General features: G+C 55.1%; 43 protein-coding genes. 18 read left to right on the forward strand and 25 right to left on the reverse strand.

The genetic code is table 11. The features are described 5' to 3' along the window. Positions 1-41 precede the first annotated feature (41 nt). The 9 genes from rpmH to IM317_RS21125 all read left to right on the forward strand — a co-directional run bounded on the left by rpmH (position 42) and on the right by IM317_RS21125 (position 7,561). Complete coding sequence (rpmH, locus tag IM317_RS21085; RefSeq protein WP_000831330.1) at positions 42-182, forward strand: 50S ribosomal protein L34; 141 nt, start codon at positions 42-44, stop codon at positions 180-182. 16 nt (positions 183-198) lie between these two features. Then, positions 199-558, forward strand: a complete 360-nt coding sequence (gene rnpA / locus IM317_RS21090) for a ribonuclease P protein component (protein WP_032640303.1) — start codon at positions 199-201, stop codon at positions 556-558. Next, on the forward strand, positions 522-779 hold the full coding sequence (gene yidD / locus IM317_RS21095) for a membrane protein insertion efficiency factor YidD (RefSeq protein WP_001307474.1): 258 nt from the start codon (positions 522-524) through the stop codon (positions 777-779). Before rnpA ends, yidD begins: the two co-directional genes overlap by 37 nt. A gap of 2 nt (positions 780-781) precedes the next feature. Beyond that, complete coding sequence (gene yidC, locus IM317_RS21100) at positions 782-2,425, forward strand: membrane protein insertase YidC (RefSeq protein ID WP_033144356.1); 1,644 nt, start codon at positions 782-784, stop codon at positions 2,423-2,425. A 72-nt stretch (positions 2,426-2,497) separates the two neighbouring features. Next, positions 2,498-3,862: a tRNA uridine-5-carboxymethylaminomethyl(34) synthesis GTPase MnmE gene (mnmE, locus tag IM317_RS21105; protein ID WP_033144357.1), complete on the forward strand. Its 1,365-nt coding sequence runs from the start codon at positions 2,498-2,500 to the stop codon at positions 3,860-3,862. A 111-nt stretch (positions 3,863-3,973) separates the two neighbouring features. Beyond that, positions 3,974-5,149 carry an MFS transporter gene (locus tag IM317_RS21110; RefSeq protein ID WP_033144358.1) on the forward strand — a complete coding sequence of 392 codons (1,176 nt, stop codon included), beginning with the start codon at positions 3,974-3,976 and terminating at the stop codon, positions 5,147-5,149. Then, positions 5,118-6,089 carry an HTH-type transcriptional regulator YidZ gene (gene yidZ / locus IM317_RS21115; RefSeq protein ID WP_029741480.1) on the forward strand — a complete coding sequence of 324 codons (972 nt, stop codon included), beginning with the start codon at positions 5,118-5,120 and terminating at the stop codon, positions 6,087-6,089. Before IM317_RS21110 ends, yidZ begins: the two co-directional genes overlap by 32 nt. Positions 6,090-6,211: 122 nt before the next feature. Further along, positions 6,212-6,958 (forward strand): 4'-phosphopantetheinyl transferase superfamily protein, encoded by a 747-nt coding sequence (locus tag IM317_RS21120; protein WP_033144359.1) that lies wholly within the window; start codon positions 6,212-6,214, stop codon positions 6,956-6,958. A gap of 36 nt (positions 6,959-6,994) precedes the next feature. Then, a complete protein-coding gene (locus IM317_RS21125) occupies positions 6,995-7,561 on the forward strand; it encodes an NADPH-dependent FMN reductase (protein WP_049015527.1) in 567 nt (188 codons plus the stop codon). 92 nt (positions 7,562-7,653) lie between these two features. On the opposite strand, the gene adeP is transcribed toward IM317_RS21125, so the two are convergent. Then, positions 7,654-8,991: an adenine permease AdeP gene (gene adeP, locus IM317_RS21130; protein ID WP_023309797.1), complete on the reverse strand. Its 1,338-nt coding sequence runs from the start codon at positions 8,989-8,991 to the stop codon at positions 7,654-7,656. Between the two features lie 164 nt (positions 8,992-9,155). Here adeP and yieH point away from each other — a divergent pair, with 164 nt between their 5' ends. After that, on the forward strand, positions 9,156-9,821 hold the full coding sequence (gene yieH, locus IM317_RS21135) for a 6-phosphogluconate phosphatase (protein ID WP_033144361.1): 666 nt from the start codon (positions 9,156-9,158) through the stop codon (positions 9,819-9,821). A 93-nt stretch (positions 9,822-9,914) separates the two neighbouring features. Here yieH and phoU read toward each other — a convergent pair whose 3' ends face one another. The 20 genes from phoU to asnC form a co-directional block, all read right to left on the reverse strand. Further along, positions 9,915-10,640, reverse strand: a complete 726-nt coding sequence (gene phoU, locus IM317_RS21140; protein ID WP_008500182.1) for a phosphate signaling complex protein PhoU — start codon at positions 10,638-10,640, stop codon at positions 9,915-9,917. A gap of 26 nt (positions 10,641-10,666) precedes the next feature. Continuing rightward, positions 10,667-11,440, reverse strand: a complete 774-nt coding sequence (gene pstB, locus IM317_RS21145; protein WP_010426574.1) for a phosphate ABC transporter ATP-binding protein PstB — start codon at positions 11,438-11,440, stop codon at positions 10,667-10,669. A gap of 47 nt (positions 11,441-11,487) precedes the next feature. Beyond that, entirely contained in the window at positions 11,488-12,378 is an 891-nt protein-coding gene (pstA, locus tag IM317_RS21150; protein WP_023309794.1) for a phosphate ABC transporter permease PstA, read from the reverse strand. Next, positions 12,378-13,337: a phosphate ABC transporter permease PstC gene (pstC, locus tag IM317_RS21155; protein WP_024907883.1), complete on the reverse strand. Its 960-nt coding sequence runs from the start codon at positions 13,335-13,337 to the stop codon at positions 12,378-12,380. Before pstC ends, pstA begins: the two co-directional genes overlap by 1 nt. A 128-nt stretch (positions 13,338-13,465) precedes the next feature. Continuing rightward, complete coding sequence (gene pstS, locus IM317_RS21160) at positions 13,466-14,506, reverse strand: phosphate ABC transporter substrate-binding protein PstS (protein WP_008500186.1); 1,041 nt, start codon at positions 14,504-14,506, stop codon at positions 13,466-13,468. Between the two features lie 321 nt (positions 14,507-14,827). Next, positions 14,828-16,657, reverse strand: coding sequence for a glutamine--fructose-6-phosphate transaminase (isomerizing) (glmS, locus tag IM317_RS21165; RefSeq protein WP_033144362.1), 1,830 nt, complete (start codon positions 16,655-16,657; stop codon positions 14,828-14,830). Between the two features lie 362 nt (positions 16,658-17,019). Then, positions 17,020-18,390: a bifunctional UDP-N-acetylglucosamine diphosphorylase/glucosamine-1-phosphate N-acetyltransferase GlmU gene (gene glmU / locus IM317_RS21170; RefSeq protein WP_033144363.1), complete on the reverse strand. Its 1,371-nt coding sequence runs from the start codon at positions 18,388-18,390 to the stop codon at positions 17,020-17,022. Between the two features lie 138 nt (positions 18,391-18,528). Further along, positions 18,529-18,948 carry a F0F1 ATP synthase subunit epsilon gene (locus IM317_RS21175; RefSeq protein WP_193362523.1) on the reverse strand — a complete coding sequence of 140 codons (420 nt, stop codon included), beginning with the start codon at positions 18,946-18,948 and terminating at the stop codon, positions 18,529-18,531. Positions 18,949-18,968: 20 nt separating this feature from the next. Further along, complete coding sequence (gene atpD, locus IM317_RS21180) at positions 18,969-20,351, reverse strand: F0F1 ATP synthase subunit beta (RefSeq protein WP_006177559.1); 1,383 nt, start codon at positions 20,349-20,351, stop codon at positions 18,969-18,971. A gap of 31 nt (positions 20,352-20,382) precedes the next feature. Continuing rightward, the gene (atpG, locus tag IM317_RS21185) at positions 20,383-21,246 is read right to left on the reverse strand and encodes a F0F1 ATP synthase subunit gamma (protein ID WP_008500191.1); all 864 of its coding nucleotides are present in this window, start codon (positions 21,244-21,246) and stop codon (positions 20,383-20,385) included. Between the two features lie 51 nt (positions 21,247-21,297). Beyond that, positions 21,298-22,839, reverse strand: coding sequence for a F0F1 ATP synthase subunit alpha (gene atpA, locus IM317_RS21190; protein WP_006808751.1), 1,542 nt, complete (start codon positions 22,837-22,839; stop codon positions 21,298-21,300). Between the two features lie 12 nt (positions 22,840-22,851). After that, complete coding sequence (gene atpH, locus IM317_RS21195; RefSeq protein ID WP_023309790.1) at positions 22,852-23,385, reverse strand: F0F1 ATP synthase subunit delta; 534 nt, start codon at positions 23,383-23,385, stop codon at positions 22,852-22,854. A gap of 14 nt (positions 23,386-23,399) precedes the next feature. After that, a complete protein-coding gene (gene atpF, locus IM317_RS21200) occupies positions 23,400-23,870 on the reverse strand; it encodes a F0F1 ATP synthase subunit B (protein WP_014072436.1) in 471 nt (156 codons plus the stop codon). A gap of 48 nt (positions 23,871-23,918) precedes the next feature. Then, positions 23,919-24,158 (reverse strand): F0F1 ATP synthase subunit C, encoded by a 240-nt coding sequence (atpE, locus tag IM317_RS21205; protein ID WP_000429386.1) that lies wholly within the window; start codon positions 24,156-24,158, stop codon positions 23,919-23,921. 49 nt (positions 24,159-24,207) lie between these two features. Beyond that, the gene (gene atpB, locus IM317_RS21210; RefSeq protein WP_023309789.1) at positions 24,208-25,023 is read right to left on the reverse strand and encodes a F0F1 ATP synthase subunit A; all 816 of its coding nucleotides are present in this window, start codon (positions 25,021-25,023) and stop codon (positions 24,208-24,210) included. 8 nt (positions 25,024-25,031) lie between these two features. Further along, positions 25,032-25,412, reverse strand: a complete 381-nt coding sequence (gene atpI, locus IM317_RS21215; RefSeq protein WP_008500194.1) for a F0F1 ATP synthase subunit I — start codon at positions 25,410-25,412, stop codon at positions 25,032-25,034. 616 nt (positions 25,413-26,028) lie between these two features. After that, a complete protein-coding gene (rsmG, locus tag IM317_RS21220) occupies positions 26,029-26,652 on the reverse strand; it encodes a 16S rRNA (guanine(527)-N(7))-methyltransferase RsmG (protein ID WP_023309787.1) in 624 nt (207 codons plus the stop codon). Positions 26,653-26,759: 107 nt separating this feature from the next. Then, the gene (gene mnmG, locus IM317_RS21225) at positions 26,760-28,649 is read right to left on the reverse strand and encodes a tRNA uridine-5-carboxymethylaminomethyl(34) synthesis enzyme MnmG (protein WP_014072433.1); all 1,890 of its coding nucleotides are present in this window, start codon (positions 28,647-28,649) and stop codon (positions 26,760-26,762) included. A 374-nt stretch (positions 28,650-29,023) separates the two neighbouring features. Beyond that, positions 29,024-29,473 carry an FMN-binding protein MioC gene (mioC, locus tag IM317_RS21230; protein WP_023309786.1) on the reverse strand — a complete coding sequence of 150 codons (450 nt, stop codon included), beginning with the start codon at positions 29,471-29,473 and terminating at the stop codon, positions 29,024-29,026. A gap of 90 nt (positions 29,474-29,563) precedes the next feature. After that, positions 29,564-30,022, reverse strand: coding sequence for a transcriptional regulator AsnC (asnC, locus tag IM317_RS21235; RefSeq protein WP_023333916.1), 459 nt, complete (start codon positions 30,020-30,022; stop codon positions 29,564-29,566). A gap of 151 nt (positions 30,023-30,173) precedes the next feature. Here asnC and asnA point away from each other — a divergent pair, with 151 nt between their 5' ends. Continuing rightward, positions 30,174-31,166: an aspartate--ammonia ligase gene (asnA, locus tag IM317_RS21240; protein WP_033144365.1), complete on the forward strand. Its 993-nt coding sequence runs from the start codon at positions 30,174-30,176 to the stop codon at positions 31,164-31,166. Here the strand turns inward: asnA and viaA are convergent, their stop codons facing one another. Next, on the reverse strand, positions 31,167-32,618 hold the full coding sequence (gene viaA / locus IM317_RS21245; protein WP_033144366.1) for an ATPase RavA stimulator ViaA: 1,452 nt from the start codon (positions 32,616-32,618) through the stop codon (positions 31,167-31,169). Beyond that, positions 32,612-34,108 carry an ATPase RavA gene (ravA, locus tag IM317_RS21250; RefSeq protein WP_023309782.1) on the reverse strand — a complete coding sequence of 499 codons (1,497 nt, stop codon included), beginning with the start codon at positions 34,106-34,108 and terminating at the stop codon, positions 32,612-32,614. The genes viaA and ravA overlap by 7 nt, the downstream gene beginning before the upstream one ends. Before the next feature lie 222 nt (positions 34,109-34,330). Between ravA and kup the strand changes: the two genes are divergently transcribed. From kup to rbsR, 7 genes are all read left to right on the forward strand, one after another. Then, positions 34,331-36,199, forward strand: coding sequence for a low affinity potassium transporter Kup (gene kup / locus IM317_RS21255; RefSeq protein ID WP_023309781.1), 1,869 nt, complete (start codon positions 34,331-34,333; stop codon positions 36,197-36,199). Positions 36,200-36,396: 197 nt separating this feature from the next. Continuing rightward, the gene (gene rbsD, locus IM317_RS21260; protein WP_003862392.1) at positions 36,397-36,816 is read left to right on the forward strand and encodes a D-ribose pyranase; all 420 of its coding nucleotides are present in this window, start codon (positions 36,397-36,399) and stop codon (positions 36,814-36,816) included. 7 nt (positions 36,817-36,823) lie between these two features. After that, a complete protein-coding gene (gene rbsA, locus IM317_RS21265) occupies positions 36,824-38,329 on the forward strand; it encodes a ribose ABC transporter ATP-binding protein RbsA (protein WP_023309779.1) in 1,506 nt (501 codons plus the stop codon). Positions 38,330-38,333: 4 nt separating this feature from the next. Beyond that, entirely contained in the window at positions 38,334-39,299 is a 966-nt protein-coding gene (gene rbsC, locus IM317_RS21270; RefSeq protein ID WP_006808742.1) for a ribose ABC transporter permease, read from the forward strand. A 27-nt stretch (positions 39,300-39,326) separates the two neighbouring features. Further along, complete coding sequence (rbsB, locus tag IM317_RS21275) at positions 39,327-40,217, forward strand: ribose ABC transporter substrate-binding protein RbsB (RefSeq protein WP_010426610.1); 891 nt, start codon at positions 39,327-39,329, stop codon at positions 40,215-40,217. A 106-nt stretch (positions 40,218-40,323) separates the two neighbouring features. Next, a complete protein-coding gene (gene rbsK / locus IM317_RS21280; RefSeq protein ID WP_033146468.1) occupies positions 40,324-41,253 on the forward strand; it encodes a ribokinase in 930 nt (309 codons plus the stop codon). A 3-nt stretch (positions 41,254-41,256) separates the two neighbouring features. Further along, the gene (gene rbsR, locus IM317_RS21285) at positions 41,257-42,249 is read left to right on the forward strand and encodes a ribose operon transcriptional repressor RbsR (protein WP_072196604.1); all 993 of its coding nucleotides are present in this window, start codon (positions 41,257-41,259) and stop codon (positions 42,247-42,249) included. Here rbsR and mdtD read toward each other — a convergent pair. Together mdtD and IM317_RS21295 are read right to left on the reverse strand one after the other, a co-directional pair. Further along, positions 42,215-43,648: a multidrug transporter subunit MdtD gene (gene mdtD, locus IM317_RS21290; RefSeq protein WP_033144368.1), complete on the reverse strand. Its 1,434-nt coding sequence runs from the start codon at positions 43,646-43,648 to the stop codon at positions 42,215-42,217. The two genes, rbsR and mdtD, sit on opposite strands and share 35 nt — an antisense overlap. Beyond that, the gene (locus IM317_RS21295) at positions 43,645-44,352 is read right to left on the reverse strand and encodes a FadR/GntR family transcriptional regulator (RefSeq protein WP_033144369.1); all 708 of its coding nucleotides are present in this window, start codon (positions 44,350-44,352) and stop codon (positions 43,645-43,647) included. Before IM317_RS21295 ends, mdtD begins: the two co-directional genes overlap by 4 nt. Positions 44,353-44,521 lie beyond the last annotated feature (169 nt).

Below are 44,521 nucleotides of genomic sequence, written 5' to 3' on the forward strand. Positions count from 1 at the left end.
CAAAAGTCAGTGAATTTATTCAAGTTTAGGTAGAAATCGCCATGAAACGCACTTTTCAACCGTCTGTACTGAAGCGCAACCGTTCTCACGGCTTCCGTGCTCGTATGGCTACTAAAAATGGTCGTCAGGTTCTGGCACGTCGTCGTGCTAAAGGCCGCGCTCGTCTGACCGTTTCCAAGTAATAAAGCTAACCCCTGAGTGGTTAAGCTAGCATTTCCCAGGGAGTTACGTTTGTTAACTCCCGCTCATTTCACTTTCGTCTTCCAGCAGCCACTACGGGCTGGCACGCCGCAAATCACCATCCTCGGCCGCCAAAATTCGCTGGGGCATCCCCGCATCGGTCTCACAGTCGCCAAGAAAAATGTTAAGCGTGCGCATGAACGCAATCGGATTAAACGTCTGACGCGTGAAAGCTTCCGTTTACGTCAGCACGAACTGCCTTCAATGGATTTCGTGGTGGTGGCGAAGAAAGGGGTTGCCGACCTCGATAACCGTGCTCTCTCGGAAGCGTTGGAAAAATTATGGCGCCGCCACTGTCGCCTGGCTCACGGGTCCTGATAGCCCTCATTCGGGTCTATCAACGCCTGATTAGTCCGCTACTCGGGCCGCACTGCCGTTTCACACCAACATGCTCAAGCTACGGAATTGAGGCATTGCGCAGGTTTGGAGTGATAAAAGGCAGTTGGTTGACGGTGAAACGCGTATTAAAATGCCACCCTTTACACCCCGGTGGAGACGACCCCGTCCCCCCAGGACCCTTTGATACCAGAGAACACTAACGATGGATTCGCAACGCAATCTTCTTATCATCGCTTTGTTGTTCGTGTCTTTCATGATCTGGCAGGCATGGGAGCAGGATAAAAATCCTCAACCCCAGCAGCAGACCACGCAGACTACGACCACCGCAGCGGGTAGCGCCGCCGACCAGGGCGTACCGGCCAGTGGCCAGGGGAAACAGATTACGGTTAAGACCGATGTGCTTGAGCTGACAATCAACACCCGTGGTGGTGATGTTGAGCAGGCGCTGCTGTTGACCTACCCGAAAGAGCTGAAGTCTAACGAACCGTTCCAGTTACTGGAAACCACGCCTGAGTTTATCTACCAGGCGCAGAGCGGCCTGACCGGTCGTGATGGCCCGGATAACCCGGCTAACGGTGCGCGTCCACTGTATAACGTCGAGAGCGACACCTTTGTACTGGCTGATGGTCAGAACGAACTCGCGATCCCGATGACGTACACCGACGCCGCAGGCAACACCTTCACTAAAACCTTCACTCTGAAACGCGGTGAATATGCGGTGAACGTGGGCTACAGCGTACAGAACGCCAGTGCGAAACCACTGGAGCTGTCGACCTTTGGCCAGCTGAAGCAGTCCATCAATCTGCCGTCTCACCGTGACACCGGAAGCAGCAACTTTGCGCTGCATACCTTCCGTGGCGCGGCGTACTCCACGCCAGACGCGAAGTATGAGAAATACAAATTCGACACCATTGCCGATAACGAAAACCTGAACGTTAGTTCCAAAGGCGGTTGGGTTGCGATGCTGCAACAGTATTTCGCAACGGCCTGGATCCCAAACAACGACGGTACGAATAACTTCTATACCGCGAACCTGGGCAACGGTCTTGCAGCCATCGGCTACAAATCTCAGCCGGTTCTGGTTCAGCCGGGTCAAACCGGTAAGATGGCAAGCACCCTGTGGGTCGGCCCGGAAATTCAGGACAAAATGGCCGCTGTTGCGCCGCACCTGGATCTGACCGTCGATTACGGCTGGTTGTGGTTCATCTCTCAGCCGCTGTTTAAGCTGCTGAAGTTCATCCACAGCTTCCTGGGTAACTGGGGCTTCTCCATCATCGTTATTACCTTCATCGTTCGTGGCATCATGTACCCGCTGACTAAAGCGCAGTACACCTCCATGGCGAAGATGCGTATGCTGCAGCCGAAAATTGCGGCGATGCGTGAGCGTCTGGGCGATGACAAACAGCGTCAGAGCCAGGAAATGATGGCCCTGTATAAAGCAGAGAAAGTAAACCCACTGGGTGGTTGCTTCCCGCTGCTGATTCAGATGCCAATCTTCCTTGCGCTGTACTACATGCTGATGGGTTCCGTTGAGCTGCGCCACGCGCCGTTCGCACTGTGGATCCATGACCTGTCCGCACAGGACCCGTACTACATCCTGCCGATCCTGATGGGCGTGACGATGTTCTTCATCCAGAAGATGTCGCCGACCACCGTGACCGACCCGATGCAGCAGAAGATCATGACCTTTATGCCGGTCATCTTCACCGTGTTCTTCCTGTGGTTCCCGTCAGGTCTGGTGCTGTACTATATCGTCAGCAACCTGGTGACCATCATCCAGCAGCAGCTGATTTATCGTGGTCTGGAAAAACGTGGCCTGCATAGCCGCGAAAAGAAAAAGTCCTGATTCGGTAAGTTAACGCTAAAATAAGGGCGGTCGATTGACCGCCTTTTTTATTTGTATTGAACGAGACCAACCATGAGCCATAACGACACTATCGTCGCCCAGGCAACCCCACCGGGACGCGGTGGTGTAGGCATTCTGCGTATCTCCGGCCTGAAGGCGCGCGAGGTGGCCGAAGCGGTGCTGGGTAAACTGCCAAAGCCGCGCTACGCTGATTACCTGCCGTTTAAAGATACCGACGGCACGCCGCTGGACCAGGGCATTGCGCTGTGGTTCCCCGGCCCGAACTCCTTCACCGGCGAAGACGTGCTGGAGCTGCAGGGCCACGGCGGCCCGGTTATCCTCGACCTGCTGTTAAAACGTATCCTGACCCTGCCTGGCCTGCGCATTGCGAAACCGGGCGAGTTCTCCGAGCGTGCCTTCCTCAACGACAAGCTCGACCTGGCGCAGGCAGAAGCGATTGCAGACCTGATCGACGCCAGTTCTGAACAGGCGGCCCGCTCCGCCCTGAACTCGCTGCAGGGGGCATTCTCCGCCCGCGTAAATCACCTTGTGGAAGCACTTACTCACCTGCGGATCTACGTGGAAGCGGCTATCGACTTCCCGGATGAGGAGATCGACTTCCTCTCTGACGGCAAAATCGAAGCCCAGCTCAATCAGGTAATGAACGATCTCGACGCCGTGCGCGCCGAAGCGCGTCAGGGCAGTCTGCTGCGCGAAGGGATGAAGGTGGTGATTGCCGGACGTCCTAACGCCGGGAAATCGAGCCTGCTGAACGCCCTGGCGGGCCGTGAAGCGGCGATCGTCACCGACATTGCCGGCACCACCCGCGACGTGCTCCGCGAGCATATCCACATCGACGGGATGCCGCTGCATATCATTGATACCGCCGGCCTGCGCGATGCCAGCGACGAGGTTGAACGCATCGGTATCGAACGCGCCTGGCAGGAGATCGAGCAGGCAGACCGCGTGCTGTTTATGGTGGACGGCACCACGACCGACGCCGTTGACCCGGCAAAAATCTGGCCAGACTTTATCGCCCGTCTGCCGGCGAAACTGCCCATCACCGTGGTGCGTAACAAAGCGGATGTCACCGGCGAAACGCTGGGCATCAGCGATGTGAATGGTCACTCACTGATTCGCCTGTCGGCGCGTACCGGTGAGGGCGTTGACGACCTGCGTAACCATCTCAAGCAGAGCATGGGCTTTGACACCAGCATGGAAGGCGGCTTCCTCGCGCGTCGTCGCCACCTGCAGGCGCTGGAAGAGGCGGCAAACCACCTCGTTCAGGGTAAAGCGCAGCTGATCGGCGCTTGGGCGGGTGAACTGCTGGCGGAAGAGCTGCGCCTGGCGCAGCAGAATCTGAGCGAGATCACCGGGGAGTTTACGTCGGACGATCTGCTGGGACGAATTTTCTCGAGCTTCTGTATCGGTAAGTAAGGCCCGCTCACTGATGGTGATTTCCTCCCGGGAAATCACCATTGTCCAAATGGCAACTCGCCTAATCCCTTTTCACCCCCTATCCTGCATGCCTGCATCTATGGGGGGGTTATGGCGCGTTTTCTGTTTTGTAGTTTCGCATTAGTTCTGCTTTATCCGTCCGGCATTGATATGTATCTGGTGGGATTGCCGCACATCGCCCGCGATCTGGGCGCCAGCGAAGCGCAGCTGCACATCGCGTTTTCGGCCTATCTCGCGGGGATGGCGTCGTCGATGGTGTTTGCCGGGAAGATCGCGGATAAGGCAGGCCGTCAGCCCGTCGCGATAACCGGCGCCATCATTTTTGCCCTGGCCTCTCTTCTCTGCTCACAGGCGCAGAACAGCACCTTGTTCCTGGCCGGACGGTTTATTCAGGGCATTGGAGCCGGTGGCTGTTACGTCGTCGCGTTTGCCATTTTGCGAGACACCCTAAGCGCCCAGCGTCGCGCTAAGGTGCTGTCGATGCTGAACGGCATTACCTGCATCATCCCGGTGCTGGCCCCGGTCGTGGGATATCTGATCATGCTGAAATTCCCGTGGCAGAGCCTGTTCTGGACCATGGCGGCGATGGGCGCGCTGGTGTTTATCCTGTCCATCGCCGTGCTGAAAGAGACCCACCCGGGCTCGCAGAATACCGGTCATACCGCAGCCATTCACCCAGCCGAGAAGCTGCTTAACCGCTTTTTCCTCAGTCGTCTGGCCGTGACCACGTTAAGCGTGGCGGTGATCCTGACCTATGTAAACGTTTCCCCGGTTTTACTGATGGAAACCATGGGCTTCGATCGGGGTGAGTATTCAACGGTGATGGCATTAACCGCCATGGTCAGTATGGCAGTGTCGTTTTCTACCCCCTTTGCGCTAAATGTTTTTAGCCAGCGTACGTTGATGCTGACCTCACAGGTTTTATTCCTCACGGCAGGCGCGATCCTGGCGGCCTCCAGCTCGCATGCGGTGATGCTGGCGGGTATTACCCTCATTTGCGCCGGGTTCTCGGTTGGCTTTGGCGTGGCGATGAGTCAGGCGCTTGGCCCCTTCTCGCTGCGGGCAGGCGTGGCAAGCTCTGTGCTGGGGATTGCGCAGGTCTGCGGCTCGTCGCTGTGGATTTGGCTGGCGGCGGTCATCGGGCTTAACGCGCTGAATATGCTGATCGGGGTTCTGATTGGCTGTAGCATACTGTGCATCACCTTACTTATGGTCATCCAGCCCGCGGCGCATTATGAAGAAGCCCATCAGCAGTCTCGATCTTAACCTGTTGCTGTGCCTGCAGCTTTTGCTGCAGGAGCGCAGCGTCACCAAAGCGGCGAAACGGATGAACGTGACGCCCTCTGCGGTGAGTAAATCGCTGGCCAAGCTGCGTGACTGGTTTGACGACCCGCTGTTTGTCAAAACGCCGTTGGGGCTGCTGCCGACCCCGCTGACGGTAAGCCTGGAGCAGGATCTGGCTGACTGGATGCAAATCGGCAACCAGATCCTCGACAAATTCCACCATGATTCCCCGGGCGGGCTAACGTTCGTGCTGGCCGCCGAAACGCCGTTGATGCTGATCCGCTTTAACGCCCTGCTGGAGCAGGTGAACCAGCGCTATCCGCAGGCTACGGTGAAGATGCGTCACTGGGATTACGACTCGCTGGACGCCATTACGCGTGGAGAGGTGGATCTGGGATTCACCGGACGCGAAACGCACCCGCGCTCGCGTGAATTGCTGAAGCTAATGCCGTGGTTCATCGACTATGAGATCCTGTTCAGCGACCGTCCGTGCGTGTATCTGCGTGAGGATCACCCCGCGCTACAGGATGAATGGAACCTCGAGACCTTCCTGCGCTACCCGCACATCAGCATCTTCTGGGAACGCAGCGACACCTGGGCACTGGACGAAGTGCTAAAGGAGATGGGTCGGGAGAGAAACATTGCCATGAGCGTGCCGGGTTTTGAGCAGTCGATGTTTATGGCGGCGCAGCCCGGCCATAACTATATCGCCACGGCTCCGCACTACTGCCATCACTACAATCAACTCCACCAGCGGAAGCTGATCGCGCTGCCCATTCCCATTGACGAAGCGCAGGCTGAAAAGCTTACCGTTCCCTTCACGCTGATCTGGCATAAACGAAACAGCCATAATCCGAAAATCCTCTGGCTGCGGGAAACCATCAAGGCGCTGTACGGTGCCAGCGATCCAATTTTTGCCTAAGAAAATGTAAAGTTCGGTCCTGAGGCTTCTCTTACTCCCATTTACTGATTAAAACAGGAGTCAAGTTAAGCGATAATCATGTAACCGTTTAACCGATTACGACCATTATCAAGGAGCGAAAAATGGCTACGCACTTTGCAAGAGGGATACTTACGGAAGGACGTCTCGTATCGGCAAGAATTTCTTCAGCCTGTCACAGTGAAGCACTTACTCTCCCGGAACACCGCAGAACGCGGTTTTTAGCGTCCAGAGCGCTTCTGGCAGAACTGCTGTTTATGCTGTACGGCACCAGCGAGCTGCCGGACATCATTACCCAGCCCGAAGGCCGCCCGGTCTTTGCCGACCCGGACCTCCCTCGTTTTTCGATTGCCTACGCGGGCAATATCATTGGCGTCGCGCTGACCACCGAAGGGGATTGTGGGCTGGATATGGAACTTCAGCGCGCGACGCGCAGCTTCCATGGCGGTAATGCGCATGAAGACTATCCGCTCTCCAGCAATGAGAAGCTGTGGGTACGCAACCAGAACGATCCTGTCGAAGCCCGAGCCCAGCTCATTACCCTGCGCCAGAGCATTCGCAAGCTCTGTGGATGCGACTCAGACGACGCCAGCCTACTGCAGCTGCTGCCAGGCTCCGGACGTCTGCGTGCCACTCAGGCCACACTGGTAGAGGCGCTCAGCGACGCAGAGGATGTGCTCATTTGGTCCATTGCGGTTACCCCCGCCATCGAACGCATGAAAATCTGGGAATTTGACAGCCAACAGGGATGGCGTAGCCTTCCTGATGTGCCCGAGCGCGCCAACGAGCCCGCCGCACGCCTGATGCGTTTAACCAGTTTACCGGCAGAAAAAGCATTCACCCTTAGCTGATCCAATCAGGGTCATCATGATGAAACAGGAGTAATCATGTCTGATACGTTGAAAGTAGTTACGTTACTGGGAAGCCTGCGCAAAGGTTCATTTAACGGGATGGTTGCCCGCACGCTGCCACAGCTGGCACCGGCAGGAATGGACATTAGCGCCCTGCCGTCTATTGGCGATATTCCGCTGTATGACGCTGACGTACAGCAAGAAGAGGGTTTTCCGCAGAGCGTTGAGGCGCTGGCAGAGCAGATCCGCCAGGCCGACGGCGTGGTCATCGTCACGCCGGAGTACAACTATTCGGTTCCGGGTGGCCTGAAGAATGCCATCGACTGGCTGTCCCGCTTACCTGAGCAGCCGCTGGCAGGCAAGCCGGTGCTGATCCAGACCAGCTCAATGGGCGCGATTGGCGGCGCGCGCTGCCAGTATCATCTGCGCCAGATCCTGGTGTTCCTGGATGCGATGGTCATGAACAAGCCGGAATTTATGGGTGGTGTGATTCAGAACAAGGTCGACCCACAAACGGGTGAAGTGGTGGATCAGAGCACGCGCGATCATCTGTCTGGCCAGCTGACGGCGTTTGGGGATTATATTAAGCGGGTGAAGGCGTAAGCTTATTGCAGCCTGATGCCCTTACCCTGGCCCTCTCCCACAGGGAGAGGGAACAAACATTAAAGCCCTTTTCGAAGAAAAGGGCTTGCTGTTTATTTGGCGTCAATAAACACAATCTTCAGCACAAACAGCAGCGCCACAACGATGACGCAAGGACTGAGGTCGCGGAAGCGGCCGGTACCGATCTTCATTACGCAGTAAGAGATAAAGCCCAGCGCGATACCTTCGGTAATCGAGAAGCTGAACGGCATCATCACGGCGGTAATAAACGCCGGCACCGCTTCGGTTAAATCATCCCACTTCACGCGTGACAGGCTGGAGGTCATCAGCACCCCCACATAGATCAGCGCGCCGGCTGCCGCATACGGAGGAACCATACCCGCCAGCGGAGAGAGGAAGATCACCAGCAGGAACAGAATACCCACAACCACCGCCGTCAGGCCGGTACGGCCGCCCACGGACACGCCGGAAGACGATTCAATGTACGCGGTAACGGACGAGGTTCCGATAAAAGCACCGGTCACAGAGGAGACGCTGTCCACAAACAGCGCCTGCTTCATGCGCGGGAATTTCCCTTTTTCATCCGCCAGGCCCGCTTTATCGGTCACGCCAATCAGCGTGCCGGAGGAGTCAAACAGGTTGACCAGCATGAAGGAGAAAATCACGCCCGCCAGGCCCAGGTTCAGGGAACCCGCCAGATCGACGTGACCAATCACGGTAGAGACGCTCGGTGGCGCGGAGACGATACCGTTATAGTGAACATCGCCCAGCATCCAGCCCAGCAGGGTGGTGACAACGATGGACACCAGCACCGCCGCGTGAATATTACGGGAAGCCAGGATCGCGATGATAAAGAAGCCCAGCACGCCCAGCAGCACGTTATGAGAGGTCAGGTGACCGATGCTCACCAGCGTGTCCGGGTTCGCCACGATAACGCCGGCGTTTTTCAGCCCCATCATACCGATGAACAGACCGATACCGCTGGTGATGCCCACGCGCAGGCTCACGGGAATGTTCGCAATCATCCAGTAACGCACGCGGAAAATGGTCAGCAGCAGCAGGCCAACCGCGCCCCAGAAGATGGCGCCCATGCCAACCTGCCACGGCAGACCCATAGCCTGAACCACCACGAACGCGAAGAACGCATTCAGGCCCATTGCCGGTGCCAGCGCAACCGGCAGGTTAGCGAACACACCCATCAGGATGCTGCCAAGAGCCGCGATCAGACAGGTTGTTACAAAGACGGCGCTGGTATCCATGCCAGCGACGCCCAGAATTTGAGGGTTCACAAAAACGATATAGACCATCGTCAGGAAGGTGGTGAAACCAGCGATCACTTCGGTGCGTGCCGTTGTGCCGTGCTCGCGCAGTTTAAAAACGCGCTCAAGCAGACCCTGACCAGATGTCTGGGTAGTGTGTTGTTGACTCATCATCAATTCCGAACAAGGAGGGAAAATTCGTCGCTATCCTATACCAAAATGCGACAATAGTGGCGGTTACGTGATACTTTTTTCATTGATTTTGCTTATACGGCAACGATTGCGTGCCGGCGAACTGCCGTACGTAAACGTTAAACTTGTTAAAAGGGAAAGGCATGTCCGGAATTGAAGCGGTATTTTTCGACTGCGACGGTACGCTGGTCGACAGTGAGGTCATTTGTTCCCGCGCGTATGTCACCATGTTCCAGGAATTTGGCATTACGCTGGAACTCGAAGAGGTGTTTAAACGCTTTAAGGGCGTAAAGCTCTACGAGATCATCGACATCATTAACGAAGAACACGGAGTGGATCTGGCGAAAGCCGATCTGGAACCGGTGTACCGCGCCGGGGTCGCACGCCTGTTCGACTCCGAGCTGGAGGTTATCTCCGGGGCTAACGCGTTGCTGGATGCGATGACGGTGCCAGTCTGCGTCGTCTCTAACGGCCCGGTCAGCAAAATGCAGCACTCGCTGGGCAAGCTTGAGATGTTGCACCATTTCCCGGAAAAACTGTTCAGCGGCTACGATATCCAGCGCTGGAAGCCAGACCCGGCGCTGATGTTCCATGCGGCAAAAGCGATGAACGTCAACGTAGAGAACTGTATTCTGGTGGATGACTCGTCTGCGGGCGCGCAGTCGGGGATTGATGCGGGGATGGAGGTGTTTTACTTCTGCGCCGACCCGCACAACAAGCCGATCGATCATCCCAACGTGACGACCTTTACCGATCTGGCGCAGCTGCCAGCGCTGTGGAAGGCGCGCGGGTGGGATATTACTCGCTGAGTTTTCCCCTCACCCCGACCCTCTCCCCTGGGGAGAGGGAGAAAACCGAATTGTCCCCTCTCCCTGTGGGAGAGGGTTAGGGTGAGGGTAAAATCACTCTTTCGGATCTTTACCCGCCAGCAGCTTGTCCAGCTCGTCGCCGCCCACGTGACGGAAGTCCTGACCTTTCACGAAGTAGAAGATGTATTCGCAAATGTTCTGGCAGCGGTCGCCGATACGCTCAATAGAGCGCGCGCAGAACAGGGCGGTCAGTACGCTTGGGATCGTACGTGAATCTTCCATCATGTAGGTCATCAGCTGACGCACGATGCCTTCATACTCCTGGTCGACCTTCTTGTCTTCACGGTAGATACGCACCGCTTCGTCCAGGTCCATACGCGCAAAAGCATCCAGCACGTCGTGCAGCATCTGCACGGTGTGGCGGCCCAGCGACTCCAGGCTCACCAGCAGCGGCTGGTGCTGCTGAGAGAACTTCTCCAGCGCGGTGCGGCAGATTTTATCCGCAACGTCACCAATACGCTCCAGCTCGGCGATGGTTTTGATGATCGCCATCACCAGACGCAGGTCGCTCGCCGTCGGCTGACGTTTCGCGATAATGCGCACGCAGGCCTCGTCGATAGCGACTTCCATCATGTTGACGTTTTTATCGCCTTCAATGACGCGCTTCGCCAGCTCGCTGTCCTGGTTGTGCATTGCCGTAATCGCATCAGAAAGCTGCTGCTCGACCATGCCGCCCATGGTCATTACCTGGGTGCGAATGCTTTCCAGCTCTGCGTTGAACTGGCCGGAAATGTGTTTATTAAGATTGAGGTTGTCCATGGTTTCTCCACATGCACTAAGGCAAATCAACCGTAGCGGCCAGTAATATAATCTTCGGTTTGTTTCTTCGCGGGCCTGGTGAACAGCGCGTCCGTATCGCTGAACTCAATCAACTCGCCCAGGTACATAAACGCCGTGTGATCGGAACAACGCGCAGCCTGCTGCATGTTATGGGTCACGATAACCACGGTGTAATCCTGCTTCAGCTCGGTGATCAGCTCTTCAATACGGCCGGTTGAGATCGGGTCCAGCGCTGAACACGGCTCATCCAGCAGCAACACTTCCGGGCGAATAGCAATACCGCGCGCAATGCACAGACGCTGCTGCTGACCACCGGAGAGAGAGTAACCGCTCTGGTGCAACTTATCTTTGGTTTCGTTCCATAATGCGGCCTTGGTCAAAGCCCACTGCACGCGCTCGTCCATATCGGCACGGGAGAGTTTTTCAAACAGACGCACGCCAAACGCGATGTTGTCGTAAATCGACATCGGGAACGGCGTTGGTTTCTGGAACACCATCCCCACTTTGGCGCGCAGCAGGGCGATATCCTGCGCCTGGGTCAGAATGTTTTCACCGTCCAGGATGATTTCACCCTCAGCGCGCTGCTCCGGATAGAGCGAATACATTTTGTTAAAGGTGCGCAGCAGCGTGGATTTCCCACAGCCGGACGGACCGATAAATGCCGTGACCTGGTTCTTCGCGATATCCAGGTTGATGTTCTTCAGGGCATGGAATTTGCCGTAGTAGAAGTTCAAATCACGAACCTGAATCTTACCCGGGGCAGTATCAACCATACTCATTGACTCATTTCCTCATTCGGCGCCGCGAGCTGCCGCGCCGTAAAAAATTAACCGTGTTTCTTCTTCGCGAAAATGACGCGCGCCAGAATGTTCAGCAACAGTACGCAAAGGGTAATGATCAGCACCCCGGCCCAGGCCAGCTGCTGCCATTCCGCGAATGGGCTCATCGCAAATTTAAAGATCGTCACCGGCAGGTTGGCGATCGGCTGCATCATGTCCGTGCTCCAGAACTGGTTGGAGAGAGACGTAAACAGCAGCGGCGCCGTTTCACCCGCGATACGCGCAACTGCCAGCAGGATACCGGTCATGATCCCGGAGACGGACGCCTTCAGCGTAATCGCAGAGATCATCTTCCATTTCGGCGTACCCAGCGCATAAGCCGCTTCGCGCAGGCTGTCCGGCACCAGTTTCAGCATGTTCTCGGTGGTACGAATAACAATCGGCACCTGCAGCAGCGCCAGGGCAATAACACCCGCCCAACCGGAGAAGTGTTCCATCTGCGCCACCACCACGGTGTAAACAAACAGACCCACGACGATAGAAGGTGCAGACAGCAGAATGTCGTTGATGAAGCGAATGACTTCCGCCAGCCAGGATTTACGACCGTATTCAGCCAGGTAGATACCCGCCATGATGCCCAGCGGCGTGCCGAAGACCGTCGCCCAGAGGATCAGCAAGCCGCTGCCCGCCAGGGCATTCGCCAGGCCACCACCCGCCGTGTTCGGCGGCGGCGTCATTTCGGTGAAAAGCGACAGTGACATCCCGTCAATCCCGCGAACGACCGTCGAGAAGAGGATCCAGACCAGCCAGAACAGGCCGAATGCCATCGTCGCCATAGAGAGCGACAGGGCAATACGGTTTTTCATGCGGCGTCTGGCCTGCATTTTGCGGCGGGATTCCGCCAGTTCAGCGGTTGCTTGCATTTCGAGAGTTGCCATTAGCGTGCCCCCTCATTTTTAGCGAGGCGCATAATCATCAGCTTGGAAATCGCCAGAACAATAAAGGTGATAACAAACAGAATCAGACCCAGCTCCATCAGCGCCGCCACGTGCAGCCCCGATTCCGCTTCCGCAAATTCATTCGCCAGCGCCGAGGTAATACTGTTACCCGGCATGTAGAGCGACGCGCTGTCGAGCTGGTAGGTGTTACCGATGATAAAGGTGACCGCCATGGTTTCACCCAGCGCACGACCCAGGCCCAGCATCACGCCCCCGATCACCCCATTTTTGGTGAACGGAAGGACAATGCGCCAGATAACTTCCCAGGTGGTGCAGCCGATGCCGTAGGCCGACTCTTTCATCATCACCGGCGTTTGTTCGAAGACATCGCGCATAACCGCCGCAATGTACGGAATAATCATGATGGCGAGGATCACACCTGCCGCCAGAATGCCGATACCGAAAGCCGGGCCAGAGAACAGGGCCCCCACAAACGGAATGGCGGAAAGCACGTTACCGACCGGTTCCTGGAAATACGTTGCGAACAGCGGAGCAAAGATGAACAGGCCCCACATGCCGTAAACGATACTTGGAATAGCCGCCAGCAGTTCGATGGCAATACCCAGCGGGCGTCGCAGCCAGCCCGGTGCCAGCTCCGTCAGGAACAGGGCAATACCAAAGCTCACCGGAACCGCAATCAGCAGGGCGATGAACGAGGTCATCAGCGTGCCGTAAATCGGCACCAGGGCACCGTAGATGTCGTTCGGCGCGTCCCACTCTTTGGTCCACAGGAAGGAAAAACCGAATTTCTGGATGCTCGGCCATGAGGAGAAAATCAGAGACACGATAATGCCGCCCAGCAGCAATAGCACAATCAGCGCAGCCAGTTTCACCAGCGCGCTGAAAATCATGTCACCTTTTTTACCCGGAGGGTTAAATGCAGGCTTGGTTGCAGCCATAAATTACTCTTCTGTTTGAGACGTTTTTACGAATATGCCCGGTAGCGCTGACGCTTACCGGGCCTACAGCTTAAACCGTAGGGCGGGTAAGCGCAGCGCCACCCGCCATCTTCGTTAAATATATCCTGTTAGTACAGCGCTTTACCGCTGCTGTCTTTCACGTTGGTTTTCCATGCAGCGCGAATCTGCTCAACCACGTTGTCCGGCAGGGTGGCGTAATCCAGGGCGTTAGCCTGTTTGCCGCCGTTTTTGTACGCCCAGTCGAAGAACTTCAGCACTTCGGCGCCCTGCTCAGGTTTCTTCTGCTCTTTGTGAACCAGGATGAAGGTGGTAGAGGTGATTGGCCATGCACCTTCGCCTTTCTGGTTAGTCAGATCCTGCGCGAAGGATTTGCTCCAGTCAGCGCCTTTCGCCGCGTTAGCAAAGTTCTCTTCGGTCGGGCTAACCGGTTTGCCGTCGGCTGAAACCAGTTTGGTGTAGGACAGGTTGTTCTGCTTAGCGTACGCATACTCTACGTAACCAATTGAGCCAGGCAGACGCTGTACGAACGCGGCGATACCGTCGTTACCCTTACCGCCCAGACCGGTTGGCCAGTTAACGGTAGAGCCGGAGCCGACTTTAGATTTCCACTCTTCGTTCACTTTTGCCAGGTAGCTGGTGAACACGAAAGAGGTACCGGAACCATCCGCGCGGCGAACCACGGCGATGTTCTGAGAAGGCAGCTTCAGGCCTGGGTTGAGTTTAGCGATCGCTTCGTCATCCCATTTTTTGATTTTGCCCAGGTAGATGTCACCCAGCGTTTTGCCGTCCAGCACCAGCTCACCCGACTTCACGCCCGGCAGGTTGATGGCCAGAACCACACCGCCGATCACGGTAGGGAACTGGAACAGGCCTTCCTGAGCCAGCTTGTCATCAGACAGCGGAGCGTCTGATGCGCCGAAATCAACAGTGTTCGCGGTAATTTGTTTAACGCCACCGGAGGAGCCGATACCCTGATAGTTAACCTTGTTACCGGTTTCTTTCTGGTAGGTATCCGCCCATTTGGCATACACCGGCGCAGGGAAGGTTGCACCAGCGCCAGTCAGGCTTGCTTCTGCAAATACAGAGAACGCGCTCAGAGATAAGGTCGCGGCGACAACAGTTGCGACAGTGGTACGCATAACTTTCATAATGTCTCCTGCAAGATTTTCGTAAATCGTTGTTTAGTGGCTACGATGAGCAAAATAGGACAAACAGGTGACAGATAAATGTACAAATTATGACAGTTTTATTACAACGTAAATTTCACTTAAAAATAAGCAAAAGAAAGCTTATTTTTCATCGCGTTAGCCGCTTTTATGACAAGGCGTTTTCAGAAATATTTTCTTTATGTGACACTGAAAAAAGTAGCTGAAGATGACAAATTGTCATTATTAAAAACGAGAAAGGATTGATTAAAAACAAGCCGGGCAGGATAAAAAAGCTCCACCCGAAGGTGGAGCCTGAAGGGATTATTCTACGGTAACCGATTTCGCCAGGTTACGCGGCTGGTCAACGTCGGTGCCTTTGATCAGGGCAACGTGATAAGCCAGCAGCTGCAGCGGAACGGTGTAGAAGATTGGTGCAATCACCTCTTCCACATGCGGCATCTCGATGATATGCATGTTGTCGTTGCTGACAAAACCGGCATCTTTGTCGGCGAAGACGTACAGAACACCGCCGCGGGCGCGCACTTCTTCGATGTTAGACTTCAGTTTTTCCAGCAGTTCGTTGTTTGGTGCCACAACGATGACCGGCATATCCGCGTCAATCAGCGCCAGCGGGCCGTGCTTCAGCTCGCCAGCCGCATAGGCTTCAGCGTGAATGTAGGAGATCTCTTTCAGCTTCAGCGCGCCTTCCAGCGCAATCGGATACTGATCCCCACGACCCAGGAACAGGGCGTGATGTTTGTCGGAGAAATCTTCCGCCAGCGCTTCAATGCGTTTGTCCTGAGACAGCATCTGCTCAATACGACTCGGCAGCGCCTGCAGGCCGTGAACGATTTCGTGCTCAACGGACGCATCTTCACCTTTCAGACGCGCAAGCTTCGCCACCAGCATCAGCAGAACGGTCAGCTGAGTGGTAAACGCTTTGGTGGAGGCCACACCGATTTCTGTGCCCGCTTTGGTCATCAGCGCCAGATCGGACTCACGCACCAGCGATGAGCCAGGAACGTTACAGATAGCCAGCGAGCCCAGGTAACCCAGCTCTTTAGACAGACGCAGCGCTGCCAGCGTATCCGCCGTTTCGCCGGACTGGGAAAGGGTGATCATCAGGCTGTTACGACGCACCGCGGATTTGCGATAGCGGAATTCAGACGCGATTTCCACATCGCACGGCACGCCCGCCAGGGATTCAAACCAGTAGCGAGAAACCATACCGGAGTTGTAGGAGGTGCCGCAGGCCACGATCTGAATATGCTCGACCTTGCCGAGCAGTTCGTTCGCGTTTGCGCCCAGCTCGCTCAGATCCACTTCACCGTGGCTGATACGCCCGGTCAGCGTGTTTTTGATGGCGTTTGGCTGCTCGTAAATCTCTTTCTGCATGTAGTGACGGTAAGCGCCTTTGTCGCCCGCGTCGTACTGCAGATTCGATTCGATCTCCTGACGTTTCACCTGCTCGCCTTTGGTATCGAAGACGGTCACGCTGCGACGGGTCACTTCCGCGATATCACCCTCTTCGAGGAAGATAAAGCGACGAGTGACCGGCAGGAGCGCCAGCTGGTCAGAAGCGATGAAGTTTTCGCCCATGCCCAGACCGATAACCATCGGGCTACCGGAACGCGCGGCCAGCAATGTGGACGGATCGCGGGAATCCATGATCACCGTACCGTACGCACCGCGCAGCTGAGGGATAGCACGCAGCACCGCATCACGCAGTGTACCGCCCTGCTCCAGCTCCCAGTGCACCAGGTGAGCAATCACTTCGGTGTCAGTTTCAGAGACGAAGGTGTAGCCGCGCGCTTTCAGTTCTTCGCGCAGCGGTTCGTGGTTTTCGATAATGCCGTTGTGCACGACCACGATGTGTTCAGACACATGCGGGTGCGCGTTACCTTCAGACGGTTCGCCGTGCGTCGCCCAGCGGGTGTGCGCAATACCGGTACCACCGTGCAGCGGATGTTCTTCCGCGGCCTGGGCCAGCATCTGCACTTTACCGAGACGACGCAGACGGGTCATATGACCTTCTGCATCGACGACAGCCAGACCGGCAGAGTCGTAACCACGATATTCCAGACGACGTAAACCTTCGAGAAGGATTTCAGCAATATCACGCTGCGCAACTGCGCCAACAATTCCACACATAATTTTAGATTCCGAATTTAGGCATTATGCCTGCGTTGTCGCTGACCTGTATTTTCCCTGCGTCTTTCACGCTGCGGCTGCGTTGGCTTCTCGTACTCGCCACGGTCACTTACTTAAGTAAGCTCCCATGGACTCATACGCTTGCCGCCTTGCCACAACGCGAAATCCTTTGGGTAACGCCCTTTCCGGGCACCCCGAGCCTTGTAGAGAGTGGGGTTATTTTTATGGGTACTGCTTGTGGGGGGAGGATTATATTATCCCCTCACCCCGGCCCTCTCCCCAAAGGGGCGAGGGAGAAAAACACCGCACCGAACGATCCCCTCTCCCCTATGGGGAGAGGGTTAGGGTGAGGGGTAAATCCGTTACTTTTTCTTCACCGGGCGTTTCCAGCCCTGCTTGCTGACCTGCGGCACGCGGCTTAACACCAGCTCGTTCTCGGCCACATCGCGCGTAACGGTTGTTCCGGCGGCGATAGTCACCCCGTTACCCACGGTAACAGGCGCCACCAGCTGCGTATCGGAGCCAACGAACACGTCGTCACCGATGATGGTTTTAAACTTATTCGCACCGTCATAGTTACAGGTAATAGTCCCTGCACCAATATTCACGTTATTGCCAATTTCCGCGTCGCCCAGATAGGTCAGATGACCGGCTTTCGAGCCTTTACCCAGACGCGCTTTTTTCATTTCCACGAAGTTACCCACGTGAGCGCCTTCCAGCAGCTCAGCGCCCGGGCGCAGACGCGCAAACGGGCCGATGGTACAGGCCGCATCCAGACGAGCATCTTCTACCACGCTGTACGGGCTGATTTCGCAGTCGTCGCCGATGACGCTGTTTTTAATCACGCAGCCGGCGCCAATTTTGACGCGATTGCCCAGCGTGACGTGACCTTCGAGGATAACGTTCGTATCAATTTCAACGTCACGACCGTGAGATAACGAACCACGCAGATCGAAACGCGCCGGATCGCGCAGCATCACGCCCGCCAGCAGCAGTTTTTCGGCCTGCTCGGACTGATAAACGCGCTCCAGGCGGGAAAGCTGAAGACGGTTATTCACCCCTTCGGTTTCGCTGATGCGCGCCGGATGAACCGCCGCAATCTCACGTCCTTCCTGGTACGCCATCGCAATGATGTCGGTGATGTAGAATTCACCCTGTGCGTTGTTGTTGTTGAGCTGAGACAGCCAGCGCTTCATGTCCGCGCCACTGGCAATCAGAATACCGGTGTTGATCTCCTGAATCTGGCGCTGTTCGTCGCTGGCATCTTTATGCTCAACAATACCCGTGACGTTGCCGTTTTCACGGGTGATGCGGCCATAACCGCTTGGATCGTCCAGCACGACGGTCAACAAACCGATACCGCCCTGCGGTTTGGCTTCACGCAGGCGAGTCAGGGTTTCAACGGAGATCAGCGGGACATCGCCGTAGAGCATCAAAATGTCTTCGTCATCCGCAAAGAAAGGCGCAGCCTGCTGCATCGCATGGCCTGTGCCCAGCTGTTCGGCCTGAAGCACCCAGTTGAGCTTGTCATCGCTCAGCGTCTTTTTAAGCAGATCGCCGCCGTGGCCGTAGACCAGGTGGACCTGACCGGCACCCAGTTCGTTCGCTGCATCAATGACATGCTGCACCATTGGCTTTCCTGCAAGCGTGTGGAGCACCTTAGGCAGATCGGAATACATGCGGGTCCCTTTGCCAGCGGCAAGGATCACCACGCTCATCGCACTGTTTGACATACGCATCCTGACGGTAGTTTGAGTGTGAAGTAAAAACGTTTGATGCTTAAAATTCTACATCTTTTTCATCATGAATTAAGGCCGAAAAAAAAAGCCAGCCTGGTATCCAGACTGGCTTTTGTGCTTTTCAAGCCGGTGTTACATCGCTTTTTTGGTCAACTCGATAACGCGCAGTTTCGCGATCGCTTTGGCCAGCTCCGCAGACGCCTGAGCGTAATCCACGTCACCATGAGAGCTGCTAATGTGCTCTTCAGCCTTACGCTTCGATTCCAGGGCTCGCGCTTCGTCGAGATCCTGTCCACCGATAGCGGTATCGGCCAGAACGGTCACACTGCCAGGCTGCACTTCAAGAATGCCGCCGGAGAGATAGATAAACTCTTCGTGACCGAACTGTTTAACGATGCGGATCATACCAGGCTTAATGGCGGTGAGCAGCGGTGCGTGACCCGGGAAAATACCCAGTTCACCTTCACTACCCGTTACCTGGATTTTCTCGACCAGACCAGAGAACATTTGTTGCTCTGCGCTGACGACGTCCAGGTGGTAAGTCATTGCCATATCACCCTCCGATTAAGGCGTTAAAGTTTTTTGGCTTTTTCCACGGCTTCGTCGATGGAACCAACCATGTAGAACGCCTGCTCCGGCAGGTGATCGTATTCGCCTTCCATGATGCCTTTAAAGCCACGGATGGTGTCTTTCAGGGAAACGTATTTACCCGGAGAACCGGTGAATACTTCCGCAACGAAGAACGGCTGGGACAGGAAGCGCTGGATCTTACGCGCACGTGCTACCACCAGTTTGTCTTCTTCAGACAGTTCATCCATACCCAGGATGGCGATGATGTCTTTCAGTTCCTGGTAACGCTGCAGCAGGGACTGTACGCCACGCGCGGTGTCGTAGTGTTCCTGACCAACAACCAGTGGATCCAGCTGACGGCTGGTGGAGTCCAGCGGGTCAACGGCCGGGTAGATACCCAGAGACGCGATCTGACGGCTCAGTACCACGGTTGCATCTAAGTGCGCAAAGGTGGTTGCTGGAGATGGGTCAGTCAAGTCATCCGCAGGTACGTATACCGCCTGAACGGAGGTGATAGAACCGGTTTTGGTAGAGGTGATACGTTCCTGAAGAACACCCATCTCTTCCGCCAGCGTAGGCTGATAACCTACCGCTGAAGGCATACGACCCAGCAGTGCAGATACTTCCGTACCGGCCAGGGTGTAACGATAGATGTTATCAACGAACAGCAGAACGTCACGGCCTTCATCACGGAACTTCTCAGCCATCGTCAGACCGGTCAGCGCAACGCGCAGACGGTTTCCAGGTGGCTCGTTCATCTGGCCGTAAACCAGGGATACTTTGTCCAGAACGTTGGAGTCGGTCATTTCGTGGTAGAAGTCGTTACCCTCACGAGTACGTTCACCTACGCCCGCAAACACGGAGTAACCGGAGTGCTCGATCGCGATGTTACGGATCAGCTCCATCATGTTTACGGTTTTACCAACACCCGCACCACCGAACAGACCGACTTTACCGCCCTTCGCGAACGGACACATCAGGTCGATAACTTTGATACCGGTTTCCAGCAGTTCCTGAGAGCTTGACAGCTCTTCGTAGGAAGGTGCTGCGCGGTGGATAGCCCAACGCTCTTCTTCACCGATGTCGCCTTTCATGTCGATTGGCTGACCCAATACGTTCATGATACGACCCAGTGTTGCTTTACCTACCGGGACTTCGATCGGGTGCTCAAGGTCTTTTACTTCCAGACCACGACGCAGACCGTCGGAAGAACCCATAGCGATGGTACGCACGATACCGCCGCCGAGCTGCTGCTGAACTTCCAGCACCAGGCTCTCGTTACCATTCTGTACCTCAAGCGCGTCGTACACGCGTGGTACGGCGTCCTGAGGGAACTCGACGTCCACCACGGCGCCGATTACCTGGACAATCTTTCCAGTAGCCATCTTGAATCCTCTACGTAATTCGTAAACCTGGTTAAACCGCGGCGGCCCCCGAGACGATCTCGGTGAGTTCCTGAGTAATGCTGGCCTGACGAGCTTTGTTGTAAACCAACTGCAGCTCTTTAATCAGGCTGCCGCCATTATCGGTCGCGGCTTTCATCGCCACCATTCGTGCGGCCTGCTCGCTGGCCAGGTTTTCTACAACGCCCTGATAAACCTGAGATTCAACGTAACGACGCAGCAGGGTATCCAGCAGCGGTTTCGGATCGGGTTCATACAGGTAATCCCAGGCTTTTTGCTTCAGCTCGTCATCTTCTGATGCCGGTAACGGCAGCATCTGAGTGAGCGTTGGAACCTGAGACATGGTGTTAATGAATTTGTTGCTGACAACGTACAGTCTGTCCAGACGGCCTTCATCATAGGCCTGCAACATCACTTTAACCGGGCCGATCAGTTCGGACAGGGACGGGTTATCACCCATACCGGTCACCTGAGCGACAATGTTGCCACCAACGGAGTTAAAGAAAGAGACGCCTTTAGAGCCGATCATTGCGATATCGCACTGAACGCCTTTTTCAGACCATGCTTTCATATCCGCCAGCAGTTTTTTGAACAGGTTAATGTTCAAGCCGCCACACAGACCACGGTCGGTCGACACCACCAGGTAGCCCACGCGCTTAACGTCGCGTTCTTCCAGGTAAGGGTGCTTATATTCCAGATTACCGTTTGCAAGGTGACCAATCACTTTGCGCATGGTTTCTGCATAAGGACGGCTGGCCGCCATGCGATCCTGCGATTTACGCATTTTGGAAGCGGCGACCATCTCCATCGCTTTAGTGATCTTTTGCGTGTTCTGGACGCTTGCGATCTTACTACGTATCTCTTTTGCGCCGGCCATGAGCTTCTCCTCAATGCCAGGCGGCTTGTCCTGAGACAAGCCGCCGGACGATTACCAGGATTGGGTTGCTTTGAAGGAATCGAGGATAGCTTTCAGCTTGCCTTCGATTTCGTCGTTATAGCCACCGGTCTGGTTGATCTCTTGCATCAGCGGAGCGTGATCACGGTCGACGTAAGCCAGCAGAGCGGCTTCGAAGCTACCGATTTTCGCCAGTTCCACATCTTCGAGGTAACCGCGTTCTGCCGCGAACAGTACCAGGCCCTGCTGAGCAACAGACATTGGTGCGTACTGTTTCTGCTTCAGCAGCTCGGTCACTTTCTGACCGTGGCTCAGCTGTTTACGGGTTGCTTCGTCCAGATCGGATGCGAACTGAGAGAACGCAGCCAGTTCACGATACTGTGCCAGCGCGGTACGGATACCACCGGACAGTTTCTTGATGATCTTGGTCTGAGCAGCACCACCAACACGGGATACGGAGATACCCGGGTTAACCGCCGGACGAATACCGGAGTTAAACAGGTTGGTTTCCAGGAAGATCTGACCATCGGTAATGGAGATTACGTTGGTCGGAACGAACGCAGAAACGTCACCCGCCTGGGTTTCAATGATCGGCAGAGCGGTCAGAGAGCCCGTTTTACCCTTCACTTCACCTTTGGTGAAGTTCTCGACGTATTCCGCGTTAACGCGGGAAGCACGCTCCAGCAGACGAGAGTGGAGGTAGAATACGTCGCCAGGGAACGCTTCACGTCCAGGTGGACGACGGAGCAGCAGGGAAACCTGACGATAAGCAACAGCCTGTTTAGACAGGTCATCGTATACGATCAGTGCATCTTCACCGCGGTCACGGAAGTATTCGCCCATTGCGCAACCGGCGTATGGCGCCAGGTATTGCAGTGCAGCAGATTCAGACGCAGTTGCTACCACAACGATGGTGTTAGACAGTGCGCCGTGCTCTTCCAGTTTACGAACCACGTTAGAAATGGTGGACGCTTTCTGGCCGATAGCCACGTACACACATTTGATGCCGGAGTCACGCTGATTGATGATGGCGTCGATAGCCATCGCGGTTTTACCGGTCTGACGGTCACCGATGATCAGTTCACGCTGACCACGACCAATTGGGATCATGGCATCAACGGACTTATAACCTGTCTGAACAGGCTGATCTACGGACTGACGGTCGATAACGCCTGGTGCGATAACTTCGATTGGGGAGAAGCCATCGTGCTCAACCGGACCTTTACCGTCGATTGGCGCACCCAGGGTGTTAACAACGCGACCCAGCAGGCCACGGCCAACCGGCACTTCCAGAATACGGCCAGTACACTTAACCTTCATGCCTTCGGCGAGGTCAGCGTATGGACCCATCACAACTGCACCTACGGAGTCGCGCTCCAGGTTCAGTGCGATAGCGTAACGGTTACCCGGCAGGGAAATCATCTCACCCTGCATACAATCGGCCAGGCCGTGGATGCGGATAACACCGTCACTTACAGAAACAATAGTACCTTCGTTGTGAGCTTCACTCACAACACTGAACTGAGCAATGCGCTGCTTGATCAGTTCGCTGATTTCGGTGGAATTCAGTTGCATGCTCCAGTCCCCTTAAGACTGCAAGACGTCTGCAAGGCGTTCAAGACGGCCGCGTACGCTGCCATCAATGACCATATCACCCGAACGGATGATTACGCCTGCCATTACAGACTTATCGATTTTGCAATTCAGCTTAACTTTGCGTGACAGACGTTTTTCCATCGCGGCGGTGATTTTCGCAAGCTGTTCATTACTCAGTTCAGTCGCAGAAGTCACTTCGACTTCAGCGGTTGCTTCACTAAGGGCACGTAAGTGCTCAAACTGCTCGAGAACATCCGGGAGCACACGGAGACGACCATTTTCTGCCATCACCTTAATCAGGTTCTGGCCGTTGGCATCCAGTTGCTCTCCGCACACGGCGATAAACGACGCGGCGAGAGTTTCAGGTGCTAACGCACCGGAAAGCAACTCAGCCATTTGTTCGTTTTTCGTCACCTCAGCGGCAAACGCCAGCATATCCTGCCAGCGATCGACATTTTGGTGTTCGACAGCAAAGTCAAAAGCTGCTTTGGCGTAGGGGCGAGCTACCGTAACAAATTCAGACATCAGCCCCTCCCTCCTTACAGTTCAGCGACAAGTTTGTCCACGATGTCGCTGTTAGCAGCTTCATCCACGGAACGTTCGATGATCTTCTCGGCGCCAGCAACAGCCAGAATCGCAACCTGCTTACGCAGTTCTTCACGAGCACGTTTACGCTCAGCATCAATTTCTGCCTGAGCCTGTGTCACGATCTTAGTACGTTCCTGTTCTGCTTCAGCTTTGGCTTCGTCCAGGATCTGAGAACGGCGTTTGTTAGCCTGTTCAATGATTACCTGAGCTTCAGCTTTCGCTTTTTTCAGCTGGTCTGTCGCGTTGGCCTGTGCAAGGTCCAAATCTTTCTTAGCGCGTTCTGCGGAAGCCAGACCGTCAGCAATTTCTTTCTGACGTTTTTCGATGGCAGCCATTAAAGGCGGCCATACATACTTCATGCAGAACCAGACAAAGAGAATAAACGCGATGGCCTGGCCGAGGATTGTTGCGTTCATGTTCACAGCACAATACCTCTTTAATTTCTGTGGCTTAGGGTTTTAAAACAACTACTACGCGACAGCAAACATCACGTACAGACCCAGACCTACAGCGATCATTGGGATAGCATCCACCAGACCCATAACGATAAAGAACTGAGTACGCAGCAGAGGAATCAGATCAGGTTGACGCGCTGCGCCTTCCAGGAATTTGCCCCCGAGGATGCCGATACCGATCGCAGCACCGATAGCCGCCAGACCCATCATCACAGCGGCAGCCATGTACAGCAGATCCATATTCAGGTTTTCCATGACAGTCTCCAGTTTGTTTCAATTAAAACGTAGTAGTGTTGGTAAAAAATCAGTGCTCTTCAGACGCCATCGACAGATAGACGATCGTCAGAACCATGAAGATAAAGGCTTGCAGCGTAATGATCAGGATGTGGAAAATGGCCCATGGCACATTCAGAATCCACTGTGACCACCACGGCAGAAGACCCGCGATCAGAATGAAAATCAGCTCACCCGCATACATGTTGCCGAACAGTCGCAGACCCAGTGAAACAGGTTTGGACAGCAGGCTAACGCCTTCCAGGATCAGGTTGACCGGAATAAACGCCCAGTGGTTGAACGGCTGCAAGGTAAGCTCTTTCACAAAGCCGCTTACGCCTTTCATTTTGATGCTGTAGAAAAGAATCAGGATAAATACGCCCAGCGCCATCGACAGGGTGATGTTCACGTCCGCAGACGGTACAACACGCAGCGCAGGCAGGCCGAAGATGTGCTCGCCGATGAACGGCAGCAGGTCGATTGGCAGCAGGTCCATCAGGTTCATCAGGAAGACCCAAACGAACACGGTCAGGGCCAGCGGAGCAATCAGCTTGCTCTTACCATGGTACATGTCTTTGACGCTGCCATGGACGAAGCCGATGATCATTTCGATGAATGTCTGGAATTTCCCTGGTACACCGCTGGTCGCTCGTTTAGCAACACCGCGGAACATGGCCAGGAACAGAAGACCCAAAACCACCGAGAAGAACATGGAGTCGATGTTGATCGTCCAGAAGGTGGCCGGGGGGTTATGTGGATCCACCAGCGAGAATGTACGCAGGTCCAGCTGAAGGTTATTCAGATGGTGACCTATGTAATCCTGCGGCGTCATATTTTCTGAAGCCATGATGCCTTTTACCCTTTGTTATTGATTACAGCTGGAGCCAGAACTTGTACCACCAGCACCAAAACCCACGTTGCTATCAGCGGCATGAAGACCACTTTCAAAACCGCCAGCGCCATCACCAGTAGAGCAAAGGTCAGCAACACCTTACACACTTCGCCGAGGGCGAAGGACCAGGCCACGCGGCCTTTGGCAGGTGTATGCGCCTGATGACGCCAGGCAAAAATCATAAACAACACGTTTGGCAGCACAACCGCCAAACCCCCGCACACGGCGGAGATGCCCCAGAAGGGGTCTTTGAGGCTAAACAGCAGTCCACTTGCTATCACAGCCAGAAACTGAATGAACAGAAGCTTACGAGCAACGTTTCTACTCAAGAGCGACACAGACATCACGTTTTTACTCCTGCTCCCTTCGAGGTATGCCGCGTGTCGTATAAAACGTCCTTTAAGGCTCAGAGTCAAGCATCAAAAAGCGGTCAAATTATACGGTGCGCACCCGTGATTTCAAACATTAAGTAGCGAAAAGGTGAATAAATGTTTAAATATTTTTCCCCACCGCTATTTTTTAACTTTCGCTGAAAGCGTCAACCTTCGACCAAAACTGCAAACAGCGCGAAAACGTTGGCGATAAAGCGTGCACGAGATCACAAAACACACATTTGCGATAAGGTTGTATTTATCAAAGGCGCAAATCGCGCAAATTTATCTTTATGAAATTAAACGCAAAATGTCGTAACTATTTTCAAAACAGCCCAGTACACAATAAAAACGTTTTATTGACATTCTTAATAAATAATTAACATTGCGTTCTGGTTACTGCCTTCCACTTTTAGCAGACTTATATTTTCACAGATGACTATCTTCTCGGTGAATAAAAGTCGCCAGGTTAACCATAAGAAAAACCTTAGTGAAAAAGAGGTTAAAAGCCCGACGGTAAATCCTCTGTCTTTGTGCTGTTTTTTAACATGCGAAGAACAGCACAAATTCCACATTTTTTATTAATTTTTTAAAAATTGTTTGGCTTAATTATCACCAGATGACGCTCCCCATCGAGCTGAGGAATGTGTAATTTCTCGATGGATTCAACAGCAAAACCGTCCGGGAGCTGTTCAATTTCATCGCCTGGCAACTGCCCTTTCAGCGCATAAAAGCGGCCATTCTCTGCAGGCAAGTGCTTACACCAGCTCACCATGTCATTGAGTGAAGCAAACGCGCGGCTGATAACCCCGTCAAACGGCGGCTCTGCCGGGAACTCCTCTACCCTGCTCTGCACGGGCGTGATGTTCTCAAGCTTCAGCTCATGCTGTACCTGACGTAAAAAGCGCACGCGCTTGCCGAGGCTGTCCAGTAGCGTGAAGTGGCTCTCAGGGCGAACAATCGACAGCGGAACGCCCGGTAAACCTGGCCCCGTCCCCACGTCGATAAAACGCTCACCTTTCAGCCAGGGGGCAACCACGATGCTATCGAGAATATGGCGTACCAGCATCTCGTTGGGGTCACGTACTGAGGTCAGGTTGTACGCTTTGTTCCATTTGTTCAGCATATCGACATAGGCCACCAGCTGATTTTTCTGGTGATCGGTGAGCGAAATACCTGCCTGATCCAGCAGACGAGAGAGTTTGTTGAGCACGGTGAATACCTGTTGGAAAACTTAGATGGCGGTTGGCGCTTCGCTTACCCGCCCTACGGGTTCATCAGGCCCGGTAAGCGCAGCGCCACCGGGCAATGTTCTGGGCATTACGCGCTGCGGCGCAGCATGCCCTGCTTTTTCAGCCAGACCAGGAGAATGGAAATCGCCGCAGGCGTGACGCCGGAGATACGGGATGCCTGGCCGATCGATACCGGTTTGTGATCGTTCAGCTTGGCGATCACTTCGTTGGAAAGGCCCGTCACCTGGCGGTAGTCCAGCATTTCTGGCAGCAGCGTGTTTTCGTTACGCTGTTGTTTTTCGATCTCATCCTGCTGACGCGCGATGTAACCTTCGTACTTCACCTGGATCTCAACCTGCTCTGCCGCTTCAGCGTCTTCCAGGCCCGGCGCGAACGCGGTCAGTTTGACCAGGTTCTCGTAGGTGACTTCAGGACGGCGCAGCAGATCTTCCCCGCTGGCTTCGCGCGACAGCGGCGCTGTTAAGTGAGCGTTTACTTCGGCAGCGGTTTCCGCCTGCGGATTCACCCAGGTAGTTTTCAGGCGCTGACGTTCCTGTTCAATGCGCTCCAGCTTTTCGTTGAAGCGCGCCCAGCGCTCGTCATCGACAAGACCCAGCTCGCGGCCCATTTCGGTCAGACGCAGGTCGGCGTTATCTTCGCGGAGCATCAGGCGATATTCCGCGCGAGAGGTAAACATACGGTACGGCTCTTTGGTACCCAGCGTGCAGAGATCGTCAACCAGCACGCCCAGATACGCCTGAGAACGGCCTGGTGCCCAGCCCTCTTTCTCAGCAGAGAAGCGCGCGGCGTTCAGACCGGCAAGCAGGCCCTGTGCAGCCGCTTCTTCGTAGCCGGTAGTGCCGTTAATCTGCCCCGCGAAGAACAGACCGTGGATGAATTTGCTTTCCAGGGTTGGCTTCAGGTCGCGCGGATCGAAGAAATCGTACTCAATAGCGTAGCCGGGACGAACGATTTTCGCATTCTCCATCCCCTGCATTGAGCGAACAATTTGCATCTGCACATCGAACGGCAGGCTGGTGGAGATGCCGTTCGGGTAAATTTCGTTTGAGGTCAGCCCTTCCGGCTCCAGGAAGATCTGGTGCTGATTACGATCGGCAAAGCGCATCACTTTGTCTTCGATCGACGGGCAGTAGCGTGGGCCGATCCCTTCGATCACGCCAGCATACATGGGGCTGCGATCGAGGTTATTACGGATCACGTCATGGGTTTTCTCGTTGGTATGCGTGATGTAGCACGGTACCTGCTGAGGATGCTGTGCCGCATTGCCCATGAACGAGAAAACCGGCATGGGGTTATCACCGTGCTGTTGCGCCAGCACGCTGAAATCAATGGTGCGCGCATCAATACGCGGCGGAGTACCGGTTTTCAGGCGGCTGACGCGCAGCGGCAGTTCACGCAGACGGCGAGACAGTGGAATAGACGGCGGATCGCCAGCACGGCCACCGCTGTAGTTATCCAGACCGATATGAATTTTACCGTCCAGGAAGGTGCCCACGGTCAGCACCACGGCTTTCGCGCGGAACTTGAGGCCCATCTGGGTCACGGCGCCCACGACGCGATCGTTCTCAACGATAAGATCTTCAACCGCCTGCTGGAAGATCATCAGGTTCGGCTGGTTCTCCAGCGCGGTACGCACAGCCTGACGGTAAAGCACGCGGTCTGCCTGAGCTCGGGTCGCACGCACAGCGGGACCTTTACTCGCGTTTAGTATCCTAAACTGGATGCCAGCATGATCGATCGCTTTCGCCATCAGGCCGCCAAGTGCATCCACTTCTTTTACCAGGTGTCCTTTCCCAATGCCGCCAATCGCCGGATTACAGGACATTTGTCCCAGCGTGTCGATATTGTGTGTCAAAAGCAGGGTCTGCTGACCCATACGCGCTGCGGCCATTGCGGCCTCAGTGCCTGCATGACCCCCGCCAATGATGATGACGTCAAAAGGATCCTGATAAAACATGGTGGTCTGCCTCGCGTAAAGCGGTATGAAAATGGATTGAAGCCCGGGCCGTGGATTCTACTCAACTTTAGTCTTTCGAGAAAGCATTGGGATCCTGGGCTATTAAAAAGAAGATCTTTTTATTTAGAGATCTGTTTTATTGTGATCTCTTATTAGGATCGCGAACATGTGTGGATAAGTCCGATCTCACAAAGAAGATCATGCAGTTAGAAAGGATCGTTTGCTGTGAATGATCGGTGATCCTGGACAGTATAAGCTGGGATCAGATCGCGACTTTATGCACAGGTCAAAAACGATACAACAGTTGCTCTTTGGATAACTACGGGTTAATACGAGCTTTTAACCAGAGTTATCCACATCTGTTCGCGCGATCTTTAATCGTTTTTGAGTAAATTTTTCCATTCCGCGAGCCAGATCTCGGCTGGATCCTCCGGAATGTCATGATCGAGGATGTTGATCTTGAGCGTTTCACCCAGCTGTTTTGCTCCACAAGAGGTAACAGCGGCTTCAACTTTCTCTATTGCCCCGCAAAAGGTGTCATATTCACGACTGCCGATCCCCACCGCGCCAAAACGGACGTTTGACAGGTCGGGCTGCTGTTCCAGCAGTTCGTCATATAAAGGTTGCAGGTTATCCGGCAGATCGCCCGCGCCGTGCGTGGAGGTGATCAGCAGCCAGACCCCGTCAGTCGGGAGATCTTCAAGCAACGGACCGTGCAGGGTTTCAGTAGAAAAGCCCGCATCTTCCAGCTTTTCAGCCAGGTGTTCCGCTACGTATTCCGCACCACCAAGGGTGCTGCCGCTGATAAGGGTAATGTCCGCCATTGATCGCTCGCCCAGATAAAGAGACGGCCATTGTACGCTGTGAACGAGCTGGGATCTACCTGTGGAAAATGTGGGAATGAATTTGCCCGATCACGGGCGGATGGTACGCATGATCGGGTTTTGCAGGGAGATCAGCGTCTCGGTGGACTGAATTTCATCGATTGTTTGGATCTTGTTGATAAGTACCTGCTGGAGGGCGTCGATGGATCGGCACATGACTTTAATAAAGATGCTGTAATGTCCGGTGGTGTAATACGCCTCGGTGACTTCATCCAGCGCGTTCAGCTTCGCCAGGGCGGAAGGGTAGTCTTTGGCGCTTTTAAGAATGATGCCGATGAAGCAGCAGACGTCGTAACCGAGATGTTTAGGACTGACGTCAATGCGTGCGCCGGTAATGATCCCCGCCTGTTTCATCTTCTCTACGCGGACGTGAATGGTTCCCGGGCTGACGCCAAACTGTTTTGCCAGTTCGGCGTAGGCGGTACGGGCATTGGCCATTAACGCCTCCAGGATGCCGCGGTCGAGATTGTCGATCTGATAATTTTCCATAGCTTTTTCTTATGAAGATTAATGAATCACTCTATTCTAGCGTTTAATTTTATCGAATCAAAAGTGAAGGTGGCTTTTTGTTGATGAGTTATTGAATATGTTGCCGTTTCTGTTGCTTAATCAATATCAACAGGACGCAGGAGTATAAATAATGAAAACCGCTTACATCGCCAAACAACGCCAGATCAGTTTCGTAAAATCCCATTTTTCCCGCCAGCTGGAAGAGAAGCTTGGCCTTATTGAAGTTCAGGCGCCGATTCTGAGCCGCGTGGGTGACGGGACGCAGGATAACCTCTCTGGATGCGAAAAAGCGGTACAGGTGAAAGTGAAAACACTGCCAGACGCTCAGTTCGAAGTGGTTCATTCACTGGCGAAGTGGAAGCGTCAAACCCTGGGACAGCACGACTTCAGCGCGGGCGAAGGGCTTTACACGCACATGAAAGCCCTTCGTCCCGATGAAGACCGCCTTTCACCGATTCATTCCGTTTACGTTGACCAGTGGGACTGGGAGCGCGTAATGGGTGATGGCGAACGTCACGTCGGCACGCTGAAATCTACCGTTGAAGCGATCTACGCCGGGATCAAAGCGACCGAAGCGGCCGTGAGCAAAGAGTTTGGTCTGGCACCGTTCCTGCCGGATACGATCCACTTTGTTCACAGTCAGGAATTGCTGAGCCGCTTCCCGGATCTCGATGCTAAAGGCCGGGAGCGTGCGATCGCCAAAGAATTAGGTGCAGTATTCCTGATCGGTATCGGCGGCAAGCTGTCTGATGGCAAACGCCACGACGTTCGCGCGCCGGATTATGATGACTGGAGCACTGCGGGTGAGGGCGAATTTGCCGGGCTGAACGGCGATATTCTGGTGTGGAACCCGGTACTGGAAGACGCATTCGAGCTCTCTTCTATGGGGATCCGTGTGGATGCTGACGCGCTGAAGCGCCAGCTGGCGGTCACCGGCGATGAAGATCGTCTCAAGCTCGAGTGGCACCAGGCGCTGCTGCGCGGTGAAATGCCTCAGACGATCGGCGGCGGTATCGGCCAGTCCCGTCTGACCATGCTGCTGCTGCAATTACCCCATATCGGTCAGGTTCAGTGTGGCGTCTGGCCGCAGCAGGTACGTGAAAGCGTCTGTTCTCTTCTGTAATTAACGCTGCCAGCGTCTGAGCAGGCGGCTACGCAGCCCGGTATCAAAGCGCCAGATATGATCGAAGATGCGCATGATGCCGGGTTTTCCATGGGCTGACATCGCCACCGCATGAAATCGGTGCTGGTGTACCCGCTGTAACTCCTTTACCTTATTCACTACGTCATCCGGCAGCCGCTGGGCAATAAAATCGGAAATCACCACCGCGTCAGCGTCGTACCAGTCGCCTCCCTGCATACGCTCCACAATGCTGCGAAAGCAGCTGGCCAGATCCGTGCCGCCGCGAAAGCGCTGGCTCAGGAAGCGGATTGCCTGCTCGATACCCTGCTGATTCGTCAGCTCATAGCCCACCACCTCGCTGGAGAAGAGCATGATGAAGCAGCGACGACGATCGGCCAGCGCCACGCGCATCAGTGCCAGACAGAACGCCTTCGCGCACTGCTCGTTAAACCCGCCCATCGAACCGGACGTATCCACGCAAACAATGAATGGCCCGCGCGGCTGTTCATCAAAATCCTGATGGACGACCGGCCGTTGGCTGACTTTCTCACGCCAAGCTTCGCCGTGCAGTCGGTAGGTGAGAAGCTGTTTTTCCACCAGCCGACGATAGAACTCATACTCCAGCTCGGTCATCCCCAGCGTGCTCAGTTCCGTGGGCAGCAGGCGTAAAATGTCATCGCTTTGCTGGAGCCCGTCGACCTGCTCCGGCACGGTAGCCGGTTCGCGCACCAGGGTGCGGAAGGTTTCCATCGGGGCATCTTTCTTTGGGACCGACTTTGCCTCCCTTGAGCGACCCAGCTGTTCTGCAAGCTTCATCAGCTCGGGCTGCTGCGCCAGAAAATCGCCGTATTTGACGATCAGCTGATAATCCCCGCGCCGGAGCTGACCTGCGCTCATATCCCAGAGACGTCCTGCGGCGTTTTCATTCTCCACCAGCACCTGTTCTAGCTGGCCGCTCAGCGTCATCCGTTCCTGAACTTCACTGAGCAGCTGTTCACGCTCTTCGTCCAGCAGTTGCTGGTTCAGCGTTGTGGCCTGAACCACCAGGCTGAGGCGCCAGCGCTGTAAGAAGAGGGTATGCAGTGCGGGGGTAAAGGTGGCGTTATCCGTGACCAGCGCCCGGGCCTGGCTGGCAAACGGAGAGTGGACGTTATCGAGCAACGTCAGGGTTTGCGGCAGCTGGACGATAAACTGCGACGTGGAGAGCCGCTGGCACTGCTGATAGCAGGCCACCTCTTCCGTTAACTCAGGCGGAACTTCGGTCTCCCTGAACCGCTGACGCAAATTTTCCCGCCAGCGCGGAAGATCGTCCGTCATCGCCTTTTTAAGCTTTGGAAATTTTTCAAAAAACGCCGCCAGCTGCGGCGACGCCAGAAGGGTAATGACCACTTCTTCGATCAACCCCTCCTCGCTCACGGCCAGCATGACGTTAAGCGTATCCAGCGTTAGCATTGACGCGCCTGTTTGATCTGCGCGCTGACGTCCTGCAGGCTGGCTTCGATGCGACCTAGCCAGTCGCTATGAATAAAGAGGCATTTTTGCTGCTCGCTAAAGCGGGTGTGCTGCTGATGCCATTCGGTATCCAGCGCTTCCAGCTGCTGCTTAATCTCTTCGGGGACGCTGTCAGAGGCGGTGCCCGGAAGCGCAAGACGCGATCCCTGGAGGCTGACGTCGCGGATCACCAGGTGCTGGCTGCTGTCCACTTCCATATTCAGCGGCTGCGCGAAACCAATGCCGTTGAGTTTTCCTCGGATCTCTCCGCCCTTATCCAGCCACTGCGCCAGCGCCTCGCGCTCAATCGTAATGTGCACCACCTGCATATCATGCAGTTTAAGCGGCTGCTGGAGCAGCAGCGTTAGCGTTGCGCCGGTCAGGTCCGCAGGAAGCTCGTAGTGCGGTTTGCGGGCGAACATGCCCCCAAGGCGATTCACTTTCAGCGCGGTTTTATCACTTTGCTGCTGCTGGAGCTGGATGCGCCGCTGGGCAATCGCCCCCAGCTGGTTGAGCATCGCCTGCTGCCCCCAGGCGTGTCCGGTCATCAAAACGTCAAGCTGCTGCTGCATCAGGTTCATGCCTTCTGCATCATGCCAGAGGCAGTCTTTGAGCAGGATCAGGTCAATTGGCGCAACGGCGTCACGCCCGCTGAACAGGGCGCTGGCCTGCAGCAGGCGGATCGCTTTTTTCCACCGGCGATCGGAGACATAGGGCGCTGAAGGGATGAGATCAAGCTGCTGGCGCAGGAGATAGATCAGCTCGAAGACGGCGTCTGGCAGTTTGATTTTGCCGATGTCCTGCTGCCACTGGTGATACTCCTCATCCGTCACCTGCAGCGAAGCGGATACCGGATTTTCGCTCTCATCCTGCTGGCTGACCAGCATGGAGCGGAAGTTGGATTTATCCTGCACTTTGTCCAGCCACAGGCGGATAAGCATACGGTCATATAGCGCTTCCAGACTGCTATCGGCTTCAGGCAGTTCGTTAGAGGCGGCCACCAGCAGGCGCATCGGGATTTTCTCTTCACTGGCGCCGTTACGGAACCGACGTTCGTTTATCGCCGTGAGCAGGGTGTTCAGAATAGCCGGCCCCGCTTTCCAGATCTCATCGAGAAAAACAATCTCAGCCTCCGGAAGATACCCTTCCGTCAGACGCTGATAGCGCCCCTCATCTTTCAATGCCTGAATGGAGAGCGGACCAAAAACTTCTTCTGGGGTGGAAAACCGGGTCATGAGATATTCGAAGGCGCGGGCGTTCTGAAAAGCAAATTTCAGCCTGCGGGCAATCAGGCTTTTGGCAATGCCCGGCGGTCCCAGCAAAAACACGCTTTCACCGCTCAACGCCGCCAGTAAGCAGAGGCGGATGGCGTGGCTACGCTCGAAAAGGCCTTTTTCCAGCGCGCTGCTGAGGCGGGAAATTCTTTCTGCTAATAAATGTGAGTGAGCCATAATAGTTTTGCATCCTTTCGCCGTCGTGGCGGCCAATTGAAGCGAGTATAGACGTTTCAGTCAGGGCTGGTAATAGACTGAAGTGCGGCGCAATTTTCTTTGCGCTACATTAATGCGGTTGCATTTAGGGGTACGATTTTGCAATGAATCGTGCATACTGTGCGCTTTTTGTGGGCCAAGGGACCGGGAACACATTTGTTATTTAAACGAAAAGACTAGTCTATGAGCACTGATAATAAGCAATCATTACCCGCAATAACGCTTGCGGCGATCGGGGTTGTCTACGGTGATATCGGCACCAGCCCGCTTTATACGCTTCGTGAATGTCTGTCCGGCCAGTTTGGTTTTGGTGTTGAACGCGATGCCGTGTTTGGCTTCCTGTCCCTCATTTTCTGGCTGCTGATCCTGGTGGTTTCCGTTAAATATCTCTCCTTCGTTATGCGTGCTGATAACGCAGGTGAAGGTGGGATCCTGACCCTGATGTCTCTTGCCGGGCGTAATACCTCGGCCAGGATGACCTCTGTGCTGGTCATTATCGGCCTGATTGGCGGCAGTTTCTTCTACGGGGAAGTGGTGATAACGCCGGCTATCTCGGTGCTGTCGGCGATTGAGGGGCTGGAGATTATCGCTCCGCAGCTCGATTCATGGGTGGTTCCGCTGGCCATTATTGTCCTGACGCTGCTATTCATGATCCAGAAGCACGGTACAGGGCTGGTGGGCAAACTGTTCGCGCCGATTATGCTGGCCTGGTTCCTGATCCTGGCGGCGCTTGGCTTGCGCAGCATTATTGCGAACCCTGAAGTGCTGCATGCGCTGAACCCTTACTGGGCGGTGCATTTCTTCCTCGAATACAAAGTGGTTTCCTTCGTGGCGCTGGGGGCCGTCGTGCTCTCCATCACCGGTGTGGAAGCGCTGTATGCTGACATGGGCCACTTCGGGAAACTGCCTATCCGCGTGGCATGGTTTATTGTGGTGCTGCCGTCGCTGGTGCTGAACTATTTTGGTCAGGGCGCGCTGTTGCTTAAAAACCCGGAAGCGATCAAGAACCCGTTCTTCCTGCTGGCGCCTGACTGGGCGCTGGTGCCGATGCTTATCCTGGCGACGCTGGCGACCGTCATTGCCTCCCAGGCGGTGATTTCCGGCGTGTTTTCTCTGACGCGCCAGGCCGTGCGTCTGGGGTATCTGTCACCGATGCGCATCATCCATACCTCAGAGATGGAGTCGGGCCAGATCTACATCCCGTTCGTTAACTGGCTCCTCTATTTCGCTGTTGTTATTGTTATCGTCAGCTTCGAGCACTCCAGTAACCTGGCGGCGGCGTACGGTATTGCGGTAACCGGTACGATGGTGCTGACATCGCTTCTCTCCACCACGGTGGCGTACCGAAACTGGCACTGGAATAAATTCCTCGTGGCGATGATTCTGGTGGGCTTCCTGTGTATCGACGTACCGCTGTTCTCAGCGAACCTCGATAAAATTGTCTCCGGTGGCTGGCTGCCGCTGACGCTGGGTCTGGTGATGTTCATCGTCATGACCACATGGAAAAGCGAGCGTTTCCGCCTGCTGCGCCGCATGCACGAGCACGGGAACTCTCTTGAGGCGATGATCGCTTCTCTGGAGAAATCCCCGCCGGTCCGCGTGCCGGGTACTGCGGTATATATGTCTCGCGCGCTGAACGTCATTCCGTTCGCGCTTATGCATAACCTCAAGCACAACAAAGTGCTGCACGAGCGCGTGATCCTGCTGACGCTGCGCACCGAAGATGCGCCGTATGTTCACAACGTGCGTCGCGTGCAGATCGAGCAGCTGTCGCCGACCTTCTGGCGCGTGGTGGCAAGCTACGGCTGGCGCGAAACGCCAAACGTGGAAGAGGTGTTCCACCGCTGCGGCCTGGAAGGGCTGAGCTGCCGGATGATGGAGACGTCGTTCTTTATGTCGCACGAGTCGCTAATCATCGGCAAGCGCCCGTGGTATCTGCGCCTGCGCGGCAAGCTGTACCTCATCCTGCAGCGTAACGCCCTGCGCGCGCCTGACCAGTTTGAGATCCCGCCTAACCGCGTGATTGAGCTGGGGACGCAGGTCGAGATCTAATCCCTTCTGAAAATGCCGGGTGGCGCTTCGCTTACCCGGCCTACCAAACCCCTCGCCAACCCACAATAATTGTCTCTGCATTTCACTTAGCGAAACGTTTCGACGTCGATCACAAATCTGTTACGTCATGATGGTTTTCTGAACATTCTTGAGATTAAACTGATGTCAGCGAAACGTTTCGCTAGTGGAGCAAGAAAATGAAGAAAGGCACGGTACTCAACTCAGAAATCTCATCGGTTATTTCCCGTCTTGGGCATACCGATACGCTGGTGGTTTGCGATGCAGGCTTACCGGTTCCGCGCAGCACAACCCGTATCGATATGGCGTTAACGCAGGGTGTACCCTCGTTTATGCAGGTACTGGAAGTTGTGACGGCGGAGATGCAGGTTGAGGCGGCCATTCTCGCGGCGGAAATCAAACAACATAATCCGCAACTCCACGAAACGTTGCTCAGCCATATTGAGCAACTGCAACAACACCAGGGAAACACCATAGAAATTCGTTACACGACGCACGAACAGTTCAAACAACAAACCGCAGACAGTCAGGCGGTGATTCGCAGCGGGGAGTGTTCCCCGTATGCGAATATCATTCTCTGTGCTGGCGTCACATTCTGAGGCCATCATGGACGCATTACTGCAACTCAAAGGGATCGATAAGTCGTTCCCGGGCGTAAAAGCCCTCTCCGGCGCGGCGCTAAACGTCTACCCCGGGCGCGTGATGGCGCTGGTGGGCGAAAACGGTGCCGGCAAATCCACCATGATGAAAGTGCTGACCGGTATCTACCAACGCGATGCCGGTTCACTCGTCTGGCTGGGTAAAGAGACCACCTTCAATGGCCCAAAATCCTCTCAGGAAGCGGGTATCGGTATTATTCACCAGGAGCTGAACCTCATTCCTCAGCTCACCATTGCGGAAAACATCTTCCTCGGCCGCGAGTTTGTTAACCGGTTCGGCAAAATCGACTGGAAAACCATGTACGCCGAAGCGGACAAGCTGCTGGCGAAGCTGAACCTGCGCTTTAAGAGCGACCGACTGGTAGGCGATCTGTCCATTGGCGATCAGCAGATGGTGGAAATCGCGAAGGTGCTGAGCTTTGAGTCGAAGGTCATCATTATGGATGAACCGACCGACGCCCTGACCGATACCGAAACCGAATCCCTGTTCCGCGTGATCCGCGAGCTGAAGTCGCAGGGGCGCGGGATTGTCTATATCTCTCACCGCATGAAAGAGATCTTCGAAATCTGCGATGACGTTACCGTCTTCCGCGACGGGCAGTTTATTGCCGAGCGCGAAGTCGCCACGCTGACCGAAGATACCCTCATCGAAATGATGGTGGGACGCAAGCTCGAAGATCAGTATCCGCATCTGGAGAAAGCGCCGGGTGAGATCCGCCTGAAGGTGGACAACCTCTGCGGTCCGGGTGTGAACGACGTGACCTTTACCCTGCGCCAGGGCGAGATCCTGGGCGTGGCGGGCCTGATGGGTGCCGGACGTACCGAGCTGATGAAAGTGTTGTACGGCGCACTGCCGCGCACCAGCGGTTATGTCACCCTCGACGGTCATGAAGTGGTCACCCGTTCTCCGCAGGATGGTCTGGCGAACGGCATCGTTTATATCTCCGAAGACCGCAAACGCGACGGCCTGGTGCTGGGGATGTCGGTTAAAGAGAACATGTCCCTGACCGCGCTGCGCTATTTCAGCCATAGCGGCGGTAGCCTGAAGCATAAAGATGAGCAGCAGGCGGTCAGCGATTTTATCCGTCTCTTTAACGTCAAAACCCCGTCGATGGAGCAGGCGATTGGCCTGTTGTCCGGCGGTAATCAGCAGAAAGTGGCGATTGCGCGCGGGCTGATGACGCGCCCGAAAGTGCTGATCCTCGACGAGCCAACCCGCGGCGTAGACGTGGGCGCGAAGAAAGAGATCTACCAACTGATTAACCAGTTCAAGGCCGACGGTCTGAGCATCATTCTGGTCTCTTCCGAGATGCCAGAAGTATTAGGCATGAGCGATCGCATTATCGTCATGCATGAAGGGCATCTCGGCGGTGAATTCACTCGCGAGCAGGCCACCCAGGAAGTTCTGATGGCTGCCGCTGTGGGCAAGCTTAATCGCGTGAATCAGGAGTAAGAAGATGACTACCCAGGCTGTTTCTGGTCGCCGCTATTTCACAAAGGCATGGCTGATGGAACAAAAATCGCTGATTGCCCTGCTGGTGCTGATCGCGATTGTATCGACCATGAGCCCGAACTTTTTCACCGTTAATAACCTGTTCAACATTCTGCAGCAGACGTCTGTGAACGCCATTATGGCGGTCGGCATGACGCTGGTGATTTTGACCTCAGGTATCGATCTGTCCGTCGGTTCCCTGCTGGCGCTCACCGGCGCGATCGCCGCTTCGATTGTCGGCATTGAAGTCAACGCGCTGGTTGCCGTGGCCGCTGCCCTGGCGGCAGGCGCGGCGATTGGCGCCGTAACAGGCGTGATTGTGGCAAAAGGCCGCGTTCAGGCGTTTATCGCCACGCTGGTGATGATGCTGCTGCTGCGCGGTGTGACCATGGTATACACCAACGGTAGCCCGGTTAATACCGGCTTTACCGATAACGCGGATCTGTTTGGCTGGTTCGGTATCGGTCGCCCGCTGGGTGTTCCGACCCCGGTCTGGATCATGGCTATCGTCTTCCTGGCGGCGTGGTACATGCTGCACCACACCCGTCTGGGCCGTTATATTTACGCGCTGGGCGGTAACGAAGCGGCAACGCGCCTGTCCGGTATCAGCGTTAATAAAGTCAAAATTATCGTTTACTCCCTGTGCGGTCTGCTGGCATCGCTGGCAGGTATCATCGAAGTGGCGCGCCTCTCTTCTGCGCAGCCGACGGCGGGTACGGGGTATGAGCTGGATGCTATCGCAGCAGTGGTTCTGGGCGGTACGAGTCTTGCGGGCGGTAAAGGTCGCATTGTTGGGACATTGATCGGCGCACTGATTCTCGGTTTCCTGAATAATGGTTTGAATTTGTTAGGTGTTTCCTCCTATTACCAGATGATCGTTAAGGCAGTGGTAATTTTGCTGGCGGTACTGGTAGACAACAAAAAACAGTAACTGACGACACTACAGGACATCTTAGATATGAACATGAAAAAACTGGCTACCCTGGTTTCTGCTGTCGCGCTGAGCGCAACCGTAAGTGCTAACGCCATGGCGAAAGATACCATCGCGCTGGTTGTCTCTACTCTGAACAACCCGTTCTTCGTCTCCCTGAAGGACGGTGCGCAGAAAGAAGCGGACAAACTGGGCTACAACCTGGTGGTGCTGGATTCACAGAACAACCCGGCGAAAGAGCTGGCTAACGTTCAGGACTTAACCGTTCGTGGTACCAAAATTCTGCTGATCAACCCAACCGATTCTGACGCCGTCGGTAACGCCGTTAAAATGGCAAACCAGGCGAAAATTCCGGTGATCACTCTGGACCGCCAGGCAACGAAAGGCGAAGTTGTTAGCCACATTGCGTCTGATAACGTGCTGGGCGGCAAAATCGCGGGTGATTACATCGCGAAGAAAGCCGGCGAAGGCGCGAAAGTTATCGAACTGCAGGGGATTGCCGGTACGTCCGCAGCCCGCGAGCGTGGTGAAGGCTTCCAGCAGGCTGTGGCTGCACACAAATTCAACGTGCTGGCCAGCCAGCCGGCAGACTTCGACCGTACTAAAGGTCTGAACGTTATGCAGAACCTGCTGACCGCACACCCTGACGTGCAGGCCGTGTTCGCGCAGAACGACGAAATGGCGCTCGGCGCGCTGCGTGCCCTGCAGACCGCAGGTAAATCTGATGTGATGGTTGTCGGATTTGACGGTACGCCGGATGGTGAAAAAGCAGTAAACGATGGCAAACTGGCTGCGACCATCGCTCAGCTGCCTGAGCAGATTGGCGCCACTGGCGTTGAAACTGCCGACAAAGTGCTGAAGGGCGAAAAAGTTCAGGCTAAATACCCAGTTGACCTGAAGCTGGTCATCAAGCAGTAAAAGGCGAATCAGGCAGTCGCTGGCTGCCTGAGGGACACCAATAAAGAAAAGTGTGGCATACGCCACCGGGTAACACCGGTGGCGCTCTCAGATGGACAACCCAACCATGAAAACCGCAGGCAACCTCGTCGTCCTTGGCAGTATCAATGCCGATCACATTCTTAACCTTGAATCGTTCCCTGCACCGGGCGAAACCGTCACGGGTAACCAGTATCAGGTGGCATTTGGCGGTAAAGGTGCCAACCAGGCCGTCGCCGCCGGTCGCAGCGGGGCGAATATTGCGTTTATCGCCTGCACGGGTGATGACGATACCGGTGAGCGCGTACGCAAACAGCTGGCGAGCGACAACATTGATGTCGCACCGGTCAGCGTGGTTGCAGGGGAATCGACCGGCGTGGCGCTGATTTTCGTCAACGCTGAAGGTGAGAATGTCATCGGTATTCATGCGGGTGCTAACGCTGCGCTGACGACGGAGCGCGTAGAAGCGCAACGTGCCATCATCGCCGGAGCGGAAGCCCTGCTCATGCAACTGGAGTCACCGGTTGAAAGCGTGCTGGCTGCCGCGAAAATTGCGCATGAAAATCATACCACTGTCGTACTTAACCCGGCCCCGGCCCGTGTATTATCAGACGAGCTGCTGGCGCTGGTGGACATCATTACGCCGAACGAAACCGAAGCCGAAAAGCTGACGGGCATTCGCGTAGAAAATGATGACGATGCCGCGCGAGCCGCGCGTGCGCTGCATGATAAGGGCATCGGTACCGTGATTATCACCCTTGGTAGCCGTGGGGTGTGGGCAAGCGTTAATGGCGAAGGCCGTCGCGTGCCGGGCTTTAAGGTCAAAGCGATTGATACCATCGCAGCGGGAGATACCTTCAACGGTGCACTGGTCACCGCGCTGCTGGAAGGCAAGAGAATGGATGACGCTATTCGCTTCGCACACGCTGCTGCCGCGATTGCGGTGACGCGCAAAGGCGCCCAGCCTTCCGTTCCGTGGCGTAAAGAGATCGATGAATTCTTAAGTCAGCAGGGGTAACGCTTGGCCACAATGAAAGATGTCGCCCGCATGGCGGGCGTTTCTACCTCGACGGTCTCCCACGTTATAAACAACGATCGCTTCGTCAGCGAGGCGATTCGGGAGAAAGTTGAAGCTGCGGTAAAAGAACTCAACTATGCGCCGTCTGCGCTGGCGCGCAGCCTTAAGCTCAACCAGACGCGCACCATCGGTATGCTGATCACCGCGAGTACCAACCCCTTTTATTCAGAACTGGTTCGCGGCGTGGAGCGCAGCTGCTTCGAGCGTGGCTACAGCCTGGTGCTGTGCAATACCGAGGGGGACGAGCAGCGCATGAATCGTAACCTGGAAACGCTGATGCAAAAACGCGTCGACGGACTATTGCTGCTCTGCACCGAAACGCACCAGCCCTCGAAAGAGATCATCCAGCGTTATCCTTCTATCCCAACGGTGATGATGGACTGGGCGCCGTTCGACGGAACCAGCGATCTCATTCAGGATAACTCCCTGCTGGGCGGCGATATGGCGACTCAGTACCTGATTGATAAAGGACACACTCGCATTGCCTGTATTACGGGGCCGCTGGATAAAACTCCGGCGCGTTTGCGTCTGGAAGGGTATATCTCCGCCATGGAACGAGCTGGCCTTGCCATTCCTGATGGATACCGGATCACCGGCGACTTTGAATTTAACGGCGGCTTCGAGGCGATGCAGAAACTGCTGGCGCAAAAGCCGCGTCCGCAGGCGGTCTTTATTGGTAACGACGCGATGGCGTTTGGTGCCTATCAGGCGTTGTATCAGGCGGGGCTACGCGTGCCGGACGATATGGCGGTGATTGGCTATGACGATATCGAGCTGGCCAGCTACATGACGCCGCCGCTGACCACTATTCATCAGCCGAAGGATGAACTGGGCGAGCTGGCCATCGATGTGTTGATCCATCGTATGGCGCAGCCCACGCTGCAACAGCAACGGCTGCAGCTTACTCCTGTTCTGATGGAACGCGGTTCGGTTTAGCTTTCTCTTTGTGACGCTCTTTAATCAGGTTTCGGCCGTCTTTTGGTTTTAACAGCATAAAGACCAGCGCCGATACCACGGTAAGTGCGCCCATGGTGATAAAGGTATAGTGGAACTGCTCAACGGTATTCGCGCTGTCAAAACCCTCATAAAACCTCAGCACCGCTGCACTCACGGCAACCCCTAAACTGATCGACAGCTGTTGCGTTACCGCCAGCACGCTGTTGCCGCTACTGGCGTTCTCGTCAGTCAGGTCGGCGAGGGTGATGGTGTTCATCGACGTGAACTGCGTCGACATCGCCATGCCCAACACAAACAGCGGCAGGATCAGCATCCAGACGGGTAACGCGGCGGATTGCAGCGAGAACTGCGCAATCATCAGACCGATAAAGACCGTCACGCCGACCAGCGTCTTACGATAGCCAAACCAGCGCAGCACCTGTGTAACGGTTGATTTTGCCAGAATCGAGCCCATTGCCGTGGGCGCCATCATGCAGCCAGCAATCAGGGCCGGGTAGCCGAAACCCACCTGCAGCATCAATGGCATCAGGAACGGTACGCAACCCGTCCCCAGACGAGACGCAATGTTCCCCGCAATCCCTACGGAAAACGTTCGGGTGTTAAAGAGCCCCAGGGAGATTAACGGCGTCGGGTGACGACGCGCGTGACGTATATAAAGAAGGAATAACAGAATACCGCCGAGGATAACGGAGAGCGCTAACCACGTCGCGACGATCTTCTCGCCAAACAGCTCCATCCCGCTGGAGAATAACACCAGGCTCAGGCCAAACAGGAAAAAGCCGCCCATATCGAAGCTGCGCCTTGGCGTGGTGAAGTTCGGCATATATTTGCGGGCATACAGCAGCCCCGCAACGCCAATTGGAATATTAATCAGGAAGATCCAGTGCCAGCTTGCCCAGGTGACAAACACGCCACCGAGTACCGGGCCAAGAATCGGGCCGACCAGGCCCGGCATGGTGACGAAGTTGAGTACGGGAAGCAGTTCGCTCCTGGGGTAGGCTCGCAGCAAGGCAAGGCGCGCCACCGGCATCATCATCGCGCCGCCAATGCCCTGCAATACGCGGAAGATAACCAGCTCCGTTAAGGATGAGGAGAGCGCACAGGCCAGCGATCCAAGCGTAAAGAGCGTGACGGCCAGCATGAAAACTCTGCGGGTGCCAAAGCGGTCGGCCAGCCAGCCGCTGACCGGAATTAACATTGCGACCGTCAGGGTGTAGCTGATGATGGCGGACTGCATCGCCAGCGGGGAGCGGTTAAGGCTTTGCGCTATAGCGGGAAGCGCTGTGTTGAGGATGGTGGCATCCAGTGCCTGCATAAAAAACGCCATGGCTGCAATCCACGGCAATCCGGCCATGCTGCGCGCTTTTTTCGTTGTCATTTATTTACCTGCTGGTGGGTTGGCGCGGCCAGCAATGCCTGGCACGCACTCAGGGCTCGCTGCCCGTCGCTTTCCTGGATGGCATCAACTATCGCCTGGTGCAAATCCAGTTTTACCACTTCGTTTTGTGTAATAGAGGTAAAGTAGGTGTGATACACCGAATGAAATAAAGAGGCAAAAGAGGTGAGGAACGGATTGGCGCTCATCATATAGATGTGTTCATGCCAGGCCATATCGACCTCAACCCAGCGTTCGCGGTTGAAGTGTTTTTTCAGGAACACCATCTCTTCCATCAGCGCGTTAAGCTGCGCTTTCTGCTCCGCTGTTCCCAGCGTGGCGGCAAGTAGACATGCCTGAGGTTCAAGGCTGCTGCGCATCACCAGAAAGTGATCGACGACCTGATGAAAGTTATCTTCCGTCATCCACCAGGAGAGCAGCTCCTGATCGAGAAAATTCCAGTTACTCTGTGGCATCACGCGTGTGCCAATGCGAGGGCGTGGAAGCACCATACCTTTTGCTGTTAGGGTTTTCACCGCTTCGCGCACGGCGGTACGGCTCACCCCAAACTGCTCACCCAGCTCCATTTCACCCGGCAGGATGCTACCCGGGGGATATTTACCCGCTAAAATCCGCTGAGCCAGCTTTTCTGCCAGCACGTACGACAGGTTTTTTTGGGCGGCCAGCTGTTGTGCGCTTAATGGCATCGCTTTTATTCCTTAAAGATTCATGCTGATAATTATGCCACCTCGAATGTGATTGTGGTTGCAGATACATCAAATAGAACAATTTGTAGCTTGATTTCACCTCTGTTGGTGAAAAAAAACGCGGATGGAAACTTTTTTTAAATTTCCTCTTGTCACGTCGGAATAACTC

Source organism: Enterobacter cloacae complex sp. S3 (assembly GCF_014930495.1).
GTDB classification, from domain to species: Bacteria; Pseudomonadota; Gammaproteobacteria; order Enterobacterales; family Enterobacteriaceae; genus Enterobacter; species Enterobacter asburiae_B.

Excerpts from the sequence above, each read along its gene's own strand:
- pstB (WP_010426574.1), bottom strand. The coding sequence starts at position 11,440 with ATGAGTATGGTTGATACTGCCCCGGGTAAGATTCAGGTTCGTGATTTG.
- rbsA (WP_023309779.1), top strand. The coding sequence starts at position 36,824 with ATGGACGCATTACTGCAACTCAAAGGGATCGATAAGTCGTTCCCGGGC.
- atpI (WP_008500194.1), bottom strand. The coding sequence starts at position 25,412 with ATGTCTGTGTCGCTCTTGAGTAGAAACGTTGCTCGTAAGCTTCTGTTC.
- rpmH (WP_000831330.1), top strand. The coding sequence starts at position 42 with ATGAAACGCACTTTTCAACCGTCTGTACTGAAGCGCAACCGTTCTCAC.
- mioC (WP_023309786.1), bottom strand. The coding sequence starts at position 29,473 with ATGGCGGACATTACCCTTATCAGCGGCAGCACCCTTGGTGGTGCGGAA.
- IM317_RS21120 (WP_033144359.1), top strand. The coding sequence starts at position 6,212 with ATGGCTACGCACTTTGCAAGAGGGATACTTACGGAAGGACGTCTCGTA.
- rbsB (WP_010426610.1), top strand. The coding sequence starts at position 39,327 with ATGAACATGAAAAAACTGGCTACCCTGGTTTCTGCTGTCGCGCTGAGC.
- pstS (WP_008500186.1), bottom strand. The coding sequence starts at position 14,506 with ATGAAAGTTATGCGTACCACTGTCGCAACTGTTGTCGCCGCGACCTTA.
- rbsK (WP_033146468.1), top strand. The coding sequence starts at position 40,324 with ATGAAAACCGCAGGCAACCTCGTCGTCCTTGGCAGTATCAATGCCGAT.
- IM317_RS21110 (WP_033144358.1), top strand. The coding sequence starts at position 3,974 with ATGGCGCGTTTTCTGTTTTGTAGTTTCGCATTAGTTCTGCTTTATCCG.
- pstA (WP_023309794.1), bottom strand. The coding sequence starts at position 12,378 with ATGGCAACTCTCGAAATGCAAGCAACCGCTGAACTGGCGGAATCCCGC.
- atpG (WP_008500191.1), bottom strand. The coding sequence starts at position 21,246 with ATGGCCGGCGCAAAAGAGATACGTAGTAAGATCGCAAGCGTCCAGAAC.
- IM317_RS21125 (WP_049015527.1), top strand. The coding sequence starts at position 6,995 with ATGTCTGATACGTTGAAAGTAGTTACGTTACTGGGAAGCCTGCGCAAA.
- mnmG (WP_014072433.1), bottom strand. The coding sequence starts at position 28,649 with ATGTTTTATCAGGATCCTTTTGACGTCATCATCATTGGCGGGGGTCAT.
- glmS (WP_033144362.1), bottom strand. The coding sequence starts at position 16,657 with ATGTGTGGAATTGTTGGCGCAGTTGCGCAGCGTGATATTGCTGAAATC.
- glmU (WP_033144363.1), bottom strand. The coding sequence starts at position 18,390 with ATGTCAAACAGTGCGATGAGCGTGGTGATCCTTGCCGCTGGCAAAGGG.
- kup (WP_023309781.1), top strand. The coding sequence starts at position 34,331 with ATGAGCACTGATAATAAGCAATCATTACCCGCAATAACGCTTGCGGCG.
- pstC (WP_024907883.1), bottom strand. The coding sequence starts at position 13,337 with ATGGCTGCAACCAAGCCTGCATTTAACCCTCCGGGTAAAAAAGGTGAC.
- mnmE (WP_033144357.1), top strand. The coding sequence starts at position 2,498 with ATGAGCCATAACGACACTATCGTCGCCCAGGCAACCCCACCGGGACGC.
- asnC (WP_023333916.1), bottom strand. The coding sequence starts at position 30,022 with ATGGAAAATTATCAGATCGACAATCTCGACCGCGGCATCCTGGAGGCG.
- atpB (WP_023309789.1), bottom strand. The coding sequence starts at position 25,023 with ATGGCTTCAGAAAATATGACGCCGCAGGATTACATAGGTCACCATCTG.
- yidD (WP_001307474.1), top strand. The coding sequence starts at position 522 with ATGGCGCCGCCACTGTCGCCTGGCTCACGGGTCCTGATAGCCCTCATT.
- atpA (WP_006808751.1), bottom strand. The coding sequence starts at position 22,839 with ATGCAACTGAATTCCACCGAAATCAGCGAACTGATCAAGCAGCGCATT.
- adeP (WP_023309797.1), bottom strand. The coding sequence starts at position 8,991 with ATGAGTCAACAACACACTACCCAGACATCTGGTCAGGGTCTGCTTGAG.
- mdtD (WP_033144368.1), bottom strand. The coding sequence starts at position 43,648 with ATGACAACGAAAAAAGCGCGCAGCATGGCCGGATTGCCGTGGATTGCA.
- yidC (WP_033144356.1), top strand. The coding sequence starts at position 782 with ATGGATTCGCAACGCAATCTTCTTATCATCGCTTTGTTGTTCGTGTCT.
- yieH (WP_033144361.1), top strand. The coding sequence starts at position 9,156 with ATGTCCGGAATTGAAGCGGTATTTTTCGACTGCGACGGTACGCTGGTC.
- rbsC (WP_006808742.1), top strand. The coding sequence starts at position 38,334 with ATGACTACCCAGGCTGTTTCTGGTCGCCGCTATTTCACAAAGGCATGG.
- phoU (WP_008500182.1), bottom strand. The coding sequence starts at position 10,640 with ATGGACAACCTCAATCTTAATAAACACATTTCCGGCCAGTTCAACGCA.
- atpH (WP_023309790.1), bottom strand. The coding sequence starts at position 23,385 with ATGTCTGAATTTGTTACGGTAGCTCGCCCCTACGCCAAAGCAGCTTTT.
- atpD (WP_006177559.1), bottom strand. The coding sequence starts at position 20,351 with ATGGCTACTGGAAAGATTGTCCAGGTAATCGGCGCCGTGGTGGACGTC.
- yidZ (WP_029741480.1), top strand. The coding sequence starts at position 5,118 with ATGAAGAAGCCCATCAGCAGTCTCGATCTTAACCTGTTGCTGTGCCTG.
- rbsD (WP_003862392.1), top strand. The coding sequence starts at position 36,397 with ATGAAGAAAGGCACGGTACTCAACTCAGAAATCTCATCGGTTATTTCC.
- ravA (WP_023309782.1), bottom strand. The coding sequence starts at position 34,108 with ATGGCTCACTCACATTTATTAGCAGAAAGAATTTCCCGCCTCAGCAGC.
- atpE (WP_000429386.1), bottom strand. The coding sequence starts at position 24,158 with ATGGAAAACCTGAATATGGATCTGCTGTACATGGCTGCCGCTGTGATG.
- IM317_RS21175 (WP_193362523.1), bottom strand. The coding sequence starts at position 18,948 with ATGGCAATGACTTACCACCTGGACGTCGTCAGCGCAGAGCAACAAATG.
- asnA (WP_033144365.1), top strand. The coding sequence starts at position 30,174 with ATGAAAACCGCTTACATCGCCAAACAACGCCAGATCAGTTTCGTAAAA.
- IM317_RS21295 (WP_033144369.1), bottom strand. The coding sequence starts at position 44,352 with ATGCCATTAAGCGCACAACAGCTGGCCGCCCAAAAAAACCTGTCGTAC.
- viaA (WP_033144366.1), bottom strand. The coding sequence starts at position 32,618 with ATGCTAACGCTGGATACGCTTAACGTCATGCTGGCCGTGAGCGAGGAG.